We start from the raw sequence: 57,671 nt of genomic DNA, 5'->3' as shown, positions 1-57,671 counted from the left end.
CCATCCGAAAAATAAAAAAGAAATCGGAATCATATATTTTTTCACTTTAAAATATGGGTTCTCAGTAAATTTTTGACACACTATTGGATAAACAGCTTGTGATACAGCGTTGGTCATACTGTTCAGTACCCCAATGATTTTTTCACATGTGGAATAAATCCCTGTCGCATAAGGACCCGCAATAAGAGTTAGCATAATAGGGTTTAGTGTTGTATAAAAAGTCCCCACAATATTAGATAAAAACATATCTTTTCCAGAACTCAATTCTTCTTTCAAATCTTCCCAACTAACTTGAACAAATTTAAAGCCATATGTTCTCATTATAAAATAAGACAGTATCATAGTAATGAATGATGGCACACCATAAATTAAACCCATTAAATAATAATCAGTTGTTTGATTGATGTAAACAAAAAGAAGAATCAGGGTTGTTAACTTAGAAATGAAAGTTAATAAAGAAACATAAACCATTTTGTTTATTCCTCTAAATAACCAAGCTGGTATTAAGGATTGCCCAATAAAAAAAACAAAAAAACCAAATATAAATAATATTTCATCTCTATTTTTTATATAAATTAATCCTATAATAGTTATTAATAGAATAACTATTATTATTATCTTATAAATATATATAGTACTAATTAACTTGTTATCAATTTTGCCTTTCACAGCAATTTTTTGAGTTGCTGTGAAATTAAAGCCAAAGTCAGAGATTATTAATAAAAATTGAACTATCGCTATCGCAGCTGCCACTCTACCATAGTTTTCAACACCAATAGTTCTAAGTAAATAAGGGATCATTATAAGTGGTAAAATATAATTTAATCCCTGAACAAAACTCATTTGTAAAATATTGTTTACTGCTTGTTTATTAAATCTCATTTCCCAACTTACCTTTTTTACCTAAATTTATTGCTTTTAAAATTAATTTGTACTTCTTTATACCAGTTGCATTTTTTGGCATGTATTTTAACAATACAAAAGTTAAATAAACAACTAGATTCAAATTATATATAAACACATTAGTATTGTTATTTTCTTTTTCAAAATATACACGATTACGGATATGCATCAATCCTCTATAGGAATCATCAGCTTTAAAGAAACTCTTGAATAAAGGTTCTTTTTCAACCCTAAACCAAGAACGTTCTAAATCTTCAATTATACTATCCGTAACACATTTTATTTTATATCCTTTTCTAGTCAATCTATAAGTAAAATCAAAGTCATCTACATACAAAAAAAACATTTCATCTGGATAACCTACTTCTGGTATAGCAGCCTTTGGAAATATTAACCCGCCATATGGAACATAATCACAAGATAAAATCTTTGAATCTATCTTACTCTGAACTATTTTTTTCTTTTTCATTTTTTCAAAAATACTAAATTCAAAAAAAGTATTCTTAATTAACTTTTGGCCTTTATTTCTTATTAGTTCTTCTCGATCATTTCTAAAGGAAGAATACACAGTTTTTTCTTTATCTTTTGAATTTTTCTGTGCTATTATTATATTTTGTACAGCATTTTCATCTGGTAAGTTATCATCATCTAATAACCATATGAATTTCCCTTTTTCTAATTCAGCTCTTTGAATACCTTTTTTATAACCGAGAGCCGAACCTAAATTGACTTTTTGATTCATAACTATTACTTTTTCACTTAAATTTTGCTCGGCTAATTTTTCTTCAATAGAATAAGTAGATGCATTATCTATAATTATTATTGAATTTACTTCTTCAAATGTTATAACTCTTTTAATGACTTTTTCAAGTAACTCCCATCTTTCTCCGTACGTTACTGTTACTACATCAATACTTTTATGAGAAATTAACATGATGCTTTAAACTCCTTTTTTGTAACCTTATTAAACTTTAATTTCATTGCAATTAATATTTTTTATAATCTTATCCCAAGCTCTACAACATGTATCCTCATAACCAAGCACAAAAACTACGTAAGTACGCTTTCTCTAATCAATGTTGAGGAAATACCTTCAGTTCTAGGTAAATAAATAACCTTACAATTATCAGATAAGAAGTCAAATTTACCTTCCCAGTCATTTCCCATTACAAATATGTCTACTTCATAATTTTTTAAGTCTAAAGCTTTTTGTTCCCAACATTCTTCTGGGATGACATTGTCAACATATTTAATGGACTGTAAAATTTCTTTCCTATGATAATAAGAATAATAAGATTTCTTACCTTTTAGTTCATTAAATTCATCTGTTGATAGACCGACTATCAAATGATCTCCTAAAGCCTTGGCTCTTTTTAATAGATTAATATGACCGTAATGCAGAACATCGAATGTCCCATACGTTATAACTATTTTCTTTTTCATACTTCCCCCCCTAATATGCTCCTTTGTCAGGCAATATCATGACTTTAATAGTTTTTAAAATAATGAGGATATCTAATTTTAAATTACGTAATCTGATATATTGTAAATCCAATTCAACCATCTCATTGAATCCAATATCACTTCTTCCATTCACTTGCCATAGCCCTGTACAACCAGGAACAACAAGTAAACGTTGCATATCATAATCAGTATACTCTTCCACTTCCCGCAAAAGCGGTGGCCTTGGACCAACCAAACTCATATCCCCTAAAAATACATTCCACAATTGAGGCAATTCATCTATACTTGTTTTTCGAATAAAACGTCCAATACGGGTTACACGAGGGTCGTCTTTCATCTTAAACATAGCACCAGTTGTTTCATTATATTTCAGTAGGCCTTCAAGTCTATTTTCCGCATCAGATATCATAGATCTAAATTTGTACATTTTAAATTCTTTTCCGTTTTTGCCTACTCTTTTCTGTGTGAAAATTATCGGACCTTTTGGATCTTCTATCTTTATTGCTATTGCCACTATTAAAAATAATATTCCTAGTAAAAATAGACCAAATAATGATCCACTAATATCAATAATACGTTTAACAAGTAAGTAGCTTCTCTGCTGTTCAGTATTAATGGTTACACCAGTATGTAAGTGGATATATTCTCTTTCAGCTAGATTGGACACTGGCTTTCACTTCCTTACTTCTTAATAAAATTCCAATTCGGTTTTTATGATTGTTTATAAATATTTTGTTTGAAATTTTTATCTATTTTTCACTTCTATTTTTAATTGTTTTAAAATCCGTTCTAATTCTGGTATTAATTTTTTTCCTATTTCTTCATCTCGTAGAGCAAAGTCCAGAGTTGTAGTGATGAAACCTAATTTTTCTCCCACATCATAACGAATACCTTCGAAATCATAAGCAAACACTTGTTGTATTGAATTGAGTTTTTGTATAGCGTCAGTTAATTGAATTTCTCCCCCAGCCCCGGTTTCCTGGCTTTCTAAAAAGCTAAAGATTTCTGGTGTTAATAAGTATCTACCCATAATAGCAAGATTAGATGGTGCAGTTCCTTGAATTGGTTTTTCAACAAAATTATTCACACCATATAATCTACCTTTTTGACTGTTGGGATCAATAATCCCATAACGGCTTGTTTCATTTTCTGGAACTTCCTGCACTCCAATAATAGATGAACCTGTATTTTCATATTGTTCAATTAACTGCTTCAAACATGGTTTATCAGCTTGAACAATATCATCTCCTAATAATACAGCGAATGGTTCTTCTCCAATAAACTTACGTGCACACCACACAGCATGTCCAAGTCCTTTAGGTTCTTTTTGACGGATATAATGGATGTCTGCCATTTTTGATGTATGCTGGACCTTTTTAAGTAATTCAACTTTCCCCTTTTCAAAAAGGTTTTGCTCTAATTCAAAGGCATGATCGAAGTGATCTTCAATCGCCCTTTTCCCTTTCCCTGTAACAATAATGATATCTTCTATTCCCGAAGCAATTGCTTCTTCTATTATGTACTGAATTGTAGGTTTATCAACAATTGGAAGCATTTCTTTTGGCATTGCCTTGGTAGCAGGTAAAAATCTGGTTCCTAAACCTGCTGCTGGTATAATAGCTTTTCTAACTTTCATATAAAAAACATCCTTTATAAATGATATCTTAATAAAATTACTAGGAATTTCTTGCCTAGTAATTTTAACACATATTTTTACAATTAAGAACATATTTTTCATAATATATGTAACTATTTGTAATGATTTGTAACTTAAATAACAATTGAATTCAAATAATGTCTGATAAAGACAGCTTCAGTATGTATTTAAAATAGTACTAAAGTAATTTTCAAAAGATTGTATATCTTATTAATATAAAAAGTTATATTTAATATAAAAAGTTATATTTAATATAAAAAGCACATAGTTTATGCTATACCTATTTTTAAAATCATTTGATTTTATTATCTTGAAATAACAAAATGTGCTGAAGCCTTATTCAGTAGAATTTAAAAATTATATTGAAAATAAAAGAATGCATTAATAATCAATTATTACCGTTAATGTTTCAAACACATATTACATATTACATTATTATTTCAAAAAATAAAGACTTTTTTACACAAATGTTAATTTATTCATATAACGCTAATATAGATTAATGGCTAAACCAATAAATAATATTAGTTTAGCCTCTTTTTCCTTAAATTTAAGGTTTATATGGTAATTTGTTTAAAACATCATCACTAACAGAACCAATTCCACCGTAGATTTGATAACTTCGAATTACCTTATCCTTAAACAATCGTTCAGTTGATGCTGGCAATTCGTTTTTAGTTGTTAATAGTAATGGCATATTATTTTTTGCTGCATAAACGGATCCTGTAAGAGCATCAGCAAATGTCATACCCGTTGTAAGGGCTACACGTTCTGTATTCAGACCCAGCTGATTTACTATATTAACTGCAACCTCAAATCGGTCTTTTCCACCAATTCGTCTCGCCTGAGGCAGCTTTAATAACACCTCTTTGGATATACTGGCTTCGCCGCCAACTACGATCGTTGAACGAATACCCTTCACTTTTAATTGATCAGAAACCACTTTTGGCATTTCTTTCGGTTTGGTTAAAAGGATAGGAAGCTCATTTCTTGATGCATAAGGCGATATTGATAGAGCATCAGGGAAATTTAAGCCGTTTGCTACCACTGCACTTCCTTTATTTGAAAGCTTTTTCGCAATGTTAGCCGACACTTCAAAACGGTCTTTTCCACCAATTCGCTCTACGGCAATTCCCATTTGTTTTAGCTGCGAGACTACATTTTCACTGACACTTCCTTCTCCACCAACAACAAATACTTTTTTAGCTTTCAATCTAGTAATCTCTGTTTTTGTCATGGCAGTAAGTGAAGCAGGCTGTGTTAATAAAACGGGTGCGTTTTGTTTATATGCTAAAGGACCTGCTGTCAGTGCATCTGCAAACGCTAAATAATTGGAAAGTACGACTGTATTTGCTCCACTTGGCCATCCCTTTTTAGATAAATTTACAGCTACCTCAAAACGATCTTTCCCTGCTACACGTTCTACATGTTTTATAACACTCTTTGTAATAGAAGGGCTTGATAATCCACTTTTATCTGTTGAATAAATAGTTAAGTTTGTTCCTGCAACAAATCTTGGTGTTGCAACTGAAAATGTTCCATCCTGTGCAGCGTTCCCTGTGTAAGTGTTTGAACCGTTCTTTATATATACCGTTGAACCTGGGTTAGCTTTTCCTTTTACTTTTGTATCCTTATCATTGATAAAACCTGTTATCGGGTTGAGTGAAGTTTTAAAATGATAATTTGAACCAGACCAATGGCCGTTATAATCATAGATTCCAATTGTGTATTTACCAGGTTTTACTGACAGTATAGCTAATTCTTTTTCACCTAAATATCCATCATCAATCAATGCAGCCTGGTCTCCTCTTTCATTTTCGTACCATAGTGCCATATCTATGTTTGCTACCCCACTTAACTCGATCTTTAATTGTCCTGAATAAGGAATGTTGACTGTGTAGTAATCAATATCCTGTGGCAGTGCTAATTTTTCTGTTTTAATAGCTCCCAAAGATACACTTTGTGCTTGATAGGCTTCATCAGGTGCATCTCCAGCTGTATCAGGCAATGCTGTATTTAAAGCTGTTGAGGCATTTATCCTTCCGTATCCATAATCAATATTCCACCCTTGTGGATAGTGAATAGGAATAGATGCACTTTTTTCTATCTTATATTCCACTTGTTCTGGAGTGATCTCCCCACCCTTTAACAAGATCAAAGATGCTAAAGAGGAAACCAAAGGGGTTGAATAAGAAGTTCCTGCGCCTGGTCCATATTGCATACCTTCCATTGCTAGCTCACCTGTTAATGCAGATATTACATCTTCACCCGGTGCAGCTATATCTAACGCATCACCAAAAGTTGAAAAATGAGTGACTTCATCACCAGAATCCGTTGCGCCCACACTGATTACTTCAGGAAAGCTAGCAGGATAATGATACATATCATCTCCGGTGTTTCCTGCTGCAGCAACAAGTACTATTCCATGCTCATAATAAGCCTCCAGCAAGGCATCGTATTCTGATTGACTTGGTGCTTGAGAGCCATAGCTCATGTTAATAACATCTGCTCCAAGGTCAATAGCTTTATAGATTGCTTCTATAGAAGAGCTGACTGGAATATTGTCTGCCTGATCCGTAAGTTTTATTGGCAGGATTGTCGTATTTGCCTTTTTGGAAGTTAGTGCAATTAAACCAGACACAAATGTTCCGTGTCCAATCTGATCTGTTACGTCTGTACTGTTGGATAATACATTGTACCCTGTAGCTACATTCATTCCGTTAAAAATCTCAAATGACTTATTAATTCCTGAATCAATAACTGCAATTTTCACTTGTCTATTAGAAGAAATGCTATCTTTAGCTGTATTTAATCCTGTCTTAGAGAGTGCATATTGATTGCTTGCATCTGCTACGGTTTGAGAGGATTTAGTTACATAATTAGGCTCTGCAAGCTCAATGTTCTTATTTTTTTTGAGTTTGGATATGACTTCTCCGACACTATTGCCGACTTTAACTTTCGCTATTATATATCCTCTTTTTTTCATGCGTGGAGGTGTATAGACAGGACTTAGTCCATACGTGGCTAAATGAACATCCTTGTCAGATTTAAGTATAACTTCTTCATTAAAAATGGGATTCGTCGATTTAGACTTATTCAGCCCTGCTTTTTTTGGAAGGTGTTGTGCGTTTCGTCCAGGTTTTTGAGCATTTACTGATTCTCCCTGAGCTAAAGAACTCACTAGCAATGTGAGTGCAGAAACTAACGTTATTATCTTTCTTTTCATAAAATTGTCCCCTATCTGTAGATTTCTTTTTCTTAATCTATCATCGTACATACTAGGATATTAGTTTAATACAAATTTTTACAAAAGAGTAGTTTTTATTGGTAAGTTATTCCTATTGTGTTAATTTATATTTCGTTTAATATTAATTTGCATGCCATAAGGCACAGCTTAATTAAAGGGGAAAGATCGCATGAATAAGATGAAGATTAGTACAGTTTCATTATCACTAGCCGCTTCATTATTTTTCACAACTGGGGTAAATGCAAATACTTCAGAGACCAATCCATTGTCAACAAACAGAGGTGAACTTCAACAAACCAACTACCGTATGCAAGCTGCTGTTCAAACCACTGTAACCTACAAACAATCGATGGATATGAATACCATTCATGAGTATTACTTTGAATCAGCAGGCGGGCAGTTCACAATCTCTAAATTACATAGTGATACAGATGAGATCTTTGTAACATTAACCAATATTTATGCCGAAGAAGAAATTGAATTTGAATACGGTAAGCCCTTTAACCTTCCTGGAGGACATTATATCTTCGAAGTTCAGGGTGTTAGTGAGCTTCCAAAGGAGTATGAATATCTGTTCTCTGGTATATATACGGAGCAGCCATCAGGTCAATTGCCTTCACTATCTGTATCAAAGCCAGCTGCACATGATATTAGACTTGCAAAAGGAAGTACACGTTTAGATATTAGCGGAACAACAAGTGCTAATGAACTGGATCTGTATTTGAATTATGACGAACCTATTAGTCTCGGAAGCTCCTTTAATAAAGCTTTAACTGTTCAACCTGGCTATAATATTGCTGCATTTAACGCATTAGACACGGATACAATGAATGCGGTCTGGTCATTTTACAATGTGTTATCCCCAGGTGTTAAACGTATTGGCGGTAAAGACCGTTATGAAGTGTCTGCGGGGATCAGTAGCGAGCTGGAAAATCAGGGTGCTTTTTCTGATACGATAATCATTACCCGGGGTGACCTTTACACCGATGCATTATCAGGTGGACCGTTGGCGGCGATAGAAGGAGCTCCCATTCTGTTAACTGGTACAAACTCATTACCTAATACAACTATTTATGAAATTATCCGTCGCAGCCCTGACCGAGCCATTATTTTAGGCGGTACTGGTTCTGTATCAACTAATGTCGAGAAACAGTTGCGCAACAATGGAATTGAGACGATAGAAAGAATTGGAGGCAAGGATCGTTTTGCTGTTTCTGCTGGAGTTGCAGAGTTGCTCACGGATTATACAGATACTGCAATTATTGCAAGCGGCTTAAATTTCCCAGATGCTCTATCTGCTTCAGGAATGGCGGGGTATGCAGGCATGCCTATCCTTTTAGTTGGTACAAACTCGGTTCCAGATGCCATTCAAACGTTTATCAAAAATCACTCCCACATTAAAAACTTTATCATCGTTGGAGGACCTGCAACCGTTTCTGATCAAGTAATGACAAAAGTTAAGCAATTACACAGCGGTGCTGTAGTTGAGCGGATCGGTGGATTGAACCGTTATCAAGTTTCAATTAATGCAGCAAAGTATGGTATTGAAAATTACGGAATGGATCCAAGCACACTCGTTTTTGCAAGAGGTGACGTATTTGCGGATGCATTATCCGGAAGTCCGCTTGCAGCATATATGGGTGCACCAATTTTATTAACGACATCCAGTAAATTAGAAGGAAACATCGAAAACTACCTTAAGCAAAAGCAAGAGGCAACAGACTTTATGTATATACTGGGTGGAACAGGGTCAGTCAGCTCCACTGTCCAGCAGCAACTTTTAAACCATATCAAATAATAATAATAATAATAGGAGCCTGAGCTTAAACAATTGTTTAAGCTCAGGCTCCTTTTAATTTTAATGTTTATCTATAAAAGTTTTCAATCGCTTTTGCCAATGAAAGACTTCTGGCATTCTGAACACTTGATTGTTTCAAAATTAATATCTCTTTAGAATTAGACATAAATCCTAGTTCTATTAAAAGAGATGGCATCTTTGTCCATCTGGTTACATGCAAATTATGATCTTTCACATATCCGGATGCAATGCCATTATACTTGATGGAATTTGATACGATCGGAGCTAATTTGGCACTTTCTACTGCTGCACTTGAAGGAGAAATGGTATCATATGCAACGATGTCTCCTTGATAGCTCATGCTTTTCATAGTGTTTCCATCCATGTAATAAAACAGCTGATTCGGAGTATCCTCTCTCACGAACGGATAGGTTTTACCGTTGTATTTTACATATACATCCTTTGTTTCAATTGCGGGTCTGTAGCTGCTGTAGTGAACACTTTGGCCGGACATTGAAGTATCCACTGAAGAATCATGATGAATACTAATAAACAAATCAGCATTTTGATTATTTGCGAAAGCAGCTCTATCTGGTAACGAAATATATTTATCGTTAGAAGGATCACGCGTATAGATCACTTCTGCTCCCATAGTCTTTAAGTGCCCCGCTAATAGCTTTGTAAAATTAATATTTAATGTTTTTTCATAAATGTTATACGTTCTATTAACGGCACCTGGATCAGTACCGCCATGCCCCGCATCAAGCACAATTTTCTTTCCGGCTAAGGGCTTTTCATTTTTTAATTGTGCAACAACTGTATTACTGACAGATCCAACACCACCGAAAACTGTAAAACTAGGAACCTGTTTTTGATCAATAAAAGTTTTTGTTACAGCTGGAACAGTATTTGCCTGTGTCAGCAATAAAGGCATATCTAGCTTTGCTGCAAGTACAGATCCTGTTAAAGCATCCGCGAACGTCGTGCCGTTTGAAATAGCCACTCTAGCTGTTGGCAGGTTAAATGTCTTTGCTACATTTACAGCTACTTCAAAACGATCCTTGCCCCCCACACGGAGTGGATTTTTCACAGCATTTTCAATAGTACCAGATACACTACCTGTCCCACCGACAATAATCGTCTGCTGCGGATTTTTTTCTTTTATTGCTTGCAGAGTGCTTGGTGGAAGCTTATCTTTTGTAGATAATAGAATCGGAAATTCATTTTTTGATGCATAAGGTGAAATACTTAATGCGTCCGCAAAGTTCGTACCGTTTGATATAATGACTTTTCCTTTGGCTGCCAGCTTTTTGGAGACATTATAAGCCACCTCAAAGCGATCTTTCCCATCTATTCTTTCAACCTGAAGGTTTAACTGTGAAAGTCTGTTAACAACATTTTGGTTTACACTGCCCGTTCCACCAATAATAATAACCTTTGATGCTTTTAATCTTTTTATTTCTTCTTCTGATTTCACGTTCAACCGATCAGGATTTGTTAGCAAAATGGGTGCATTCACTTTATAAGCGAATGGAGATGCAGCAAGCGCATCCGCAAAAGCTTGATAGTTTACAAGAAAAACAGTTTGACTTCCTGCTCCCCAGCCTTTTTTTGAAACATTAACCGCTACATCAAATCGGTCTTGTCCATCCAAGCGTTCCACTGTTACCGTTCCGTTCGCGTTAACAATAGAACTTGATAGTACTAAAACAAATAAAAATAGTAGAATACTAAGCTTTTTCTTCATATGTCCCCCCATATTATGTAAGCATACCTTTTTATTATATCGTTAAATGAAAAATTTTGTTAATATAATCAAGTAAATCTTTTAAAATACTCCAGGGGGGAAACATGAAAAAAATTTCTATATTAATTCCTGCTTACAATGAGGAAGAAGTTTTATATTCTCTTTACCATAGATTATTTAGAGTTTTCGAATCGATTCCAGACTATTTATTCGAAATTCTATTTGTAAATGACGGCAGCAAGGATAACACCTTAAACATAATTAAAGAACTTAGAGATGCAGATTCACGTATTTCCTACGTAAATCTCTCCAGAAATTTCGGAAAAGAAACGGCTATGATTGCAGGTTTAGACTATGCGCAGGGTGATGCAGTTATCATTTTAGATGCAGACCTGCAAGACCCGCCAGAAATTATTCCGGAAATGATTACTTACTGGGAAGCTGGCTACGATGACGTCTATGCTAAGAGACGCAGCAGATCGGGAGAAACCTGGATAAAAAAAGGGACGGCTAAAACCTTTTATAAGCTTCTTAAGAAAACAACCCGCATTCCTATCCAAGAAAACACAGGTGATTTCCGTTTACTTGACCGCAGATGTGTTGAGGCTTTAAAACAAATGAGGGAAACACAAAGATATACAAAAGGAATGTTCAGCTGGATCGGTTATAACAAAAAAGAAATATTATTTGATCGAGATCCAAGGGCTGCAGGAGAAACGAAGTGGAATTACATTAAATTAGTTGATTTGGCCATTGAAGGCATTACCTCTTTTACGACTGCACCGTTAAGGTTTTCAGCTTTGTTTGGCTTTTCAATTTCTATTTTTGCTTTTATTTATATGACCTGGATCATTTTAAAAACATTAATCTATGGAGAAGCAGTTTCAGGTTATCCATCCATAATGACCGTAGTCTTATTCTTAGGAGGCATTCAGCTTTTATCAATTGGAATTATAGGAGAATACCTTGGCCGTATATTTAATGAAACTAAGAAAAGACCTTTATATTTTGTAGAGGAGTATAACGATAAAAAAGAAAGCCCTCTCACCCAAGGAGTAAAAAATGAAACAAGAAGTTATTAGTTATTTGTTTTTTGGTGTTTTAACAACACTCATAAACTTTATTACCTATTTAATCATGACCGACCTGTTAGGAGTACACTATACTGTCGCTACCGCCCTAGCATGGTTTTTTGCTGTTCTTTTTGCCTATATTACAAATAAAATCTATGTTTTTAAATCAAAAGGAAATATTATAAAAGAGTTAGGCTCCTTTATAATTTTCCGGCTATTAAGCCTTGGTTTAGACCTTGCATTGATGATTCTTCTTGTCTCATACTTGCATGTAAATGACTTGTTCTCAAAGGTTGCTGTAAATGTGATTATTGTCATCCTCAACTATGTGTTAAGCAAATTTGTTATTTTCAACAAGGGAAAAGCCTCTGTTGCGGAGAGATCACATGATTAATTGGTTAAATAGAAATTTATATTTGGGTTTATTGTTACTATCAGTACTGTTATTATCCATTTTCATTCTATATAAAATCCCTCAAAACGGGCTTTATTATTTCTCCTCACTGGGAGATACCAAAGAGCAGTATGTACATTTCTTTAACCATTTTTATGACTTTATTCATAACGGAGAGCTCCCTTTTTGGTCCTGGGAATATGGAATGGGTGGCAGTTTTTGGAATGATTTTGGTTACTATATGCTGGGAGATATCTTCATCTGGCCGATGTTTTTATTTCCTAAATCATTTTTCCCTGCTTTATTCCTACCTATGACAATTATAAAAATGCTATTAATGAGTTTAGGTGCATACTGGTTCTTCAAAAAAACAGGTGTACGGGAACATTGGTCTTTTTTAGGTGCGCTTATCTATCCTTTTGCGGGTTATCATTTTGATTATTTTTATACGCATTATTTCTTTATTAATGCTGCAGTATATTTCCCATTTCTTTTATTGGGATATGAGAGGATTCTGCAAAACAAGAAGCCAGGTTTATTCATTTTAGTAGTTTTAATTGCAAGTATAGGAAATTTTTATCTCATGTTTCTTCTGTCTATCGGTCTCTTTATTTTTGCTGTATTTCGATATTTTCATCAAGAGACCATTAAGAAGTCTTTAAAGGGGTTCTTGTTTTTCCATCTCAGGTTAGGTCTATCATACTTAACGGGGCTTGGACTTTCGATGCCTTTCTTTCTTCCTTCTGTTTTTAGCTATTTGGAGTCGAACGCTCAAGCTCGTTCTGGTCCAAGCTTCGACATGATGTTAAGTTTTGCGGATACCATGCAAAGAATTTTAGTTACTGGCGGTATGCATTACTTGTTTTTTGCAACTATCCCATTATTACTGATTGGTTTTAAATTTAGAAGACTTCCACTGTTTTTTTTAAGTATATTTTTATGGGCTTCCGTCCAATTTCCTTTATTAACCAGTATTATCGGCGGCTTCAGCAAACCTGAAGAACTAAGAGGTTTCTTTATTCTAAATCTGTTATCTCTTTTCATTGCTGTTCATACATTGAACAATTTAAAGAATAACGTACTTAACTTTGCATCTTTAATTCTTGGAAGTACACTAATTTCTTTCTGGCTATGGCACAATCCGATTTCTCGTTACAGTGAGTTGCTTTATATACTTCCCGGTTTTTGGCTAGCTGGAATTTTAGCCGCTCAGCTGTTAACATCACAGAACTTTAAAAAAGCTATATTTATGTTTACTAGTTTGATTTGTGTTAGCTATAGCGTTCTGTTAGGTTATAGCTTCATTACGGATCTGATAGTAAAAACAAATAAAACGGATATATCAAGCATAAAACATCAAGGTATATGGTCGACAATACCTTTACTGAATAAAGAAATATATGAAAATTCTTATGAAGATAAATCACTGGAATCTATGCTTAATGAAGTAGAAAAACAAGACCCAAGTTTTTACCGGCTTGTTCCAAGTATACCTGGTGTAACAGCAATTAACTCTTCATTGACTTATGACTACAAGGGATTTTATTCTTATCAGTCTCTGATACCTTGGAAACAGCAAAAGTTTGAAATGGATGTTCTTGCGCAGCCGATAAGAAGCTTTAATCTGATAAGAGGATTTGGAAACAGCACTTACCTGACAAGTATTTTGAGCAATAAATACTATATTGCTCAAAATAATACTCCCAAGCTTTACGGATATCACCTGGAGGACACGTTTGGGGATACTAAGGTTTTTAGGAATGAACATTTCCTTCCATTAGGGTTTGTTTATGCTAAAGCGATGTCAACAGAACAATTCTTATCATTGCCTGTATACCTGAGGGAGCAAGTAATGCTGAATTATGTTATTAAAGAAGATGCTCCTCTTGTCGATGATGCAAGATTCAATAATTATGTTATCAGTGATACGCAAGATATTACGGTAAATGTTCCGTTCCAACGTGTGGAAAATGGTATAAAAATCAATTCCGAAAAGCCTTTTGAAATAAAAATACCAGCCCCTGTTAAGAGCAATGGACAGTTATATGTTTATGCGCATTTGCTTCCTAACACGCCTCATAGAGGAGTTTCGATTTTTGCGAAAAGTGACCTTTTAGGAGAATTAAAATATATCAAAAATATGTCAGCCGGAAGCTTTGTTTTGAGTCAGTACCATTATGAAGATACTGTTGATGAAGTCCTGTTCCGATTTGGAGAGGCTGATCAGGAGACGAAAGAAATCACACTATCCATTTCACCAGGAGAATATGTTATAAAGGATATTAAAGTCCTGCTTGATCCGATGGACGATTATAAAAAACAAATAAACATTTTGAAAGAGAACACTTTAAATAATTTGAAATACAATTCGACTTCACTATCAGGCACACTTAAAACCTCTACCAGCGGAACTCTCTTTTTATCCATTCCTTTTAATAAAGGCTGGGTCGCTAAGATTGATGGTGAAAGGACCGAGATATTCCCTGCACACTATACGTTTTCAGGAATAGAAGTAAAACCGGGTACACATGAAATTGAATTGTACTTTATTCCACCGGGACTAATACCTGGGATACTGGTAAGTGCAGTTACATTAATTACGCTTATCATTTATTATAATCGTAAGAAAAAGAAAAACAGTGCTTCGGAGTAAGCACTGTTTTCTTATGAGTAATTAATTTTCGTAGCCGTTTTTATTTTTTTGCTGCCAATTCCATGAGTCACGAAGCATATCTTCAAGACTTCTTTCCGCTTTCCATTCTAACTCCTGCTTTGCTTTTGTAGGATCTGCATAACTTACTGCGATATCTCCAGCGCGACGTTCTGTTATTTCATATGGGATGTTCAGCTCAGTAACTTTTTCAAATGTCTTTATAATATCTAACACGCTATATCCTTCACCAGTTCCCAGATTATAAGCATCTACTAAATTATTTGTTAAGACTTTATCTAAAGCTTTTAAGTGGCCTTTAGCTAAATCCACAACATGGATATAGTCACGAACACCTGTTCCGTCTTTTGTATCATAGTCATTACCGAACACACGCAATTTATCAAGCTTACCAACCGCAACTTGAGTAATGTATGGTGTTAAGTTGTTAGGAATACCGTTTGGATTTTCTCCTATCAGTCCGCTTTCATGAGCTCCTACCGGATTAAAGTATCTAAGTAAAGCAATACTCCACTCATTGTCTGATACATACAAATCCTTGAAAATCTGCTCGAGCATAAGCTTGGACCAGCCATAAGGATTCGTAGCTCCAAGTGGTGTATCTTCATTAAGAGGGACTGAATCAGCTGTTCCATAGACAGTTGCAGAAGAACTAAATACCATCTTCTTCACACCAAATTCTTTCATAACCTTACTTAAAACAAGAGTTCCCGAGATGTTGTTTTGGTAGTAATAAAGCGGCTTTTCTACAGATTCGCCAACAGCTTTTAGACCTGCAAAATGGATAACAGCTTCAATTTGATTTTCAGCAAAGATTTCAGTGAGACTTTTTTTATCCAATAGATTTACTTTATAGAAGGTTATTTCTTTTCCAGTAATCTGTTGAATACGATTAAGTGCCTCAGGATTACTGTTAACAAAGTTATCTAATACAATTACATCATAGCCAGTATTTAATAGCTCAACTACTGTATGGCTTCCAATATAACCAGCACCGCCTGTAACGAGTATTGCCATGTAATGACCCCCAGTTGTTATAAAAATAATTTACATGTTCATTGTATTATGAATTGGAAAATAAATCTAATATATACTTTTCTCTTTTTGTTTCTCTTCTATATTAACAGTTTCTCTTACGATGTATATCGGACGATTCTTGCTTTCATCATAAATCCTTGCAATATATTGACCGACAATGCCCACTCCCAAAAGCTGAATCCCGCTGAAAAATGTGATCGCAACCATGATGGATGCCCATCCGGCTTGAACTTCTTGTCCAAATAACTTTATAACAATCGTGTAGCAAAGAACAAATAAAGAGATGAATACAGATATAAATCCAAGTGTCATGACAAATCGTAATGGTTTTGTTGAAAAAGCAATAATTCCATCTGATGCAAACTTAATCATCTTCTTTAAAGGATATTTCGTTTCACCTGCAAACCGCTCGTCTCTTTCATACTCAATATATGTTTGACGGAATCCTATCCAGGAAAACATTCCTCTGACAAACCGGTTTCGTTCAGTCATCAGTTTAAACACATCTGCCACTTTACGGTCTATAATCCGGAAGTCTCCTGTATCTTTTGGAATTTCTATGTCTGACATATAATTAAGAAAACGATAGAAGTATTTAGCTGTTAACAACTTAAACCAGGTTTCACCGCTTCGTTTTTTCCTTTTCGCATAAACGATCTCATACCCTTGACGCCATTTATCCACTAAAACTGGGATAACTTCAGGAGGATCCTGCAAATCTGCATCTATAATCACGATCGCATCACCATTTGCATAATCAATTCCAGCCGTTACTGCTGTCTGATGGCCGAAGTTCCTTGAGAAATCTATCACTTTAGTCCGATTATCAACCATTGAAATTTCTTTTAAAATATCAATGGTGCGATCTGTACTTCCATCATTCACAAAAATAAACTCATAATTGATCTCATGATCGTTCATAACTGTTTTTAGCCGATTATAACATTCCTGCGCAACTTCTTCTTCAAAGTACATAGGAACAACAACAGAAACTAATTCTCTCACTGTTTTTCCTCCATATTGATTGCTGTATTATTAAAAGTCCAGCTCTTATTTAAAATAAAATTAATAACTAATCCAAACCCTGTAGCCAGTATTTGAGCGTAAATGGAATGCAGTGAGGTACGCTCAACCAACTGGAAAAGAATAAGTGTAGTTATACCCAATGTAATTATATTAACCGCAATAAATTTCATAAAAACTTTTGAGCTTCTCGTTGTTGATTGAAATACCCACGTTTTATTCCAATAAAAGCTATTAATGACACCTAAACTATAAGCAATGATATTTGCGATTAAATAATTCATTCCAAAGTATATGAAGATCATATAACTAACAATGGTTATTAACGTGTTCAAAATGCCTACAGCTTCAAATTTCAGGAACTTTATCATATAATCTATCCCCTAAGCTTCTATTTCCTTTTTCTCACTTATGGTAACATTCCGCATTCTTGACTGTGCCTGTTTAAGTAGTAGAGAGTATCCGACACAACTTATCATAATGAGCAATGGTGTTACACTGACAAGATATCTTGATCTAGCTTCCCACAAAATAAAAAAGAAGAAAAATCCTATAACTGACAAGAGCGAGAATATGAAAAATTCATTTCTCTCTTTTGTTCGAAAAGCAAATAATATAATTCCAGCCAGGATTAAGATATGCTGTAAACGTGCAAAACCTTGAATAAGATGTCCAGAATTAAAATCCATCAGCTTCGCATAGTTTTCTGGATGTTCTGGCTGTCTTTGCAGCTTATTTAAAGAGTAGAAGGTGCCATCGGTCCATGTGTGACTGAGCTTTTCCATGGTATACTGGATGTTCCCTTTCAAGCCTTTTTCCTTTATTCTTTTCTTCAGCTCATTTATGTGAACTTCTTTTACATGATTTTTTGTAGTTGTTTTTAGAAGTTTGTCTGTCAGAATCACATCTTCAGCTGCATATTTTCCAAATCGCTCTTCGTTTTGCCCCATCATTAACCAATGAGTAACTGGAAAACTATATTTTTCAACTTTTTGCTTATCAATGATTCCATTCTCATATATAAATAAGTTAAATAATGAATTTAATAGGAAGAGTGTAAGGAACGGAACTAGAAACAATATCTTTTTCCATTTTTTTAAGTACAAAAATAAGACTATACTGAATGCAATAACAAAAATAATTAACGACCCTTTTAATAGCATGCCTAGTGAAAATATAATGGATGCAGCAATGATAGTTAGAATATGGCTCTTAAAAGTTCCATCTTTTCTTATCAATAAATTTAAAGGAATCAATAAAAAGAGCAGGGAAATTGTATCCGTATAAACGATAGGTGCATAAAAGATATATGGAAAATAGAATACACTCACTAATAAACTAATTAAACCTACAGAATGTCCTGCTACCTTATAAGTAATTCTAAAAATTAAATAATGGCTTAATGTAATTACAAATACATTAAAGTATTGAAAGATTTCTAAATCTGGTGTAAAAATACTTCCAATAACCGCTAAAAGACAAACGAGAAAAATATTATTTGGATATTTAGTAAAATAATCACTCAGCTCTCCGCCTTCAAGGACAATTCCCGCATTTTTAACCACTTCTCCAAAATCCCAAGAAGGATTTACACTTAATAATTCCACTATCATTAGCTGCAGATAAACACTGGCAGCCAATAAGGCAGGTACAGCATATTTAATAGGTATTCTCTTTAGGAAGTTTAAAATTGGATTGCCAAACTTATAAATTAAACCTAAAAGCAGTATGGCTACGATTAGGGTTATAACATTAAAATATGGCGGTGTCAGCTGGCTTGCCGAATGATAACCTCTGCTAAAAAAAATATTTAATCCTACTATTATTGCTGTAACGAGGATAAAAATTAAAAAGATACTTCTATGCAAAAAAGCAAATAATGCATTATTCACTCAAATTCCTCCAAAAGTATTAACTTTTAACAATAAAACAAGTGTAATTCAAGAATCTATTGTATCACTATTTTTTATTTTGAGTTGTAAAAAAATCTCTATTTGAACATAAAGCCTGAAACTTCTTAAAAAAAATAAAAAACAACCCCCGAGAGGGCTGTTTTTAGGAATTTATTTTGTTATTACAAGTTTTTGTCCAGGATAAATTGTAGAAGACTTTAAGTTATTGCTTTCCATCAGCTGCTTTACTGAAATACTCTGGCTCTTACTGATTCCATAAAGAGTATTTCCAGGTTTTACTGTATAAACAGCTGCAGTAGATGAGGCAACTTTAGGTGCTGCAGGTGTGGCCTTTTTAGCTGCAACAGGAGCTTGTGCTTGTCCGCTAACTTTTAAAGTCTGACCTACTTTAATTGAAGTAGATTTTAATAAGTTAAGCTTTTGAAGGTTAGCTACTGTCGTATTATATTTTCTGCTGATTCCCCAAAGTGTGTCTCCTCTTTGTACTTTATGTACAGTTCCAGAAGTCACTGCAGTTCCAGAAGCGTTATATACAACAGTTGGTTTTGGTGCTGCTGCCACTACTTTTGCCGCTGTAGCTTTGTCATTAATAACACGTCTTGCTGTTACATAACGTGCACCCCAGTAATAACGGGAGAAAGCATCTGTGAACATAACACCCTTTGATTGTGCATTTAACATCTGGCCATTTCCTGCATAGATCCCAACATGATTGATGGAACCGTTAAAATCTGTATCGTAAAAAACGAGATCACCTTTTTGTAAATTTGCTTTTGATACTGCTGTTCCTACTGAAGCTTGTCCGCTGCTTGTTCTTGGCAGCGTGATTCCATGTCTGGAGAAAACGTATGATGTAAATGAAGAGCAATCAAATGTACTTGTGTTTCCGAATGCGGATCCATATCTATAAGGTGTTCCTAAATAGTTATCACCAGTATTGATAATATCATCACCTAGTGAAGCATGAACTAATTCTCCAGAAGAAAATAATACTCCTGCTGCTATAGCTAATGACATAACTTTCTTTTTCATGATAGTACCTCCAATTGATTTTTTAAAGCTAACCAATTGGGTTCAAGTTGTTTTAGTAGATTAGTTTGATTTATATAGAAAAAAATCGGATATGTATTGTATTATTCTACCTTTTGCTTGTCCCCATCGCCCTAAGACAATGGTAGCATATTTATCCATGGTATATTATTACATGTTTATTACATATCCGACTCTTTTTACGTAATCTTTGTAACATAATGCTAAATAATGTCGTCTTTTGTTAATATTTATTGGTTTTCAAGTGTGGTGTGAATGCTATCTGCGACAGATCCTGTCCCGCCTAAAATCGTAAAATCATAAATCTTCTTTTCTTTTACGATTGTCGAGACACTCGCTGGCAATCTATCTTTTCCTGTTAGTAATAAAGGAGCATTATTCTTTGCTGCAAGTACTGAGCCTGTCAAAGCATCTGCAAATGTTAAGCCAGTTGCTAGGTATGCTCGCTCTGTCGGAAGATTAAGCTCTCTTATAATATTTGTCGAAACTTCGAATCGATCTTTCCCGCCAATTCTTTTTGGATTAGGTAATTTGTTATAGACATCTGTACCTACGCTTGCAGGTCCACCCACAACGATTGTGTTTTGAATGCCATTTAGTGCTGCTTTTGTTTCATCGGGCAATCTAGTAGGAACTGTTAGCAGTATGGGATACTTTTGTCTTGCCGCATATGGAGCAATGGCAAGCGCATCCGGAAAATTCAGCCCGTTAGCGACAATAGCCGTAGTCGCTTCGTTTAGCTCTTTTGCAATGTTGGACGAAACCTCAAAACGGTCTTTCCCAGCTATTCTTCTCACGTCTTTTATTAATCCGTCGACTTCGCTATATACCGCATTTGATACACTGCCTGTCCCGCCGACAATAATCACTTCTTCGGGGTTCAATTTCATAATTTCTGCTTTAGTTTCAGCTGTTAATCGATCTGATTGCGTTAATAAAATAGGAGCATTATGTTTATATGCCAGTGGAGATGCGGCTAGAGCATCTGCAAATGCATTGTAGTTTGCCAGTATCACTTTATTACTCCCAGGATCGGAAGCGAATCCTTGTTCAGCTACATTAACTGCAACTACAAATCTATTTTTACCAGCTAGTCTTTGAACCTTACCTTTATTGGAAGGAGCTTGTATTAACCCATATCCAAAGATGGAATCTTTTCCGCCTGCACCTACATCAAGGGTAAGGTGCTGCAGTTTAGCGCGAATCGCAGAATTTGATAACCCTGGGTAGCGTTCTTTTAAAAGTGCGAGATTTCCAGAGACAAAGGAAGACGCAACAGAAGTTCCGCTTAATCTTGCATAGCCATCCTTTGGATTAGAGTAAGTGCTGTAGACATTTGCACCAGGCGCAGTAACCTCGATCGCTGAACCTGTCGCTGAGTTAGACAAACGTTTATTACTAGAATCTATAGCGGATGCTGCAATAACTGTATTGTATCGGGCAGGGAATTCAACAGTATCTCCGCTTCCAGTCGATTTACCATGATTACCAGCAGCTCCAACAATTAATATCCCGCTATTGTATGCTTTTTCTAATACTTGTCTTAAAGCTGGAGAATCTACTTGTTCTTCAAGTGAAAGACTAAGGTTGATGATATTCATCTTATTAGTAATAGACCATTCTATTCCTTTAATAAGAGTATCAATTTCCCCTTTTCCTTCTTTATCAAGTACTTTTACAGCATAAAGAAGCGCATCCGGAGCAACCCCGACAGAACCGTATCCGTTATTTTTCGCTCCAATAATTCCAGCCATATGAGTACCGTGGCCATTATCATCATAATAAGACTTAGTATAAGATTTGAAAGAGACTCCGCCAGAAATGGATAAGTCATTATGTGGTGAAATCCCTGTATCTAAAATGGCAATTTTGATCCCTTTTCCCGTAAAACTTGAGCTCCACGCTCTTTGAGCAACGATCTTACTGATGCCCCAATCGGTTACTTGACCTTCTGCTTGAACTTTTTTATTAACCTGTATAAATTTAATAGCAGGATTGCTCTCTAATGTATTAAGTTTATGTGCAGGGACGCTCGCCGTAACCATAGGTAGGTATTTAAACGTATGTTTAACTTTCCCTCCGTTTTCAGCTATAATCTCTTCATTAACTTTTTCGTTAAAAACAATAATTACTTCTTCTTTCGCTGAATCAGCCTGCACAAAACTAATCTGTGAAAAGAAAAAAGTAATAACGAGTAAATATAATGCTATCTTTTTCATTAATTTGCTCCTTAAATGGATTATCTTAAACAATTAAACTAGGAATACCTAAAAAGCTTTTAACATAAACCACCCTTCCGTTTACATTTATTACAATAATATTAGTATAAAATAAAACCTCCCATAATAGGAGGTTTTAGGAAGATTATTTAAGAGTTTCTACAAAAACATTTTTCACTTTCGGCGTTACATAATGGCTACCGTTTCGGTCTTCTACATCCTCAATCATCATGGAAATTAAGAGTGATGGATTTTGTGTATTATAGCCTACAAACCAGCCAAGCTCTTTACCTTTATCTTCTCCCGCAGCTTTAAGCTCAGCCGTTCCGGTTTTACCTGCAAGCGGCAGATCCTTCATATAGGCATCTTTATGGGCTGTTCCATTTCGATTTGCCACAACCTGGACTAGATCAGCACTTACCAATTTCGCTGTCTCAGGTGAAATCACGTTTTCTTTCCAAACAGCGGCCTCTTTCGCCTGATCTAGTCTTGGCACCAACAAGTTCCCTTCATTTAGGAAAGGTGTATAGGATAGTGCCACATGCAGCGCACTCATTTGAACCTTTCCTTGTCCGAATCCGCTGTCAGCGAGCTGCCCCTGGCTCATCCCGTCTCCATTTCCTATAGAAGAGTTAGTGAATGGGAAAGATACAGGAAGCTCTTCTCCAAATCCGAATTTCTTTAACCCTTCTGTAAATTTATCTTCCCCAAGCTTGAGAGCTGCTTGAGCAAAGTAAATGTTATCTGAATAGATGAGCGCTTTTTCAAGGTTCACGCTTGGCACATCCGTTACACGTGTCACCTTGTAATCGCCCCATGCTTTATCCTTCTGCCATGTCTTCCCTTTAACCTTCATTTCCTCAGCTGGGTTTAGTGTCCCGTTTTCAAGTCCGATTGCCGCGGTGAGAGGTTTAAGCGTTGAACCTGGTGCGTACACATATTTGAAACGGTTCAGCTTCGGATTGATCGGATCGTTCTTCCATTTTTGATAGAGTTCCTTTGATAAACCTAATGTATATTGATTCGGGTCATAGGACGGACTATTCACTAACGCAAGAACGTCACCCGTTTTTGGATGGATGGCAGATGACGTACCAACATCTCCTTTTAACTGATTATAGATGGAGAGCTGCACCTTGCTGCTGATGGTCGTTTTCACATCCTTCCCGTTCTGAACCTCTTTTTGTGCAAGTATCGACTTTTCCTGTTTTTCACTGTCCAGGATCTTGATGGTTCCGCCGCTGGTCCCTCTCAGCTGCTCCTCGTAAACCTGCTCAAGACCCGCCTCACCTATCCAATCTTGAGCTGAGTAACCTTTTCCTTTTAGCTTCTCAAGTTTTTCAGCGCTTATTGGCGCAATGTAGCCCGTCAAGTGTGCGGCTGCTTCTTTTAAAGGATAAAGACGAGTTTCTTTCTTTTGAAAATCAACCCCTTCAAGTGCGATGGCAGCTTTTACTTTAGGGTCTTCGAGTTCAAGCTTCTTAATCGGCACACCATGATGAGGCTGCACCCATGGCTGATCCAGTTTTGCCTGAATTTCTTCTGTTGTCATTCCCAATAGTTTAGACAATGGGTCCAGCGTTTTGACTTTTTCTGCAGGCAGCTTTTCTGGAACAATAATTATTTCCGCTGCTGTTCCGTTAAATGCCAGCGGATTCCCTTCACTGTCCAGAATTTGACCTCTTTTCGGTGTGATTGATGAAGCGGAAATCCGGTCTCCCTTTTCCATGTCAGGGAAGATGTGTGACGTATTCCATTCCATCGCCCACGCTTCAGAATCATTTTTCTTCTGAAGCTGCATATTCATATCGTGTGTATATTCGATTGGTCCCGCGAGAGTTTCCATCTTAACGGTATATGGCAGACTTACTTTCTCACTTTCTTCTTCCTCTTTATCTTCCTTTTGCTTCTGCATTTTGATTTCTAGTTTGCTAGCTTCTATTCCACTATAAATATCTGTATAGCGCTTCACGAAATCCTTTTCTGAAATTTTCTTTTTGGATTCTTCATCAAGCATCTTATACATGCTCTTATATTCTTTTTTCTGCCAATGACTTAAGTACTTTTTTAACGTATCCTCAGGCTTAGGCGGCTCTGAGCACGCACTCAATACTCCCATACATAAGACGGCCAACATTAACATTGTATATATCTTTTTCAAAACATTTCTCCTTTTCATCACAAATTTACGTCACATTTAAACACTTGTTTATTATAACAAAATAATTGGCAACATATGACTGATATACTCATGATAGATTCCTGATAATGTAAAAACCTTCTGAATAGGCTCAGAAGGTTTCCTTTATAGTTTAATAGTTTACCCGTTTTGAGCCAAGGTAAATATTTTGCCAATAAGGCAGACTGAGATTGCTTACTGTTACACCTGTACTCGATCCACTATGTACAAACTGATTGTTGCCAATATAAATCCCTAGATGTGAAGGTCCCGTTGTATACGTTTCAAAAAATACAAGATCTCCTACTGCTGGTTCTTTTACAGCTGTAGTCGAGTTCCACATTTGAGCAGTAGTTCTCGGGAGCTGAACGCCTTCTTTTGCATAAATATACTGGATGAAGCCACTGCAATCAAATCCGTTAGTAGTCGTTCCTCCCCATTGATAAGGTACTCCCATTAACTCTGAGGCATTAGCAATTACACTTATGGTGATCTGATCACGAGACTTAACAGGTTTTTGCACTTGATTTTTTTCAACTTCAGACATCTTATTTAATACTGAAGTTGTCACAATACCTGTTACAGGAAGACCGTTTGCTTTTTGAAACTTCTCAACACTTTCTTCGGTTACAGTTCCAAAGTAATCCGTAATCATCGGATATGTAAAATAGCCTAGATTTTTCAGTCGTGTTTGGAGCTGAATCACTTCTGGTCCTTTACTACCGAACTTCAACTGAACAGCATCTGTTTGCGGAGGTGATGGTGTTGACGGATTTGGTTTAGGCTGAGAAGGTGCTGGTGATGGCGATGGTGTCGAAGGATTTCTTTTAGCTGCGACTTGCTTTTGAATTCTGTCTATTGTTGTTGCATCCGCTACCCCTGTTGCTTTTAGCTTTTGACTGATTTGAAACTTCCGCACCGCTTCAGCTGTGATCGTTCCGTAAAAATCCGTTGTTTTATAGAACGTGAAAAACCCGAGGAACTTCAAATCTTCCTGCAGCTTCTGTACTTCCTTACCTGTCGAATTTAGCTTTAATACGGCTGTCGGTGCAGCTGGTTTTTTTGCACCTTCTGAAGCAGCTGGTTTTTCGTCTTGCAATGATTTTTGAAGCAGTTTGCTGTATGTTTGTTTCCCGACAATTCCATCAACTATTAGACCGTTTGCTTTTTGAAAGTCCATGACGGCTTTTTGTGTTACAGGACCAAAATACGTAGTTGTTTCCTGGTCCTTGAAATATCCTTTATTCTTTAGAAGATTTTGCAGCTCTTTTACATCCTGATGCGTAATTCCTTGCTTTAATGTTTGATCTCCAAGGGCAGCTTCACCTATCAAAGGCGCAGCTAAAAAGGCCCCAGCAAAAGTCGAAGTCATGACCAAGTGTTTTACCAACTGTTTATTTTCCATTTCTTCCTCCTTTTACTAATCTTAATACTTCATTTCTTTATATATCGACAATATCCTCCTAAAATATAGAATAAATATGCAGTTTTATGTAGGCGTTAGGCATAAAGCTTTTCAGGTGGGCTGATAGGAGTTGCAGATATATAGTCCGTGATTCAAAAAGAAGATACATTGAATCGCTCTCTCCCCAAAATGTGGCGGAAATGTATGTGCTAAATTGTGAGCTATGTTTACATTAATACTATACACTTCCACGTGTGGTAGATGTATAGATACTGGCAGATGTATAGATACTGGCCCAATGGGATCCTTCTGAGGAACCCCACAAGTACGAAAAGTATTATTTACATAAGTATGAGAAATTTGAAGATTTGTCTCTAGCGATGCATGAGTATATTCACTTCTATAATTATGAAAGGCCTCAGCTCTATCGAATATAGAGCTGAAGCCGGTTAAAGTTTTACTTTACGAGTACAGTTCATAAAATTTGTTTAATTTTTTAGTTACAGTTCCTTCTGCTGAGCCATCCCTTTTTTAATAGGAAATTTTTGAGTTTACAAGAAACGCCACAAGAACGTATCTTTCTGGTGCTGCCCCTACAAAATTAAAAGGGTAGCATGTGCTCACCGTTAAGGTTGCCCGCGGCTTAGGAACAATTACCGTACGGTCATCCTTATCAACGATTCTGACTTGTTTTACTTTATACGTGAATTCTCCAGCATCAGTAGTTACTACTAAAAGATCACCTTTTTTCACTTCACCCAGTTTGCGAAAAACTGTGTCACGATGCCCGGAAAGTACAGAATTATCTTTCTCTCCTGGCAAGACACTATCAGCAAAATGACCTACACCTTTTTCAAGTTCATCTTCATTTGTTCCATGGAAAATCGGCAGTTCTGCTTTTAACTTCGGGATGTACAAATCCCCAATGTTTTCCCCCTCTTTAGGACGATTTTCATATAGTTCTGTTTTAGCAGATACTTCCTTAGTAGCTAATGATTTAGTTTCTGGTTTAGCAAAAGTCTGCTCTCTTTCTTCTTGCCTCATCTTAAAAAGTAAGTAACCCTTACCAAACTTGTATGCATTTGTTGATGAGAACCATAGACCAAAAACAACAATTAAAATAGCAATAGTTGAAAATATGAATCTTTTTTTCTTCTTCATATTATTGTTGTCTTAGACGTCTAAACATAAAACTACCAGCTAATGCAATCCCTAAACCTAGCATGATGTTTGTTCCATAATCAGACGCTGTCTTTGGAAGCTTCGCACCCTTAACTGTTTTATGTTTTTGTTTTGGTGAACTCTTAATCTTTTCAATCTTATCTACTACTTTAGGTACTTCTTTAATATCTTTACCTGTTTCTTGGATAATCTCAGCACCAATCATTTCAGCAGTAAATAACATATCTAAAATAAAGTTACCATTTAGATCGGATAATTTAATCATGAGTTTGTAACCTGTTTTCATTTCTTTTAAAAATAGTAATTCTTTTAATGTGAGTGGGTGCGTATCCGTACCATTCGTTAAAAAGAATTCAGTTTTAAGCTCAAAAATTTCAAGCATTTCTTGTGCAATTGATAAGAACTCTGCAATTTGTGCATCTGTTAGTTCGTCAACACTTTCAAAATCTTCAAAAGCCATCATACGATCTGCAAGCTCCATCAGACGTTCTTCCATTGCCGGGTCAGTAAGTTTGTCTTCTAGTGCTACTAAATGTTCCATTAGTGAGTTAAGTTCGTCTTCTGTCAGACCAAATTCTGCGAATAAATCACCGAATTCAGGCATCTCCTCAGCACCTAAGAAAAAGCTTACGTCAAAATATAAATCATCTACAAATATGTAGTTATCAATACTTTCTCCGTTTTCTTCAAGTAAAGTAAATAAAGATTCTTGGTCTAATTCAAAATCTTCGTATATTGTTTCAAGATTACTATAGTCTGCTTTAATGACAGGACCAAGTGAATCTCTTAATTCTGTAACATCTTCAAAAAAAGAAAGATCTTCTTCATAATATTCCATCACATAATCTTCAAGATCTTCTTTTGCAAACTCAATTCCTCGCTCCATACTAATTTCTTCTAAATACTCAGTTAGCTCTTGCTCATCTAATGCTGCGAACGAAACGGTTGGAAACAACGTAAACAATAGTGCAAAAACCGACATCAAAGCAAAGTATTTTCTCAACCAAAACCCACCCTTTTTATTTATTTGACAATAACACAATCATAAGTTAAAAAATTCCATTTGTATATATACACATTCCATTAAATTAGGATATTTTTTGCATAATTTGATAATAAAAATACCTTTTATTAGAACTAAAAGGTGCCGTTTCAACCCTTATTTTGGGGTTGATATTTACTTGTCCGCTTTGCTTTTGCTTTATACCGTCCCAAGTTTGAACATGCGTTTCTCGTTTTAGCGATGTTGCTCATTACCTTTGAATCTTTATTTGTTGAATGAATCCTTTATTTTATAAAAAGATTCAGAAGGAATATAACCTTTTTATATTTTATATTTAAATTGCTCGAGCAAAATAGAAGTTATAATAAAACACTTTAAAACCTTGTTATTCCCATTTCTTTCTCATTTACTAAATTCCATGATTCTGATTCTCACTTTTTCTTCTTTTCGATTATTCCCTTTTAAATTACATAATAATTTTTAAAAAATTTTAGACAATTATTCTATGTAATGAAATAAGTTCAAATTTATGCTAAGCATCTAATATTTTGGTAATATATGTAGTAACTTGAAGACAAGGAGTATAAAGTGAAAAAACTTTTAATCGTTTTGTTTGCAGCGTTTATCCTTGGAGGTTTCTTAGGCTATCAACAAAATAAAAAACAAAAAGAAAATAGTCAACTTGCTCTGTTAAGTGCAGCAGCAGGTGTTACCAAAGAAAATGGCGTTACCTTACTTGATAATGTTCCTTTAATTCAACAAAAGCCTGAGTTAGATCGCGGATGTGAAGTTACTTCATTGGCTATGGTCCTTCAGCACGCTGGTGTAGATGTGGACAAAATGGAGCTTGCTAAGAAGATTAAGAAAGTGGATACACCTTACAAAAACGAGAATGGAACCTATTATTACGGCAATCCGAACGATGGATTTGTCGGGGACATCTATACGTTTGATAACATGGGGTATGGTGTTTATCACGGTCCTGTAGCTGAACTTGCTGAGGAATACTTGCCAGAACGTATAGAAGATTTGAGCGGTGGAACTTTTGAAGAGTTGTTGGATGAAGTGGAAAAAGGAAAACCCGTTTGGATTATCATCAATGCTGATTTCAGGAAGCTTCCTGCAAGTGAATTTCGAACATGGAATACTCCGTCAGGACAAGTTGAGATTACGTGGAAGGAACACTCTGTCGTGATTACGGGATTTGATAAAAAACACGTTTATGTAAATGATCCGTTGAATAAGGAGAAAAACAGGAAGTTGCCGCGAGAGGATTTTGTGAAAGCTTGGGAGCAGATGGGATCGCAGGCGATAACTTATAAATAAAAGAAGGAACTCACACTCGAGTTCCTTCCTTCTTAATTCACACCATGCAGATCGATAAGTTCATAAACTAGTCGAGTGGAGTCTTCTTTCCACGTCACTTCTTTAATAACAGCTTTCCCAACAGGAGAGCTGTTTTCTTTTTTTTGCACCGGTACAGGATGATCCAAAATAAACAGCTTATAACCGTCTAATGAAATTTCAAACACATTACCTTCTAAACGCTTTTCTTTCCCAACCGTCACTAGGCTGGATTGCATTGTTATCGGCATTTGCATGTTTTCACCTGCATTCTTTTTTTCTTTTATTGTAGCACTAATCTAAATTCTTTTTGTACGAATTTTTCTGTAGATGAAGCGTGCTAGCGTGATTCCAATCAGCCCACCAGCAGCATCGATCATTACATCCTCTACATGCGGCGTTCGGTTCGGGGTAAAGCTTTGGTGCACCTCGTCAGAGATGGCATACAGAATGGTTAGGACCCAGGATGAAATAAACGTTAAACGGTTGTTTAAAAAATAATAGCTTAACGCCCGATAAATCAGGAATCCTAATACGAAATACGTAAAAAAGTGTGCCGCTTTTCGTATGAAAAACTCCAGAAAATGAGCTGCGCCTAACGCTTGTATACTGATTTCGTCACCCGCGTAATGAAACGTGAAAGATGAAAATAGATTTTCTATGATACTCAAGTCTAGATTCGCAGAGAGCGTAGGACGAAGATCTTGTTTTTCATATGGTTGAGAGCTGGCATAAAAGATAATACCCATCCAAAGGAGGACCGGAAGCCAGTACAGTAAGATTTTTTTCATATAGACCACCTGTTTAATATAGTACGTTTAGTAACTATACCATATCCTAGCAATCAAAAAAGACCCCAGATACCCGAAGTCTTAACTGCTATTTAAACAGAGAAATCATATAATCTGCCCATACCTTGTGGCCTTTTTCGTTAGGCATTAAGGTATTGCTGTCGTAATAGTCTTTGATTTCCTCTGAATCTACGCTTGGCCAGCTAGTCCAATGGTTTAGATAGGAAACGTTTTGGTCCTTAGCGTACTGTTCTAACTCAGCTATTTGCTTCGCATATTTTTCAGGTGAATAAATCGGGTTTGAAGGTTGAAGTAAAATAATCGACTCTGGGTTCGTCGTTCTAATATCTGCAATCATATTACCGAGAACATATAAAGTATCCTTCATACTGATACCTTCATTATCATTTAATAAAGGCGGTTCAATCAAAACGACATCAGCTTTTATTGCGGTAATATCATCATAGATTTTATTTTTGATGAGCTCAGTACTTGTATATTTTGCAAAACTACTCGTTTGAATCGAGATATCTTCTTTATATAAATTCTTCATTTCGCTTGTAAAAAACTTTGCCCATGTTCCCTCATCTTGAGAAGTATTTGTTGAACCGATCAAATGAAAAGCAAAAACTTCACCAGCGGCTTTCTTTTGATTATATCTTTCTGAGATGTCTTTGGGAGCATTCTTAAAATGAACCACTTCTTTCACGGATTCATTTGTTTTTTCCTCTGTCTCGATCGGTTTATCTGCTAATTCACGCTTTGCTGCGTACACAGTTTTTTCTAATTTATTGTTGTAATAGATCTGACCGCCAGCCACACTCGCTATAGATGCAAAAATGACGAGTATAGTAAAAAATCGACGTTTCTTCATTCGTCCCAGCCCCTTAAATAGTCTACCTTAATCATATAGGGGAAATTTTTCTAATACAAGAAAATTGTTGAAACATGTAGAATCAGGTTGGAAAAGATTGTGGAGTTAAAAGGAATACAGTTGCCACTGACAGATTTCCCGCAACACTTCTAATTGAGAATGAATACAGAAAAATCTGAATAATTAACCAGTTGGTATACCAAAACATTTTTTTGAATCTTTTAAAGTAAATTTATAGACTACAATCAGGTTTTGGTATACAATATACATAAGTGATAGTGATTATCATTTGAGTAAAACCATAACGTACAGGGGGAAATGATATGTTCAATTACTTATATGGATCAAAAAAGGTTCAAAAACTTATTGACCGTAAAATGAACATTTTAATGTCCATTATCAAATACTAACAAAACAAAGCATAATAAAACCCGTCTCCTATGAGGCGGGTTTTCTGTGTATTTTTTTAAACTCGTAACCTATGGATTGGTGAGAATAATAGACGTTTACAGATGCATCTTTATCGCAAAAACAGCACGGCGCTTTTTGTGAAACTTCTTTAATATGAGGAAAAACTAAGATCTGAAGAGCTTTTCTGACATGATTTTTACAAACCAGCATAAAGCATGTCCTCCCTTTTTAAGGTGCAGTTACAGGTGTTCGTACAGGAACTACTTTTCTTCTTTGTACCATTTTAGTAATCTCCTTGTCCCAGCTCAGTTCAACATCACCGTTCACGAATGTTTGGCAACCAAGACGGTAGCCTTGAGCGAGCAGCTCTTCACCTACTTTTTTTTTCTCAACTGGTTTGATTTTATCTGTATGTTCAATGCCTTTTTCGATCTTACACACACACGTCCCGCAATTCCCTCCACCGCAACGATTTGGAAGTTCGCCATCATATCGCAGTGACATTCTTAAAATATTGGAGTTTTCAGGTACCTCAAATTTCTTATCACTTGTTAAGTAATGAATAGTGGGCATATGGTTGACCTCCTATATTATGTTCTTGGTATACAATATACCATATTAAAAAGATTCTGACAATATTAAATTTTCTTATTATTTATTGATATTCCGTTGACTAACGCTGTTTAAACTATATAATTTTAGGTATACAATATACAATTTTGCTTGTTGAAAAGTCATTTTTACAGGAGGTGCGGCAATGCTTAGGGTAGGTCTAATAGGATATGGAGCGATTGGAAAGGATCTTGCTACTTATTTTGACGGCAGCAAACATGAACTGGACGCAGAAATTGCTGGAATTCTTGTGCGCTCACCTGAAAAGGTTCAAGAACCGCCATATGAAAGATGCGTTATTACAAATAAGGAAGATGTATTTTTTGGATTAAATTTAGATGTAGTCATTGAAGCGGCAGGTCATCATTCGGTAGAACTATATGGTGAAAAAGCTTTGCTAAATGGGTGTCATCTTATCATCGTTTCGGTTGGTGCACTAACAGATGATAATCTTTTTAGCTCATTAAAAAAAGCCGCTATGTCTTCTCATAAACAATTAATTATTCCTTCAGCTGCCATTGCAGGGCTAGATCGTATTCACGCTGCAGCCAACCATACGCTACATGAAGTTCGATTAGTCAGCAGGAAACCTCCGAGGGCGTGGTATGGAACATTTGTAGAAGAAAAGGTAGATTTGGCGACCATTTCAGAACCCGTTTGTGTATTCAGTGGCAATGCAAGAGAATCGGCAAAGCTATTTCCAGAAAGTGTGAATGTGTCCGCAGCTTTAAGTCTTGCAGGGATTGGTTTTGAAGAAACGAAAGTTCAGGTGTATGTGGATCCTTCAATTGAAAGGAATTCCCATGAGATCACCGCTAAAGGACATTTTGGAGAGGTTTCTGTTAAAGTACAAAATACACCTCTGGCTGATAACCCTAAATCCAGCTATATCGTATCAATGAGTATTGTTAAAGCGTTAAAAAGTTTGCAGTCTCCTGTAGTCATTGGAGTCTAAGTTGCTACAAAAAAAGAGTGAAGAGAACAGGTAAGGCTGTCTCTTCACTCTTTTTCTTTTAGTCGATTTAAAAAAGCAATGTACGCTTTTTTTGAATTCTCAATGTGGATTTTTGTTAAATATTCGCCCATCTCTACTTCTTTGTTACGAACAGCTTTCATGATTTCTAAGTGTTCTCTCATCGATTCTTCTTTTCTGCCAGGCGTCTCATAACTAGAGTTAGCAAAGATTCGAATATAGTCGGTCAATCCGGATAGAATTTCGTGAAGCTTCGGACTTTTTGCAGCTGTGTGTATGATCTTGTTTGTCTCCATATGCAGCTGTGATATTTCTTCTTCCGTTTTCCCTTCCAAATCTTGAAGCTTTTCAATCATCTTGTCAAACTCCGCTTGTGTCTCTTCACTCATTTTTTGTGCAGCGAGCTTTGATGCAAGCACTTCAAGTGATGATAGAATAGTGAAGACTTCAATCACTTCTTCTTCTGAGATGCGTTCCACGACCACTCCTTTACGCGGAACGGTCTTTACAAATCCTTGTGATTCTAATCGGAATAAAGCTTCTCGAATCGGAGTACGACTTATGCTGAGTTTCTCTGCAAGCTCTCTTTCAACGAGTCGGTCTCCCGCTTTATACTCTCCGTCTAAAATCATATCTTTTAAATATCGGTATGCACGTTCTCGGATGGACAATAAGTCTTCTTGCGCCCACTTATTTTGCATTATAAAACTCCACCTGTCATTTGCTGTTTGGTATACAAATTATATCCTTAATCGCTTATAAGGGCAATTTATGTCACCTCAATGCGAGAGAAAGATTCCTCCATAGAATAAGGAAGCAACGATTACGAGTGCTGGATGAATCTTCAATTTCTCCAGCAATAGCAGACTTCCTAGCCCAAGGATAAGCAGATGAAGAACTCCAATATCCTCGAAGGCCGTTAAAAAGAATTGAAAAGCTAAAATACCTAGAAGAATGGCAATAACAGGCTGAACTGATTTGGTCATCCACTTTACTTGTGGTGCATTCTTAAAATGATTAACAAAAGCAAACAGAATGATAACGGCAATCGCAGAAGGTGCGACCGTTGCGATCAGGGCGATAACTAATCCCACAACGCCACCTACTTCATAGCCAATATACGCTCCCATCTTAGTTGCAATCGGTCCTGGCAACACGTTTGCCATCGCTAAAAGATCACCAAATTCTTTTAAAGTAAGCCAGTTGAATTGATTGACCACTTCATTTTGAATCAACGGTATGGTAGAAGGTCCCCCACCATAACCGAGTATGTTAGATATAAAAAATGCCCAAAAAATGTCCCAATAGATCATAGTTCTTCCTCCCGGCTTCTAACAACCCTTTTTTTCCAAAATGCCACTTTTCCACTTTCCTTATAGGTGCTCCATACAAAAGCACTGGTGAGGAAAAAGATGATCACGAATCCAGGGTGAAGGTTTAGTACCTGGATGATGCAAAGAGAAAAAAGAGACATGCCAATCATCCATTTGTTGCCGAGCCCTTGTCTTCCTTTTTGAAAAAATTGATAGGCCATCACGGCAAGCATCACGCCAACTACAGGAGCAACCCCATGAATCATGCCTTTGACTACTGGAGAATTTTTAAACGCATACAAGCCGCCTAGCAATCCTATCATAGCGATAATAGATGGAACGATATGAGCCATGATAGCAATAAACGCACCAAGAGGTCCTTTAATCTTATAGCCGATATAAGCTGCCATTTTTGTCGCGATAGGTCCAGGAAGGGTATTTGCGAGTGCAAGTGAATCCCCAAATTCTTCTTCTGTCATCCATTTGTATTTTTTTACAGCTTCATATTCAATTAAGGGTATAGTTGATGGGCCGCCACCATATCCCGTCACTCCGGTTCTTGCAAACCCAACACAGAGTTCCCAATATGTCCGCACACAAAACACCTACTTTCTTTTCATGAGTTTCTAGTAACTTACGGTTGATTTTTAAAAATTAATATTTTACAGATGTCCTTGCATGAAAACCAACCTTTTTTAACAGACCGCTTCATAAAAACACATGAAATAAACGGAGGGATATTCTCTATAAATAGAAAATATCCCGCTTTTTCTTATACTTTTATATCTGCTTCAACGAGTACTGGATGTCCAGTTTCTGATAATTGATCATGAAGCGCTTGAAGAGCAGCCGTTCCAACAGCCGTATCTTGTTCACCATTGCCTCCTGAGATTCCAACTCCTCCTACTACTTCCCCGTTCACAACGATTGGAAAACCACCTACGAATACAGCAAACTTTCCTCCTAGCATATGCTGAATGCCGAAAGCTTCGTTTCCTGGGAGTGCTGGACCATTTGGATAAGCATTAAACAAATGGGTAGATCTCTTGTGTCCAGCAGCCGTAAAGGCTTTTGCAATTGCAATTTCTGGACCTGTAATGCGCGCACCGTTCATTCTCTCGAGGGCAATTACATAGCCACCATCATCAACAATTGCAATCGTTTCAAGCACATTGATCTCTTCCGCTTTTTGTTTTGCAGCTTCTATCATAACTTTTGCTTCTTCTAATTCGATTTTAATAGCTGTTCTCATTGTATTATCCCCCTTACTCTTTTAATATCCAACATAGACCGTCTTGGTTTGTGTGAAAAACTCGAGACCTACTCTACCGGACTCACGGAACGTCGATGTACTTGATTTTTTTAAGCCTCCAAACGGTGCGTTCATCAGGTTTCCTGTTGTCGTTCTGTTCACTTTAACTGTTCCAGCTTGAATGTTTTTAATAAATTGTTCAGCTAGCTGTATGTTATTTGTCACAATAGATGCAGACAATCCATACTCAATATCATTAGCGATATTAATCGCTTCTTCATAAGAATTTGCTTCCATAACAGCCACAACTGGACCAAAGATTTCTTCCTGTGCGATTCGCATGTTAGGTGTGACGTTCGAGAATACCGCGGGGCTTACATAATACCCTTTTTCGAATTCAGACGATGTAAGGTGCTCGCCGCCACATAAAAGTTCTGCCCCTTCGTCGACACCGATCTGAATATAGTTTAGTACATTCTTTAACTGTTTTTCATTAGCAAGTGGTCCGATGAACGCATCGTTATTAAAACCATGCCCCACCGTTAGATCCTTTGTTCGCTGTACTAGTTTTTCTAAATAAGCCTCTTTTACAGAACGCATAACAATAACACGACTTGTTCCCGTACACGCCTGGCCAGTAAGAGAAAATCCTCCATTAATTGTTAACGAGACCGCTTCATCCAGATCAGCATCATCCATAACAATAAGGGGATTTTTACCTCCAAGTTCCATTTGTGTTCGTGTTGTCATGGAAACCGTACGATGAATTTCTTCTCCAGCACGTGTTGATCCTGTAAATGTTACCGCTCTGATCGCTGGATGTTTTACAAGAACTTCACCAATTTCAGACGATGAACCTGTAACAAAATTCAATACGCCAGCTGGAATACCCGCTTCATGAAAGGCTTCTGCTAAACGGTAGCCAATCAGCGGTGTATCAGATGAAGGTTTAAATACGACCGTATTTCCTGTAACGAGTGCCGGAGCGATTTTACGTGCAGGAATTGAGAGCGGAAAATTCCAAGGTGTTATAACCGAAATAACACCGAGCGGCTCTTTTTCGGTATACACTCTCATCTTAGGATCGTCACTCGGAAATGTTTCACCTGTGTAGGTCTGGCCTTCAACCGCATAAAAGCGAAGGGTATCCGCGGAACGTTTTACTTCTCCTAAACTCGCTTTGTAAGGCTTTCCTTCTTCTCTCGTTAATTCTTCTGCAATTTCGTTCAATCGGCTCTCTAGTAGATCCGCTGCTTTATTTAGCAGTGCAGCTCTTTTAGAAGTGGATAGAGAAGACCACGCTGGAAATGCATTTGCAGCTGCTTCAATGGCTCTCACTGCTTCTTCTGAAGAAGTAGATTGAAAGTTTCCCACGACTTCCTCTTTGTTTGCAGGGTTTAAGCTTTGAAATGTTTTGTTCGTATCTGACTTTACCCATTGCCCGTTAATATAGTTGTCGTACGTTTTCACTTGAGTGGACAGCATACAGAATCTCTCCTTTTTCTTCGATATAAAAAATGATGGCAGCTTCCCTCATAGCGAGAAACTGCCTTTTATCAGGTAGCTAGTTATTTTAGTAGTTTACGATTTTACTGGATCCAGGTCTTTTGCAACATATGTGCTATAAAGACCGTCCATGTACATGCGGCGCATCTTTGCACCTGTTCTTACAACTTCTAAACAACGCTGCTGTAGCTCAACCGTGTCTGCACAATCTAACACGATCTTGTATCCCCGCTCACCGTGAATTTCATCGGATACGATGTGAAGATCAAAGAATTCAATCTCCTCATCACTGAATCCATATTTTTCACGTAAAACAGGCGTTTGTTTACGATAGATGTCTGGCACTTGAGACTCAAGTCCAACAACTAAAGCAGCCGTTGCAACAACAAAGTTCTCACGCATCGCTACTGCATAGCACCAGCTTTGCAATCCAAGCGTTGTTGGTGCAATGTTATGTGGATCTTCTACTCGTTCACGAGTTGTTCCGCACGTTTCTGCAAAACGGATAAGCAAGTCCGTATGTCTGTCAGCTGCGATTTCTTCTTCATACATATTTTGAAGAGTGAAATCTTTAGCATCCGTATATTTTTCTGGAGTACTTGCATAAATGTAAGCCAGATAGTCTGCAAACGGTCCTACATAGTGATAGTGGTTTTCTGCCCAGCGAGCGAAATGCTCACGAGTTAGCTTACCTGTTGCCCAAGCTTCTGTAAAAGGTGCTTTCTGACTATGATTACCTTTGATCGCTTCTTCTAATTGCTTACGGAACTCATCTTTAGATAATAATTCTGCCATTGTGGAACTCCTCCTTAGAATAGTAACCGTGGTATGTATGCTTGTATTACATCCACTTGGTATTTTGTATTTGGTATACCAACTTTAACACTATAGTACCTCTTATCTTTTTGTTAAGTCAACCCTTTTGTATGAATTTTCTAACTATTTTTTCTTACCAAATGAGTATAGCTAAGAATGTTGCTAGAAATAAGCCTGTTATAACCGGTAAAAAATTCTTTCGCGCCAAGTCCAAAACAGAAACACCACAAAATCCTGCAACGGCCACTAGTGAAGACCACGCGATAATCGTTCCTCCTCCAGTCCAGATCGCACCCATCTGACCTATGGCTGCTAACGTTGTTGGATCGATTCCGGTTCCTTGATGAAGAGCTCCCGCTAACGCACCCGTTAATGGCAGTCCAGAAAAGCCCGAACCATCGAGTCCTGTAATGATACCGATGATTAGAATGCCGAACGCTGTTAAAAATCCGTTTTGAGGAATTGTGCTTTGAGCAGCTTGTACAAGATCAAACAAAAACGCTGGTTTCAATGCGTCGTCTGCTAATGAAAGAATGCCCCCTGCGAAATCACCGGAACCAAGGAAAAAGAATCCTGCAATCGGTATTACAGGCCCCATAGCACGAAACGCAAATACAAATCCTTCTGTTATATAATCGCTGATTTTATCAAGTGCATGCATACGTGCAAAAGCCAGTGAGGCTAAGACAAGTAATACTATTGCTACTCCGCCTACAAAAGCAGCTCCGTCTCCACCCTCAAGTGCGACAGCTTTTCCACCCAATTTAGTAGAAAACATGTACAGCATAACCGCCAGCATTGACAGAGGAACAAGCACAGCGAACACTTTACTCCAAACGTTTAACTCTTTGTCCGAGATATATTTTTCTGTAGTAGCAGATACTTGTGATGCGGTTTCAAGTTCAAGTTGCAAATTGTATGCGCTTACATGTTCTGATATATCGTTTTTTACTTCACTTGGCTTTTTGATATCTTTTCTAATCATGAGATAGATAATGCTTAATGCCGTAACTCCTGTAAATAAAGACATAACAAAAGCCTTTGTGGCTACCACTTCTGTCGATACACCTGCTGCTTTTGCAGAAAGCATAGGGGCAACTTGCATGATGTAGTCAGAAGACAAAGCCATGCCCTGTCCTGCCATTGCAACCGCCATTGCTGCACCCATCGCCGGCAAGCCTGCACGAATAGCTGCAGGAACTAGGAGTGCACAAATGAGCGGAATCGCTGGAGTCGGCCAAAAGAACAGTGAAATGACAAAAGTAATTCCGATTAAAACTAGAAAAGCAACGTGTCCATTTACCATAATCCGTTGAATCGGAGCGATCATCTTTTGATCGGATCCTAGATCTTTCAATGATTTTAATAATGCCACCATAAACGTAATAATTAGAAATATACTAAACAACTCTTTTGCAGCCACAAGGTTTGCATTAAAGACTGCTTTTAATCCGCCGATCATCGATCCTGAATAGACCCATGCCACAAGCAGTGTTCCAAGCAAGGTTGGCAGGACTACCCCTTTACGAAAAAGCATTGTTGTGATTACAGCTAATGTGACAAATGCATACAACCAATGAGCAAATGTTAACTCCATCCTAGCACCTTCTTCCTATTTGAAATAAAAAAGGAATATCAGACTTCTATTGTTGTTAACTCCAGTATTTCTTTGATTGTTTTTTCAACATTGTTCAGTGCTTCTTCAACAATTTCTCTGCCTATTTCTTCGCTTGCTTGAGTAGCGTCCCCAATACATCCATTCACTGTCATTTCTTCATATTGATAGGGACCTTGAACAGCTTTATTCGGTCGCAACTCACGCCAGATACCAGGCTGTATGTCACCTTTTTGCAGACGATCCAGCTTAACTAAGTAAGGGGCAAGATATAGCGCTTCGGAAACTTCACGCTCACAGCTGTGCCCAAATAAAGGTGATTTCACATAAGTTGAAATGGCGTTTTTAGCAGAAGCTGTTGTTTTTGCATAATAGATTTTAACGTTTAGTTCATGAGAAAGTTCTAAACTTGCTACACTTAGGGTCGATTGATTGCCACCATGTGCGTTTAAAAGTAAATAATTCGATATTCCGTGGGTCTTTAAAGATTCAATCATATCCTTAATGATAGATATGAGTGTGGATGGCCGGAGCGAGATCGTACCGGCAAAATTCAAGTGATGATGGGACACTCCCATGTTTACCGTTGGAGTTACGATTACGTCTGGATATAATCGTTCAGCTAGTTTAATCGCCATTTTTTCTGCTAGTACACTATCACAGCTTTCAAGCATATGCGGACCGTGCTGTTCGTGTGCACCAATTGGAATGATGGCTAATTTCACCGTCTTTAAGGCTTTTTCCACTTCTGGATAGGTCATCTCTGTTAAGAGATAGGAATTCACTTGCGGATCACCCCTTTCTCAATCATTAGACAGTTCGCATTACTTTGCGGCTAGTTTGGAATATTGTATACCTTTCAAGTTAAAATTTTTATCCTGTACCAATTCAAGATCATCTCTTACTGTCAGCTGGCAAGTTAAACGAAAACCTTCCTGAAGACGATCTCCAAGCATCTTTTCCTCCTTCCAGTTAGGCGGATTTAACTGCTCAGCCCCACCTGTCACTTTGCATGCGCACTTCGTACATTTCCCCATGCCACATCCGTATCTTAATTTCGGAAACTGTTTAATGCCCGCTAAAACAACGAGATTGCTATTTTCTTTCACTTCTTGCTCAATAAGTTCTCCATCTTGAAATAAGCGAACAGTTGGCATTTTGTACACCTCTTCCTTGGGTTTAAAAGTTTGAAATTTCTGAAACTTAGTTTTGATTATATCATTTGCGTGCTTTTTGTAAAATGCAAATTTCGTAAAAATAGAGAGATATAACAGGAATAAGGTCTTTTTTACTAAATATTCAATCTATTTTAAAAATAATTGATTTCATAGTTTCGGTTAGGTAAAATAGAGTGTATGGTATACAAAATACAATAGTGAGGTGTAGAAATGGAAAAATATATTATTTTAACGAACAAAGATACGTATCAAACAACCATTAAAGGTGAAGGGTTAGAACCGGTTGAAACTTATGATTTTATCTTTTTTGAAGAAATAAAAGCAAGCTACACCATTGCCAAAGTAACAGATGATTCTATTAAAATCAGACTATATGAAAAGTATGAAGGAAAAGAATTTGTAAATGAGATTCGTGTGAAGTTCTTTGAATCCTTTGAAACAGTAGAAGGTGCACGAGCAGAACTGGATGAGATGATTGCCGCTTCTGGCTCCGGTCCAGATTCAAAATATACGAAACTTGTACTCCGAGAAACATCCGCTGTTTAATTAAATTAAAGAAGCAGCTCCCTGAACATACAGGGGGCTGCTTTTTTGTTTGGTCTGTATAGCTTTAAAAGATAACTTGTAAAAGCAGAATGAATGCCATCAATAAACCAAGATAAGCCATTGTAAACGGTGCATTCCAGTTTGATAGTTTATAAGGGCTCTCTTCTACTATTGTGGCCATCAGTCCAATCGTTGCGTTAAAAGGCCCCATAAGAAACGCCCCCACGGCACCGCCCAACATGGACAGCGTCAACAGCTGACTTGAAATCTGCAGTGATGCAGGATCAAGTGATTCAGCCATTAATGCCACAGCTACTGCTGGGTGCAGTCCCATAAACGCTAGAATCAGTGGAACGATCGGGAGCAAGACTAAAAATACCTCAACGCCTATTGCATCCTTTATCTGTAATAGTCCCACATTGAATAGGTGATCGGTGTTAGAAAATTTCATTGCAGATATAAAGAACCCTGCTGATAAAAAGATGACAAACTGTCCGCTCATTTTCACGACATGCGTTTGAAAATGCTCTCCCATTCCTTTTATAAAGGATTTACCTTTTCTTAGAAGTAAGCTCCAAAAAAAAGCAACTGGTATAACAAGCAGCGTTACAATAAATAGAAAACTATACGATGTACGATATTCAATAATGGATACGATCAGGTTAAATAGGATTAAGGCAATTAAAATGTGAAACAATCTGCTTGTCCGATTTGCTTGTATCGCATGAACTTCAATTGCGGCAGCTGTTTCTTTTTCAGTAAACATGGCTGATTTCCGATGTTTATGATACTGACGAGTGGCAAGCAGCCAGTCAAGTGTTAGTCCCATCAAACTTAACGGGATTAAATAAGGAAGCATAGACGCCCAGCTTACACCATTCATTTCAATCACAATACCAACGATTGGCGTGACCGGTGTCCAAAGGAGCGGCATAGAAAAACCGTGTGTGATGGCTCTGCTCATAAAACGATATTCATTGGCTACAGAATAGTGCGCTAAAGAAGGTTTTATCGCGTGATAGGTCATAGGTAAGCTAGCTAAATTGATAAAGCTGCTAAAAAAGTAAGAAAGCCCTGATGTCATAAAATAAAGCTGCTTCGGGTTTCTGACATTCTTTCTGATTATCTCTTGTATAGATTCAGCATAGTTTCCTAATCGGATGGGATAAGCTAGAAGCGGAACAACCATAAATAAACACAAAAGGTTCAGCATGGGTCCGAATGACAGCAGATAATCATTCCATCTTGCATCACTTGACCAAAGCATAGCTAGTCCCATTATTAGAAAGAGTGAGCTTATGAATGTAACCGTCTTCCCTACTCTTTTTACATATATCGCAACAATCAGCAAACAAAGCGTAGATACAGCCAATTGCAACAGTTGAGCGGGAAAGACAACGGATAATAAATATAAAGCCATACAACTAATAAATAATAAATACATCATCATATCACCACATGGCGCTTATTTTTCTGAATTATATTACAAAAAGGATGAATTGGGAAGTCTTAGAAAAAGAAAAGAACCTGCAGTAAGATTGAGCGGCAACAGGTTCTTGGATGAATGCTATGGAGTTCCTTCGGCCATAAGCTGCTGGACTGCGTCCATTAGGAGTTTTTGTGCGAGTTTTAGTCGTGCTTTTTCATTGAAGAGTGATGTTTGTACTCTTTGTATATAGTCATCCCGCTCTTCGGCCATCCTCCTCACCTCATTCGGATTCGGTCCGCCTTGTATGCTTCGCCGCCGTACAAATTCAATGGGACAGATGATCTCTTTCCATTCTTTTTGTGTGAGGTATACATTTTGGTGGCTACGAATGAGTTCATTAACTGTTTGCAGTCGTAGTTCGTAAAGCTCGATACTTTGTTGTGAGCATTTTTTAGCAATGGCACTTGCGATTTGATGGGCTGTTCGAAAAGGCACATGTTTTTCTTTTGCAATATAGTCGGCGAGCTCGGTAATCGTAATGCATGACGTTTTTGCTCGTTTGAGAGCTGTTTCTTTGTTTACTTCCATCGTACGAATGACCGCATGCATGAGGTACATCACCCGGTTTGCTTTTTCGTAGCTTCGATAAAGATGTGGCTGAAGATCATCCTCTGTATCCACGATATCGCCGAACGGAGTGTTGTGAATCATGTGGATGGCTGCGAGTGCTTCCCCTGCTGATGAACTGGCAAGTGAGCGAGAGTGCTCGATAGAAACAGGGTTTCGCTTTTGCGGCATAATGGAGCTGATTTGTACGTATGGGTCAGCAACTTTTAAGATGTTATGTTCACGTGTCACGAGTTGAAGGAAGTCTTGGATCCACCTGCCGCTGTTCGTCATCAGAGTTAAGACTGCTGTTGCGGATTCTATCAGGTAATCGGCCCCAGCAACTGCGTCATAGGAGTTTTCAATGAGTTTGTGAAAACCGAGCAGTTCTGAGACGCGTTTTCGATTTATGGGAAAGCTTGTTGTTGATAAGGCCGCCGCACCCATTGGAGAAGAGTTCACTGTTTCGTAAGCGGAATGAAGTCGTTTGATATCACGCAGAAGTATGTCTAAGATCGCCGTTAAATAGTGGCCGAGCGTTGTCGGCTGTGCAGGCTGGGTGTGGGTGTACGCGGTTATAATGGTCTCGGCATGTTCGTTGATTTTTTCTAATAGGGCTGTTGCTAGTAAGAGTGAGCTCTCTGTGAGTGTGATGATGTGTTTCCTTAATGCGAGACGGTACATCGCGATTCCCATGTCGTTTCGGCTTCGTGCCATGTGCATTTTTCCGGCGAGGTCTGGTCCAATTTCGTTGCTGATTTTGTGTTCTATCATGAAAAAAAGATCTTCAAATTGAGAGTCATATTGGAGGGACTGCGGGTCAATTTTGGCGACAGATTCTACTCCTTGCAGAATGGTTGCAGCTTCTTTTTGTTGCAGAATGTTTTGTTCCGCGAGCATCACAACGTGTGCACGGTGAATATTAAACATATGTTTAAAAAGATAGTCTCTTTGATCGCTAAAAACGGGGCGCAGCAAGTGTTCTACGTAAGTTTTACCTGGAAACTCCGTGCCCTCTTGTTTAATAAAATCGTCTTGGGATGGCATGTCTTTCACTCCTAACGATGAAGGAATACGTGTTAGTAGTGTATAGCGATCGAGGTGGGTTGGGAACTCGGTTTTACACTATAGCTCGTTCCAAAAAACAAAAGAAAAACACCCGAATTACATAAAGATCGGGTGTTCACCTCTACTTAATATTATTTCTTTTCCAAAACCGCAACAAATTCTCTCATATAATCTGGCAGATCTGGCGGACGGCGGCTAGAAACGAGATGGCCATCAACTACAACCGGTTCATCGATCCACTCAGCACCAGCGTTCTCCATATCATCCTTGATTCCTGGCGTGCTTGTTACTTTTTTACCTTGTAAAACTTTTGCTGACACGAGAACCCAGCCTGCATGACAGATCTGGCCGATCGGCTTGTGCTGTTCCTCCATGTGCTGAACCATGGCGATCACTTCTGGAAAACGGCGCAGCTTGTCCGGTGCCCATCCGCCTGGAACGAGGATCGCGTCATACTGACTTGCATCTACATCTCCAAAAGCAAAATCAGCTTCAGCGGGAACACCATATTTTCCGATATATGTTTCGCCCGCCTTCTCACCAACGAGTTCAACCACGGCTCCTTCTTCACGCAACCGGAGAATCGGGTACCACAATTCTAAGTCTTCAAAATCATGATGCACAAGACTTAGCACTTTTTTACCTTTTAAACGCATGTTTAACACACCTCCATTATTTTTATATCCTAATTAGCGTAACATGAATCTTGGTCAAGACACTATTCTTTCACCCCGACCTGATCTATGATACGATTTCTTAACTAATTCAAGCTATATATAGAGGGGGTATTTTTAAAATGGGAAAATGCACGATTGACCACACGTTAGAAGATGTGAAGCAAAAGCTAGCAGAACAATCAGCTTTTATGCCGCGTGAACTGGTGATGGAGGTTGGCGATTCTTTATCTGCTGACGCTGATCAAGACTACTTAAATGAAGTCTTTCATTTGTTGAAGAAGTATGACCTTGCGGATGAAAAGGAAAGAGAAAAACGTAATGCTCAACTTAATGAACTAGTAAAATGAGAAACCCGGTATCGAGACCGGGTTTTTGTTTTTTATCGACCACTAACTGAAAGATACCGCCTCTTTTTAGTCCTCTTTATTTTCTAGTGAATCGTTTCGATTTTTCATTGACTCTTAAAATGAAAGCGCTTATAATTTTTATAAAAGATTTATCGAAACGTTTCGATTAACTCGCCATCATACATTTAATAGAAATCCAGGAGGTACTTTCTTTATGCTTAAGCAGAACGTACAACACTTAATTCAAGATATGACATTAGAAGAAAAGATCAGCCAGTTGGTTCAGCTTGCCACTCCTTTCTTTAAAGGTTCATCTGATCAAGGTTTTATCACGGGTCCCATGCAGGAGATGGGGATTTCGGATGAAGTGATTCGCAATACCGGGTCTGTTCTTGGTGGATCAGGAGCTCGTGAAACGAGAAACATTCAAGACGCACATTTAAAAGAAAACCGTCATGGCATTCCTTTATTGATGATGGCTGATATCGTACATGGTTTTAAAACGATCTTTCCTGTACCTCTCGCGATCGGCTGCTCGTGGGATATGGATCTAGCTGAAAAGAGTGCAGAGATCGCTGCAAAAGAAGCTTCTGTTTCTGGTGTTCACGTTACGTTCGCTCCCATGGTCGATCTTGTTCGTGACCCTCGCTGGGGCCGTGTTATGGAATCTACGGGTGAAGATGGTTTCCTGAACAGCGAGTTTGCTCGTGCTTTCGTTCGTGGTTTTCAAGGGACAGATTTAACGAATGATAAAGACCGCGTGGCTGCTTGTGTAAAGCACTTTGCGGCTTATGGTGCACCTGAAGGCGGACGCGATTACAATACGGTGAACATGTCTGAACGCCAGCTTCGCGAATCTTATCTGCCTGCTTATAAAGCTGCGCTTGATGAGGGCTGTGAAATGGTGATGACGGCGTTCAACACTGTTGACGGAATTCCGGCAACGGCGAACAAGAAGCTGATGCGCGACCTTCTTCGTGATGAGTGGGGCTTTAACGGTGTGATCATCTCGGACTGGGGTGCTGTAAAAGAGCAGCTTCCGCACGGTGTGGCTGAAGACGAAGCAGAAGCAGCGTATAAAGCGCTCACAGCTGGTGTTGACATCGAAATGATGACAACATGCTACATCGACCACGTGAAGGAGCTTGTGGAAAGCGGCAAGTTATCTGAATCACTCGTTGATGAATCAGTAGAACGAATTTTAACGTTGAAGCAGAAGCTTGGACTTTTTGAAGATCCATATCGTGGTGCTGATGAGAAGCGTGCCGAGGAAGTCATTTTGTGTGACGAGCACCGTGAAGTAGCACGTGAACTCGCTGCTAAGTCTTGTGTTTTATTAAAAAATGAAGGTAACGTTCTTCCTCTTCAATCGACGCAAAAAATCGCACTAATCGGACCATTCGCTACAAATGGTGATTTAATGGGCCCATGGTCTTGGCAAGGTGCATTTGATGACGTGGTAAAAGTAGACACGGGTCTGTTGAAAAAATTAGCTGATCCTTCACTTTTAACAGTTGCTGAAGGGTGTGAGGTTGAGTCAGTAACGGCTGAGCAGATCGAGGAAGCCGTTAAAACTGCAAGTAATGCGGATGTAATCGTGCTCGCACTTGGGGAAGCTTCATTCATGAGCGGTGAAGCGGGATGTCGAGCTGACATTCGTTTGCCTGAACCTCAGCTTCAACTAATCCAACAAATGAAAAAGCTAGGTAAGCCGATCGTGACTGTTCTGTTTAACGGCCGACCGCTTGACCTGCATGGTGTTGCAGATCAAGTAGACGCTGTGCTGGAAGCTTGGTATCCAGGGACTGAAGCGGGTGCTGCGATTGCTGATGTTTTATTCGGAGACGTGAATCCGTCTGGACGTTTATCGATGTCGTTCCCCTACTCTGTTGGACAGGTACCTGTTTATTACAACCACTTCAACACAGGTCGTCCGCAGCCAACTCCGGATAATAAAGAGCGTTATCTGTCTCATTATCTGGATATTCCGAATGAGCCTCTATTCCCGTTTGGTTTCGGATTGAGCTATACAGAGTTCAAGTATGACGATGTGAAGTTGTCTAATAATGTGTTGACACAGGAAGACTCGATTACGGCTTCTGTAACCGTTACGAATACAGGCGATGTGCCTGGTGAAGAGCTTGTTCAGTTATACATTCGTGATATTGCGGGTGACGTCGTTCGTCCGGTGAAAGAGTTAAAAGGTTATAAGAAGATTGTTCTTGATCCTGGAGCGTCAGAGGAAGTTACGTTCGAGATCACAGAAGAAATGCTTCGTTATCACCATGAGAACCTTGAGTTCAAGAGTGATGATGGCAAGTTTGAGGCGTTTATCGGAAAGAACAGCCATGATGTGGTGAGTGTACCGTTTAAATTAGTAAAGTAATAGAAATTGTGGACTTCTCGTTTTGAGAAGTCCTTTTTTATGGATGCATTAATCCAATAAGCACGATTAGAAAAAGCAGCCATCCAAAAAAGACATAGCTTGCTGTTCGATTAAACGTTCTGACTTCATATGGTAATAACCATTTGACTTGAAAATAAGGAATGACAGAAATACCAACAATAAACACTGGGAAAAAGAACCCCGCAACTAAAGCAACGTTACCCAAAACCTCCAAGGTCATTTCACGGTCTGTCCCACCTGCAAGAAGAAGGATGAACCAAGTAAAATACACAAACCAAATCGATTTAAAAAATCGTTTTAATTCTTGAGTCGATTCACTGCGAAGAACACCTATTAGCACTATACAGCCCAACGTAAAAATCCACCATTCATTCAGATAGCTTGTCACAATGACAGTAACTCCGATTGCAGCGATAGAATTCCTTCTTATTTTGCTGTTTTTCTTTAACACATCCATTTTCACCGCTCCTCTATAGGTAATTTATACCAGTTAAAAGAGATTTGGTAAATATTTTTATTCGTTTTACGGTACGTGTTCTTATATTTATTACACGTTCGCGCAGACGTGGGCTCTTTTCGCTCAATAGATCCTCCGTTTCGCTCAGTGAACCTCTGTTTTCGCTCCAACAACAATGCGTTTCGCTCCAACTGCCTTCCTTTTCGCTCAAGCGCCCAATATCACTGGTAGTCCGCATAAAATTTACCAGTATTTTCTCTATAAAAAGTTTGAAGATGCTTACAATAGCTATAAATTAGAATAATGCTCAATTATATATACTTTTTTGTGTCTATTTTTAACTTCTATGATTAACTTTTCACCTAAATACAAAAAGCTGACTCCTAACAATTAACTATCTAAAAATAGAAAAAGACTGCTCCAAAAGAGCAGTCTTACCTAACTATCCCACCAAAACCCGCAACTGATTGTCCACTTTTGCGTGTTTTTTGCTTCGGACAAGCGTTAACTCATCATTTTCTTCAATTACATAATCTGCACTCGGTAAAATCTTCGTTCCAATATCAAACGCGATCACATCTTCCACTTGTGTTAAGCGGAAATCAATATGATCTGCACTCACACCTGTAACCTCTGCTGTCGCGTAAGCTATCTTCGCGTTGCCTGCTGCTAGATTCACAGGAAGCATCACACCGTCTTTGCTTTGCAACAACAGTTTCCTTCCACCAAACAACGCTTCTTCATCTTCATAAATGGTGAATTCCTTATCAAATCCATCTAGGTTCAGAATATGGATGAACCGTTCACCGTCAACATTAGAGGTAGACGTCATAAAGATTCCGTGATAATGACAATCGTTAGTAAGCTTTGCACGTGAACCCAATCGTTCAAGCGCTTTTTTAAAAAACGGCAGGTCGCAGCGGTAGGATCCTGCTACAACGATTGCACACCCGTTACCAATCTCAGATTCAAAACCGCATACATCATTTGATCCGTACACTCTTAAAATCGGAGTCACACCTTCTGCTACTTCAAACCCTTGCGCAAAACCAGATCGAATCTCTGGCTGCCCCGACGCCCAATTGTCTCCATAAATAGAAAGATAGTTTTTGTAGCGGTCACGGTGATAACCCTTGCTTGTCACCCCAAGCGCATCCGCTAGAATCGTACATTCCTTCCCTTCCATATCAAAAAGTGAAACCTCACCATATAGAAGAATTTTTCCGCCCGTGTTTAAATAGTTTACGAGTTTCTGCTGAATCGCACTGTCCATATAACGAGCAGACGGTAACGCGAGGACAGGCGTTTTCGTCACATCAAGGAGTTTGTTCTGAACATCGACCGCTGTAAACCGATAACCGTTGAGCAGCATTGCACGGCCCATGATCTCCCAAGCACCAGCACCGCGGTTCGCCTCAATGTTCGAGAGGATCTCTCGCATCACTTCACTCTTCGGATAACGATATTCTGTCATGTAATAGTCCGGGATGAACGCGAACGATACATTATCACGCTCTTCGTCCATTCGCGCGAGCTTATCACTTACTGCCATCACACTTTGGTTCACGCGTGACATGCGCGGGAACGTATAGTTGTAGTGGCCTTCTGGACCGATTGGTGCCGCAAAACCATGACGTTCGCCTGTTGAGGCGATGCGGTCGTTTCCGTCGTCAACAAGCGTATCAAGCCTAGCATTTTTTCCACCAGCAAAAAGATAATAGTTGATCAGTCGGTTTCCTTGAGCAAGGCACATTCTAAACTTAAAATCTGCAGCTGATGGATCATAGCGCTCACCTAGCGTCTCTCCAAAGTTTCCGTCACCACAATTGAACTCAACAGACGTTAACGGTTGATCTTCGTTATGAACGGCTTCCATCAGACCGTTAATGATGTAGAGGTCTTGGAACGTTTTCATGTCGAGGTCGCCAAAATAAATATCAGAGCCAGAGATGTATCCGGGTGCTTGTGTATATGTTTCATAAAGCTGACTGATTCCGATCGGGTACGTGAAGCCTCGTCCACCGCCTGTTCCGTGGATATTTACAACGAACGGTATGTCTTTCACGCCGAACTCTTCCGCGTACTCTCTTAAAATCGCAATGTATTTTGCGAATCGATAGCGCATGTAATAGCCAAGATCTTTTAACAGCTGTGCCGCATACTCTTCTTTCGGAGAACGGAATGCAGCATTTCGCTCAGCACTTTCTTCCAACGAAAATGGATAGCGGAGAGAAACGTTATCGCCGTATCGTTCGCTCAACCAATTTGAGAAATCGTTCAGCACGTTGTCCGTCAAATCGGGTGTGTTACTTACCCAAGACAGCATTCCGATCTCGTTATCAAGCTGAAACGCAATGATTTTTCCACCGTTTTGGTAAATACGCGGCGTGACAACTTCCATCACTTTTTCATAATACTTACGAACTTCTTGTAAAAATCCTGGTGCGAGATAATCCACGGTCGGCGTTGTTGGTTCGCTTTCGTCCCAACCAACCGGAATGATCTCAGGATGCTTCTCATACACCCAATATGGCAAGCCTTCGTTTTTCATCTCGGCCATGATGAATGGACCTGGACGAACGAAGAAATAAAAGCCGTTTTCCGTACAAAGGTCGATGAACCCGGCAAGGTCTGTTTTAGGACGTGTTTTACCCGTAAAATCAAACTGCCCTTCTACCGGCTCATGCCAAAGCCATGGCACATAAGTGGCCACAGCGTTACATCCTGTTTCTTTCAACTTGTCCAGCCGGTCTTGCCAATCACTTTTATCAAGACGGTAGTAATGAATCTCACCGCAAGTGATTAGAACGGGCTTACCGTCGATGATGATCTGTTTGTTCTTGATTTCAATCATTTTGCCGGACTTCCTTCTGTCTTTTTCCAACCTAACAGGTCAGCACCTTGTTTCACGTACTTGTTTTTCATAAACAGATCCCACACGAGACCAGATTGATAGTTCTCGATCATAAGAAGCGTGATACCCTTGTCGATTCCGATGACATGGTCTGCATACCAAGCTGGAGTTTCGTCCAGGTTATAAGAGTCTTGAAAACCATACTCACCCCAAAGCTGTGGATGTTCTTCGTAAAAATACTTCATCGCTGCGATCGACTCTTCTGGTGTGAACACGATCGATCCCGCTGCTCCAGTCGGTGCGATCGTCCCCTCGAGCTCAGGCGTACAGCCTTCATAATAAGGAGGAGCACCAGGTACGCGGTAGCCGGTCGGACTCGCACAAGCGGTTAAGCCCCACGCGTTTTCATGATATGTCTTGAACTCACTCGATTTTTCCATACAGAACGCACGGTTCGCAAGCGATGCTTTTACCGAGTTCTCGAACCAGTTGATTCCGTCTCCGTCGACGATATTTCTAAAATCGATAAACGCATGCGAATATTGGTGAACGAACATCGCATTGCCTGGCGCGTGGATGTACTCGTAATCTTTGTACGTTCCTTTTCTGCGTTCGAAGCCGTCATAAATTTTCACCGGAACTGGATGGGTAGGTGAAGCCACGCCAAGCACGTACGTCATCATCTGTTCTGCGTACATGTCCCAATGGTGGAAACCACCTGTTTCCGGGTTATAGCCCATGAAGAACTGGTTTACCGGCTCATCATAGTACACTTTCCAGTCGACACGAGCGTATATCTTTTCAAAAAGCTCTGCAATCTCGCCACCAAAGTATTCTGCGGACGTTACAGCACCACACAAAAAGATTCCGGTATCGATGATCGACGCACAGTCATACCATTCTTCGTTCTTTTTTCCCGTTTGCATGTTTAAGAAGTGGTAAAAGAAGCCGCTCGCGTGTTCCACGTTGTTCAGAAATGTTTCAAGAGTCCCTTTCGTACGTTCGTAGCCTTCTTCTTTCTTGATCCAACCACGCTCGATTCCGATAATGATTGCAGTTAATCCGAACCCGTTTGATGCGATACTTGCTACTTTTTTGTTCGCTGACTGATCCAGGATCAATCCGTATCCCGGGCTGTCTTTATCCGTGTTTGCTTCGTTCCAAAAAAAATCAAAGCATCCTTTCGCTTCAAGGTCCAATAGTTTCTGTGTATCCATCGTTTTTCCCCTCTCTTTTTGTGGTTTTTTTAAAGTGAAGATCGTTTCATTTCGCTCCAGGTGCTTCGCTTTCCGCGGGGCGACCGGTGAGCCACTTGCCGCTTTACGCCTTTAAGTGTCTCACCTGACCGCTCGTCCCGCAGGAGTCTCACACCTTCTGCTCCATTCCACTTTTTCTAAGAAGAATCTCACCAAAGAATGAAGACCCAAATTCACATTACTCCCCCGTAATCCCCGAACGGTCTACACCTTCAACAAACCAGCGCTGCGTGATAAAGTACACGATCAATAACGGCAGAATCGACAAGACGGTTCCTGCCATCTTAATCCCTTCGTTCAACTGATTACCGCCACTGACTCCCATCTCAGCTGGGAACATCTGCTGATACGTCGCAACGAACTTTTGCAGCTGCAGTGGAAGAGTCGTTAGTGCATCTCCAAAATAGATCGCCGCCAAATACGTCTCGTTCCAATACCAAACGAACGAGAACAAAAACGAGATGATGATCGCAGGCAATGCCATCGGTAAAGCAATCGTGAAGAAGATCCGGAAATGTCCTGCCCCATCGAGCTGAGCTGCTTCTTCCAGTGCTTTTGGTACCGCTCTAAAAAACTGATAAAAGATCAAGATAAAGATCGCACTGTTCAACCCTTGTCCGAACGTTGCCGGCAGCATGAACGCACTCAAACTGCCAAGGATGTTCAGCTCATTAAAGAAGATATATCTTGGAATGAGCGTCACTTGCGGCGGAATGATAAACGTCGCGAGTACAAGAACGAACATGATCTTTTTTCCTTTAAAATCAAAACGGGCAAGTCCGTACCCGACAACAGCGGCTACTGCGGTCTGTGCCAGTGCTGGTAGGACCGTCACATAAAGCGTTTCCATTAATGTTGAAAAAAAGTTTAATACCTTATTTGCCTGCTCATAGTTTCCTGTATAAAACTGTGTTGGAATCCAGTTTACAAGCGGGTTTAACAGGTCGTCCAAACTCTTAAAGCTATAAACACCCATGTAGAGAAGCGGATATAAATACACGAACCCGATCCCCACTAAGAGTCCGTAGATCAAGAGCTTATATAGAAGACCATCCGTCCCCTGCATGCCCAAAAACATTCTTTTCGTTTTAAAGTAATACTTGTTTACTTGCTGTGTTTTGGTTTGCACGTTGATCACATCCTCTTAGGTGTACTTTTTCTTTCTTTTTACCGTCATCACACCAACCGCGATAGCCAGCGCTGCAGCAATAATGAGAAAGTAGATCCAAGACAGAGCTGAGGCATAGCCATAGCCCGTGTCTACTTTAAACATGTTCTTTTGAATATGCTCAATGATCGGATTCAACGAGAATACAGAATACGTCACGATCGTATAAATCATGTTCACGATGATCATCGGAACGAGGCTTGGCAGAGTGATCTTCCAAAAGAACTCCCAATTGCTTGCCCCGTCGATTTTCGCGGCTTCAAAGATCTGCTTGTCCATCTTCTGAAGAGCAGCAAGGAAGATCAGAATCTGCACACCTGAATACCAAAGGATTACGATCAGGTTTTTAATCAGATAAAGCAATATACCGTTAAAGAAACCATCAGGGTTATCATTTAGCGCCTGATAAATGGCGTACTGTTCAATAGAAGGAATCGTCGTGATTCCTTGATCGATCAGCTCTTTGATCACGGGTCCGCTCGCGATAATAACGGGCAGGAAGAAGATTGTACGGAACAGGCCACGGAACTTGATCTTCTGGTTCAACAATAGAGCGATGATTAGCGAAAAGACAATGATGATCGGTACGGATATGACCATCTCTTCTAAATACGTTAAGACGCGGTCCACAAACGTCCCATCTACCGTAAAGGCATATTCATAGTTTCCAAACTTCACAAAGTTCGTTTTAATACCGTCCGTTGTAATCTTCACTTCTTGAAAGCTTAAAAAGAGCGAGTATAAAAGCGGAAAGGCGGTAAAGACGAGAAAGCCGATGATCCAAGGTGAAACAAACAGCAATCCTGTAAGGTTTCTATTGTTGCTTAGTCGTTTCATCGCTTTTGCCCCCTTCTGTTACCGCAAAATCTTTCGCTCCAACTTCCATACCGTTTCGTTTGTAAGAAGCGTTCGTATAATTGACGATGATCACTTTTCCGTTTGAGTATTCTACTTCAACTATTCCAGTCTGAGGAACATTTCGGCTGACAATTTCTTCGCCTTCAACCACACCAAGACTTTTCTGGATTTTTTTGTACTGATAGAGAATTTTTTCTTTCCAGATGGAATATTGGGATGTATAAACGTCTTTCGATGCTGTTTTGGCTAAGAGATGAGACGGTTCTTTCGTTAAAAGAAACGATGGATATGCTCCATACTCAATCATGCGCAGCATCTGATCTTCTGAATCTGACTGAAAGTTTGAGAATGGTGCGTAGTATGGCATGTATCCTTTTAAAACGATCTGCAGAAACGGCACGGTGTCTGTTTCAAACACATAGTTCGACGCGTTCATCGGAATGTCGAGATATCGGTCTGTTTGATTCCATAAATACGTGTTAGGCTCGTACAGAGCAACGTTCCCCACTGCTTTGTTCAGTGTGCCGAACAGCTTTTGATAAGTTTTGATCGTTTGATTACGCTCGCTCGATTTCTTACCGCTAAAGTCAGAGAAAAGCGTATAGCCGCTCGAATCAATCGCCACGTTCGAGATGCCGTATTCTTTAAATTCCTTTGCATCTTCTTTCGCGATCGCAAGAGATTTTTCTGGCGATAGATAATATAGAGTCTTCTTCTCTTCACTGTGTGAGATCGTTTCGGAACTGATTTTCTTCGCTACGTCCTTACTGCCAGAGTAACCGGATGCTCCATCATACGCTTTCGTGTAATCGCTATAAAAATAAAGCGGAATGTTATCCTTTTTAAGCGTGTCGATCGTGTTCTTCACGTCATCACTGTTCCCGAGTTCACCTTCGAACGGAAACTTGTTCGGAAGCGTTCCAGTCAGGCCGCCTTCTGACCAGCCTTTGTACACGACAAACAGATCATTGATGTCTTTTTTGAGCTCAGAAGTCATGCTTGGAATGTCTGCGACTTTCGTCATCGGCAGAACAGAGTCCCACAATAACCCTTCCTTCACTTCACCGCCTAAAAATTCAAGTCTCACACCTGTTTTGTCATCGTTTTTCCTCAGCTGCTTCGTATCTGTGAGATGCTTCTGATACGCTTTTGCCATCCCAACATAGTCAGCTTCGTCTTCTTGCAGGAACATATATCTCAGCTTGACGCCGAATGGGTTCTTCGATTTTTGATATAAGTTTAAGCCCTTCATGTTCTTACTTGTTGGCTGATAATATTCTTTTCGGAAATGAAATTCTGAAGAAATCCAGTTGAAGTCGGTCGAAACACCCGATGGATAAGCTAAGATGTCACCATGTGTATAGCCTTCTTCGATCACGGTTAAAAACGCGTTCTGCTTTACCCCGTGAACAGCACCAAACACAGGCATCTTAATTTGCTCAACTGGTGTTACCTTCCCATCTTTCTTCACTTCTGTTTTCTGGAACGCTTCGTCTTCACCGTAAATCGATGCGGTAAACGGTGCATCTGCTTTACTTCCCCTCTTCTCATAACGGATCAGCGCACCACTTCCGTCTGGTATGAACATGTAACCGTTAATGTCGTTCTCGTTTACCGCTCCTAAGAATGGATAAACACGCATGGAGATGAGCTTCGTGTACTTGTTTTCTTTGATTTCATTCTCCGGAATCGAAACGACAAGGTCGCTTCCTTGGAGCTCCACGTTCATTTCGAATTCGAGCTTTGACTGGTTCATGTAAAGAGAGGCTGTGAACCCTTTATCATTCATCTTCACACGGGGACGAGAATCATTCGTTGTGATGCTCTCGGTTTTTACCTTTCCGCGACGATCCATGTAATCAACGGTAATCGCGGATTGTGCCATCTGTTCCCACGTTTTGTTCAATCGGTATTGATCGGGTTGATCTAGTCCTGAGTTCCAAACATACTTGGTTTTCTTGTTCTGAACCTTAATCGCGAGCGTTTCTTCGTTCACATAAAGCGCAAGATTTTCATTTTCTGATGCCTTCTCAAAACCTTCAAACGAGTTTTTCTGTTTGATCGGAGCCACATCTGCTTTCTCAGGCTTCGTAAACGATGAGGAGGTATACTTCATCACGTTTTGACTACTTTCCGTTGGTACGGGAGGCTGCTCGGTACTTTTCTTATCATCTTGCGCGGCAAATACAGAGATCGGTACGAGCAAGGTAAGAAGGGCGATACTTATCTTTTTATACACGAAGAACAGCCTCCTTTATGATGGAATAAACAAAATCGTACACTTGGTCGATCAACACGAACACGATGAACACAACAAGAAGCATGATCACCATACCGAACAGCGTGACAAAGATGTTTCGGATTGTGTCTGAGAACGTGTAGTTATGAATCTCTTTTAACATGATGAAAAGAATGATCAGACACCATAAGTAGATGATGCGGATCGAGAAAACATAAATAAACGCTTCATTGTATGTGAGCACGTTCGATAAAAGGGTCAGAATCGGACTGAACACAAGGAACGGAGCGAGCGAATAGATCGTTCCGATATAGATGTCCTTGAACCTTCCTTCACCATCGTTAATTGTACTAACGAGATAGTTCACCACGATAAAAAGTGCGAGCGGTACGAGTAATAAGAGAAGCTCGCCGACTAAGTTCGCATCGCTGCTCACCGTTTTAAAGATAAATCCGGTATAAAACCGGCTGTAAATATACTCGACGATTAAAATGACATACAAAATCGTCGCAGACAGGATCGACGCATATCGTTTTCTTTTCAGATAATAGAAGCTGTCGATCGGATGACGGAAGAACTTGAACAGGAAGAACAGTTCTCCTATCAATCTCTGTTTCTTAATCGCGCCAATCTGTCTACGAGGCTGATCCAGAATGCCTTTCTTTTTGTCGATCAGTTTTACGACATAGTACAAAATGGCGAAGAAAATTAACGCGAATAACACCGTTTCCAGGTTCTCTTGCATCCACGCGTGACGTACTTCCCAGAACGAATCGGAATAACCGAACACGTCGTTTGCAAACTCGTATTCTTCTAACGCCTTATCATAGTCTTGCTGTTTGTAGTAAGCAGAGCCCATCGCAGAATGCGCAAGACCGAACGAAGAGTTCATCTCCAGCACTTCTTCCCAGTACTTCTGACTCTCGATATAACGGCCCTCTTTAAAAAGCGCGATGCCTTCGTGCACTTGTTTAGAAAAAGCAGTAGATTCAAAGACTTGGATCATACCGCGTTCTTTATCTGTCACATACAGTCTGCCGTCAGCATCGATCGTGATACCTGTCGGCTGTTTAAACAATCCAAGACGGTTCGTTCCATCGTCTTTTCC

At 38.7% G+C, this 57,671-nt stretch carries 51 protein-coding genes (1 of these 51 running past the window's edge); 10 read left to right on the top strand and 41 right to left on the bottom strand.

The window, feature by feature from the left end:
• The 6 genes from P8610_RS08370 to P8610_RS08345 all read right to left on the bottom strand — a co-directional run.
• Positions 1-882, bottom strand: the 5' portion of a protein-coding gene (locus tag P8610_RS08370) for an oligosaccharide flippase family protein (protein WP_394603964.1). The gene continues 390 nt to the left of window position 1, outside the view; 882 of the gene's 1,272 nt are visible here — the first part of the coding sequence; its start codon is at positions 880-882; the stop codon falls past the left edge of the window.
• A complete protein-coding gene (locus P8610_RS08365; protein WP_394603963.1) occupies positions 872-1,837 on the bottom strand; it encodes a glycosyltransferase in 966 nt (321 codons plus the stop codon). The genes P8610_RS08370 and P8610_RS08365 overlap by 11 nt, the downstream gene beginning before the upstream one ends.
• A 116-nt stretch (positions 1,838-1,953) precedes the next feature.
• Positions 1,954-2,346 (bottom strand): glycerol-3-phosphate cytidylyltransferase, encoded by a 393-nt coding sequence (tagD, locus tag P8610_RS08360; protein ID WP_394603962.1) that lies wholly within the window; start codon positions 2,344-2,346, stop codon positions 1,954-1,956.
• A 10-nt stretch (positions 2,347-2,356) separates the two neighbouring features.
• The gene (locus tag P8610_RS08355; RefSeq protein WP_394603961.1) at positions 2,357-3,034 is read right to left on the bottom strand and encodes a sugar transferase; all 678 of its coding nucleotides are present in this window, start codon (positions 3,032-3,034) and stop codon (positions 2,357-2,359) included.
• A gap of 78 nt (positions 3,035-3,112) precedes the next feature.
• Positions 3,113-4,003: a UTP--glucose-1-phosphate uridylyltransferase GalU gene (gene galU, locus P8610_RS08350; RefSeq protein ID WP_394603960.1), complete on the bottom strand. Its 891-nt coding sequence runs from the start codon at positions 4,001-4,003 to the stop codon at positions 3,113-3,115.
• A 571-nt stretch (positions 4,004-4,574) separates the two neighbouring features.
• Positions 4,575-7,250, bottom strand: a complete 2,676-nt coding sequence (locus P8610_RS08345) for a cell wall-binding repeat-containing protein (RefSeq protein WP_394603959.1) — start codon at positions 7,248-7,250, stop codon at positions 4,575-4,577.
• Between the two features lie 190 nt (positions 7,251-7,440).
• Here P8610_RS08345 and P8610_RS08340 point away from each other — a divergent pair, with 190 nt between their 5' ends.
• Positions 7,441-9,069 carry a cell wall-binding repeat-containing protein gene (locus P8610_RS08340; RefSeq protein WP_394603958.1) on the top strand — a complete coding sequence of 543 codons (1,629 nt, stop codon included), beginning with the start codon at positions 7,441-7,443 and terminating at the stop codon, positions 9,067-9,069.
• A 67-nt stretch (positions 9,070-9,136) separates the two neighbouring features.
• Here P8610_RS08340 and P8610_RS08335 read toward each other — a convergent pair whose 3' ends face one another.
• On the bottom strand, positions 9,137-10,816 hold the full coding sequence (locus P8610_RS08335; protein WP_394603957.1) for a cell wall-binding repeat-containing protein: 1,680 nt from the start codon (positions 10,814-10,816) through the stop codon (positions 9,137-9,139).
• A gap of 104 nt (positions 10,817-10,920) precedes the next feature.
• Between P8610_RS08335 and P8610_RS08330 the strand changes: the two genes are divergently transcribed.
• From P8610_RS08330 to P8610_RS08320, 3 genes are read left to right on the top strand one after another with little or no spacing between them, the layout of a single operon-like run.
• Positions 10,921-11,898 (top strand): glycosyltransferase family 2 protein, encoded by a 978-nt coding sequence (locus P8610_RS08330; protein ID WP_394603956.1) that lies wholly within the window; start codon positions 10,921-10,923, stop codon positions 11,896-11,898.
• On the top strand, positions 11,879-12,283 hold the full coding sequence (locus tag P8610_RS08325; RefSeq protein WP_394603955.1) for a GtrA family protein: 405 nt from the start codon (positions 11,879-11,881) through the stop codon (positions 12,281-12,283). Before P8610_RS08330 ends, P8610_RS08325 begins: the two co-directional genes overlap by 20 nt.
• Positions 12,276-14,936: a YfhO family protein gene (locus P8610_RS08320; protein WP_394603954.1), complete on the top strand. Its 2,661-nt coding sequence runs from the start codon at positions 12,276-12,278 to the stop codon at positions 14,934-14,936. Before P8610_RS08325 ends, P8610_RS08320 begins: the two co-directional genes overlap by 8 nt.
• Positions 14,937-14,957: 21 nt before the next feature.
• On the opposite strand, the gene galE is transcribed toward P8610_RS08320, so the two are convergent.
• The 8 genes from galE to P8610_RS08280 all read right to left on the bottom strand — a co-directional run bounded on the left by galE (position 14,958) and on the right by P8610_RS08280 (position 25,781).
• On the bottom strand, positions 14,958-15,971 hold the full coding sequence (gene galE / locus P8610_RS08315) for a UDP-glucose 4-epimerase GalE (RefSeq protein ID WP_394603953.1): 1,014 nt from the start codon (positions 15,969-15,971) through the stop codon (positions 14,958-14,960).
• Between the two features lie 66 nt (positions 15,972-16,037).
• The gene (locus P8610_RS08310; RefSeq protein ID WP_394603952.1) at positions 16,038-16,997 is read right to left on the bottom strand and encodes a glycosyltransferase family 2 protein; all 960 of its coding nucleotides are present in this window, start codon (positions 16,995-16,997) and stop codon (positions 16,038-16,040) included.
• Positions 16,994-17,386: a GtrA family protein gene (locus tag P8610_RS08305; RefSeq protein ID WP_394603951.1), complete on the bottom strand. Its 393-nt coding sequence runs from the start codon at positions 17,384-17,386 to the stop codon at positions 16,994-16,996. The genes P8610_RS08310 and P8610_RS08305 overlap by 4 nt, the downstream gene beginning before the upstream one ends.
• A gap of 12 nt (positions 17,387-17,398) precedes the next feature.
• Positions 17,399-18,907 carry a hypothetical protein gene (locus P8610_RS08300; protein ID WP_394603950.1) on the bottom strand — a complete coding sequence of 503 codons (1,509 nt, stop codon included), beginning with the start codon at positions 18,905-18,907 and terminating at the stop codon, positions 17,399-17,401.
• 171 nt (positions 18,908-19,078) lie between these two features.
• Positions 19,079-19,960: a LysM peptidoglycan-binding domain-containing protein gene (locus P8610_RS08295; RefSeq protein WP_394603949.1), complete on the bottom strand. Its 882-nt coding sequence runs from the start codon at positions 19,958-19,960 to the stop codon at positions 19,079-19,081.
• A gap of 248 nt (positions 19,961-20,208) precedes the next feature.
• Positions 20,209-22,197, bottom strand: a complete 1,989-nt coding sequence (locus P8610_RS08290) for a cell wall-binding repeat-containing protein (protein ID WP_394603948.1) — start codon at positions 22,195-22,197, stop codon at positions 20,209-20,211.
• A 145-nt stretch (positions 22,198-22,342) separates the two neighbouring features.
• Positions 22,343-24,358: a penicillin-binding transpeptidase domain-containing protein gene (locus tag P8610_RS08285; RefSeq protein ID WP_394603947.1), complete on the bottom strand. Its 2,016-nt coding sequence runs from the start codon at positions 24,356-24,358 to the stop codon at positions 22,343-22,345.
• A 151-nt stretch (positions 24,359-24,509) separates the two neighbouring features.
• Positions 24,510-25,781 (bottom strand): peptidoglycan-binding protein, encoded by a 1,272-nt coding sequence (locus tag P8610_RS08280; RefSeq protein ID WP_394603946.1) that lies wholly within the window; start codon positions 25,779-25,781, stop codon positions 24,510-24,512.
• 287 nt (positions 25,782-26,068) lie between these two features.
• Between P8610_RS08280 and P8610_RS08275 the strand changes: the two genes are divergently transcribed.
• Positions 26,069-26,218: an IS3 family transposase gene (locus P8610_RS08275; RefSeq protein WP_394604233.1), complete on the top strand. Its 150-nt coding sequence runs from the start codon at positions 26,069-26,071 to the stop codon at positions 26,216-26,218.
• A 94-nt stretch (positions 26,219-26,312) separates the two neighbouring features.
• On the opposite strand, the gene P8610_RS08270 is transcribed toward P8610_RS08275, so the two are convergent.
• On the bottom strand, positions 26,313-26,942 hold the full coding sequence (locus tag P8610_RS08270) for a class D sortase (protein ID WP_394603945.1): 630 nt from the start codon (positions 26,940-26,942) through the stop codon (positions 26,313-26,315).
• A gap of 1 nt (position 26,943) precedes the next feature.
• On the bottom strand, positions 26,944-27,966 hold the full coding sequence (locus tag P8610_RS08265; RefSeq protein ID WP_394603944.1) for a processed acidic surface protein: 1,023 nt from the start codon (positions 27,964-27,966) through the stop codon (positions 26,944-26,946).
• Positions 27,967-28,554: 588 nt separating this feature from the next.
• Between P8610_RS08265 and P8610_RS08260 the strand changes: the two genes are divergently transcribed.
• Positions 28,555-29,292 carry a C39 family peptidase gene (locus tag P8610_RS08260; protein WP_394603943.1) on the top strand — a complete coding sequence of 246 codons (738 nt, stop codon included), beginning with the start codon at positions 28,555-28,557 and terminating at the stop codon, positions 29,290-29,292.
• 32 nt (positions 29,293-29,324) lie between these two features.
• On the opposite strand, the gene P8610_RS08255 is transcribed toward P8610_RS08260, so the two are convergent.
• The 4 genes from P8610_RS08255 to P8610_RS08240 all read right to left on the bottom strand — a co-directional run bounded on the left by P8610_RS08255 (position 29,325) and on the right by P8610_RS08240 (position 31,959).
• Positions 29,325-29,561, bottom strand: a complete 237-nt coding sequence (locus P8610_RS08255; protein WP_394603942.1) for a DUF2584 family protein — start codon at positions 29,559-29,561, stop codon at positions 29,325-29,327.
• Between the two features lie 48 nt (positions 29,562-29,609).
• The gene (locus P8610_RS08250) at positions 29,610-30,101 is read right to left on the bottom strand and encodes a VanZ family protein (RefSeq protein ID WP_394603941.1); all 492 of its coding nucleotides are present in this window, start codon (positions 30,099-30,101) and stop codon (positions 29,610-29,612) included.
• Positions 30,102-30,189: 88 nt separating this feature from the next.
• The gene (locus tag P8610_RS08245; RefSeq protein WP_394603940.1) at positions 30,190-30,975 is read right to left on the bottom strand and encodes an SGNH/GDSL hydrolase family protein; all 786 of its coding nucleotides are present in this window, start codon (positions 30,973-30,975) and stop codon (positions 30,190-30,192) included.
• A 639-nt stretch (positions 30,976-31,614) separates the two neighbouring features.
• Entirely contained in the window at positions 31,615-31,959 is a 345-nt protein-coding gene (locus P8610_RS08240; RefSeq protein WP_394603939.1) for a 2Fe-2S iron-sulfur cluster-binding protein, read from the bottom strand.
• Positions 31,960-32,143: 184 nt separating this feature from the next.
• Here P8610_RS08240 and P8610_RS08235 point away from each other — a divergent pair, with 184 nt between their 5' ends.
• Positions 32,144-32,953 carry an aspartate dehydrogenase gene (locus P8610_RS08235; RefSeq protein ID WP_394603938.1) on the top strand — a complete coding sequence of 270 codons (810 nt, stop codon included), beginning with the start codon at positions 32,144-32,146 and terminating at the stop codon, positions 32,951-32,953.
• Between the two features lie 44 nt (positions 32,954-32,997).
• Here P8610_RS08235 and P8610_RS08230 read toward each other — a convergent pair whose 3' ends face one another.
• The 9 genes from P8610_RS08230 to P8610_RS08190 all read right to left on the bottom strand — a co-directional run bounded on the left by P8610_RS08230 (position 32,998) and on the right by P8610_RS08190 (position 40,630).
• On the bottom strand, positions 32,998-33,672 hold the full coding sequence (locus P8610_RS08230) for a GntR family transcriptional regulator (protein ID WP_394603937.1): 675 nt from the start codon (positions 33,670-33,672) through the stop codon (positions 32,998-33,000).
• 78 nt (positions 33,673-33,750) lie between these two features.
• The gene (locus P8610_RS08225; RefSeq protein ID WP_394603936.1) at positions 33,751-34,284 is read right to left on the bottom strand and encodes a chromate transporter; all 534 of its coding nucleotides are present in this window, start codon (positions 34,282-34,284) and stop codon (positions 33,751-33,753) included.
• Complete coding sequence (locus tag P8610_RS08220; RefSeq protein WP_394603935.1) at positions 34,281-34,880, bottom strand: chromate transporter; 600 nt, start codon at positions 34,878-34,880, stop codon at positions 34,281-34,283. The genes P8610_RS08225 and P8610_RS08220 overlap by 4 nt, the downstream gene beginning before the upstream one ends.
• A 176-nt stretch (positions 34,881-35,056) precedes the next feature.
• Positions 35,057-35,536 (bottom strand): GlcG/HbpS family heme-binding protein, encoded by a 480-nt coding sequence (locus P8610_RS08215; RefSeq protein ID WP_289494348.1) that lies wholly within the window; start codon positions 35,534-35,536, stop codon positions 35,057-35,059.
• A 21-nt stretch (positions 35,537-35,557) separates the two neighbouring features.
• Positions 35,558-37,021, bottom strand: a complete 1,464-nt coding sequence (locus tag P8610_RS08210) for an aldehyde dehydrogenase family protein (RefSeq protein ID WP_394603934.1) — start codon at positions 37,019-37,021, stop codon at positions 35,558-35,560.
• 96 nt (positions 37,022-37,117) lie between these two features.
• Positions 37,118-37,837, bottom strand: coding sequence for a TenA family transcriptional regulator (locus tag P8610_RS08205; protein ID WP_289494346.1), 720 nt, complete (start codon positions 37,835-37,837; stop codon positions 37,118-37,120).
• A 154-nt stretch (positions 37,838-37,991) separates the two neighbouring features.
• Positions 37,992-39,455, bottom strand: coding sequence for a hypothetical protein (locus tag P8610_RS08200; protein WP_394603933.1), 1,464 nt, complete (start codon positions 39,453-39,455; stop codon positions 37,992-37,994).
• Positions 39,456-39,493: 38 nt separating this feature from the next.
• Positions 39,494-40,258: a creatininase family protein gene (locus P8610_RS08195; RefSeq protein WP_394603932.1), complete on the bottom strand. Its 765-nt coding sequence runs from the start codon at positions 40,256-40,258 to the stop codon at positions 39,494-39,496.
• A 39-nt stretch (positions 40,259-40,297) separates the two neighbouring features.
• Entirely contained in the window at positions 40,298-40,630 is a 333-nt protein-coding gene (locus P8610_RS08190) for a 2Fe-2S iron-sulfur cluster-binding protein (protein WP_394603931.1), read from the bottom strand.
• Positions 40,631-40,861: 231 nt separating this feature from the next.
• Here P8610_RS08190 and P8610_RS08185 point away from each other — a divergent pair, with 231 nt between their 5' ends.
• A complete protein-coding gene (locus P8610_RS08185; protein WP_289494342.1) occupies positions 40,862-41,197 on the top strand; it encodes a hypothetical protein in 336 nt (111 codons plus the stop codon).
• 64 nt (positions 41,198-41,261) lie between these two features.
• Here P8610_RS08185 and P8610_RS08180 read toward each other — a convergent pair whose 3' ends face one another.
• From P8610_RS08180 to P8610_RS08170, 3 genes are all read right to left on the bottom strand, one after another.
• Entirely contained in the window at positions 41,262-42,641 is a 1,380-nt protein-coding gene (locus P8610_RS08180; protein WP_394603930.1) for a hypothetical protein, read from the bottom strand.
• Positions 42,642-42,764: 123 nt separating this feature from the next.
• Positions 42,765-44,279 (bottom strand): argininosuccinate lyase, encoded by a 1,515-nt coding sequence (argH, locus tag P8610_RS08175; protein ID WP_394603929.1) that lies wholly within the window; start codon positions 44,277-44,279, stop codon positions 42,765-42,767.
• A gap of 152 nt (positions 44,280-44,431) precedes the next feature.
• Complete coding sequence (locus P8610_RS08170) at positions 44,432-44,956, bottom strand: type 1 glutamine amidotransferase domain-containing protein (protein WP_394603928.1); 525 nt, start codon at positions 44,954-44,956, stop codon at positions 44,432-44,434.
• 140 nt (positions 44,957-45,096) lie between these two features.
• Between P8610_RS08170 and P8610_RS08165 the strand changes: the two genes are divergently transcribed.
• Together P8610_RS08165 and bglX are read left to right on the top strand one after the other, a co-directional pair.
• Complete coding sequence (locus P8610_RS08165; RefSeq protein ID WP_394603927.1) at positions 45,097-45,324, top strand: hypothetical protein; 228 nt, start codon at positions 45,097-45,099, stop codon at positions 45,322-45,324.
• 214 nt (positions 45,325-45,538) lie between these two features.
• Positions 45,539-47,710 carry a beta-glucosidase BglX gene (gene bglX, locus P8610_RS08160; RefSeq protein ID WP_394603926.1) on the top strand — a complete coding sequence of 724 codons (2,172 nt, stop codon included), beginning with the start codon at positions 45,539-45,541 and terminating at the stop codon, positions 47,708-47,710.
• 37 nt (positions 47,711-47,747) lie between these two features.
• Here the strand turns inward: bglX and P8610_RS08155 are convergent, their stop codons facing one another.
• The 8 genes from P8610_RS08155 to P8610_RS08120 all read right to left on the bottom strand — a co-directional run.
• Entirely contained in the window at positions 47,748-48,188 is a 441-nt protein-coding gene (locus P8610_RS08155) for a hypothetical protein (protein WP_394603925.1), read from the bottom strand.
• 442 nt (positions 48,189-48,630) lie between these two features.
• Positions 48,631-51,042: a beta-galactosidase gene (locus P8610_RS08150; protein WP_394603924.1), complete on the bottom strand. Its 2,412-nt coding sequence runs from the start codon at positions 51,040-51,042 to the stop codon at positions 48,631-48,633.
• The gene (locus tag P8610_RS08145) at positions 51,039-52,259 is read right to left on the bottom strand and encodes a glucoamylase family protein (protein ID WP_394603923.1); all 1,221 of its coding nucleotides are present in this window, start codon (positions 52,257-52,259) and stop codon (positions 51,039-51,041) included. The genes P8610_RS08150 and P8610_RS08145 overlap by 4 nt, the downstream gene beginning before the upstream one ends.
• Before the next feature lie 29 nt (positions 52,260-52,288).
• Positions 52,289-52,411, bottom strand: a complete 123-nt coding sequence (locus tag P8610_RS08140; RefSeq protein WP_394603922.1) for a hypothetical protein — start codon at positions 52,409-52,411, stop codon at positions 52,289-52,291.
• 65 nt (positions 52,412-52,476) lie between these two features.
• Positions 52,477-53,427 (bottom strand): carbohydrate ABC transporter permease, encoded by a 951-nt coding sequence (locus tag P8610_RS08135; protein ID WP_394603921.1) that lies wholly within the window; start codon positions 53,425-53,427, stop codon positions 52,477-52,479.
• A gap of 15 nt (positions 53,428-53,442) precedes the next feature.
• The gene (locus P8610_RS08130; RefSeq protein ID WP_394603920.1) at positions 53,443-54,303 is read right to left on the bottom strand and encodes a carbohydrate ABC transporter permease; all 861 of its coding nucleotides are present in this window, start codon (positions 54,301-54,303) and stop codon (positions 53,443-53,445) included.
• Positions 54,281-56,563, bottom strand: coding sequence for a DUF5696 domain-containing protein (locus tag P8610_RS08125; protein ID WP_394603919.1), 2,283 nt, complete (start codon positions 56,561-56,563; stop codon positions 54,281-54,283). Before P8610_RS08125 ends, P8610_RS08130 begins: the two co-directional genes overlap by 23 nt.
• Positions 56,556-57,671, bottom strand: a 1,116-nt coding sequence (locus P8610_RS08120; RefSeq protein ID WP_394603918.1) for a YIP1 family protein, incomplete at its 5' end; no start/stop codon positions are given. The genes P8610_RS08125 and P8610_RS08120, both read right to left, overlap by 8 nt.

It is taken from the genome of Fictibacillus sp. UD, assembly GCF_043558025.1.
Lineage (GTDB): Bacteria > Bacillota > Bacilli > Bacillales > Fictibacillaceae > Fictibacillus.
This window is presented reverse-complemented; position numbering and strand designations above follow the sequence as displayed.

What these genes read in the sequence shown, in the direction of transcription:
- P8610_RS08365 (WP_394603963.1), bottom strand. Translation starts at nt 1,837, where the DNA reads ATGTTAATTTCTCATAAAAGTATTGATGTAGTAACAGTAACGTACGGA.
- tagD (WP_394603962.1), bottom strand. Translation starts at nt 2,346, where the DNA reads ATGAAAAAGAAAATAGTTATAACGTATGGGACATTCGATGTTCTGCAT.
- galU (WP_394603960.1), bottom strand. Translation starts at nt 4,003, where the DNA reads ATGAAAGTTAGAAAAGCTATTATACCAGCAGCAGGTTTAGGAACCAGA.
- P8610_RS08345 (WP_394603959.1), bottom strand. Translation starts at nt 7,250, where the DNA reads ATGAAAAGAAAGATAATAACGTTAGTTTCTGCACTCACATTGCTAGTG.
- P8610_RS08340 (WP_394603958.1), top strand. Translation starts at nt 7,441, where the DNA reads ATGAATAAGATGAAGATTAGTACAGTTTCATTATCACTAGCCGCTTCA.
- P8610_RS08335 (WP_394603957.1), bottom strand. Translation starts at nt 10,816, where the DNA reads ATGAAGAAAAAGCTTAGTATTCTACTATTTTTATTTGTTTTAGTACTA.
- P8610_RS08330 (WP_394603956.1), top strand. Translation starts at nt 10,921, where the DNA reads ATGAAAAAAATTTCTATATTAATTCCTGCTTACAATGAGGAAGAAGTT.
- P8610_RS08325 (WP_394603955.1), top strand. Translation starts at nt 11,879, where the DNA reads ATGAAACAAGAAGTTATTAGTTATTTGTTTTTTGGTGTTTTAACAACA.
- P8610_RS08320 (WP_394603954.1), top strand. Translation starts at nt 12,276, where the DNA reads ATGATTAATTGGTTAAATAGAAATTTATATTTGGGTTTATTGTTACTA.
- galE (WP_394603953.1), bottom strand. Translation starts at nt 15,971, where the DNA reads ATGGCAATACTCGTTACAGGCGGTGCTGGTTATATTGGAAGCCATACA.
- P8610_RS08305 (WP_394603951.1), bottom strand. Translation starts at nt 17,386, where the DNA reads ATGATAAAGTTCCTGAAATTTGAAGCTGTAGGCATTTTGAACACGTTA.
- P8610_RS08295 (WP_394603949.1), bottom strand. Translation starts at nt 19,960, where the DNA reads ATGAAAAAGAAAGTTATGTCATTAGCTATAGCAGCAGGAGTATTATTT.
- P8610_RS08290 (WP_394603948.1), bottom strand. Translation starts at nt 22,197, where the DNA reads ATGAAAAAGATAGCATTATATTTACTCGTTATTACTTTTTTCTTTTCA.
- P8610_RS08280 (WP_394603946.1), bottom strand. Translation starts at nt 25,781, where the DNA reads ATGGAAAATAAACAGTTGGTAAAACACTTGGTCATGACTTCGACTTTT.
- P8610_RS08270 (WP_394603945.1), bottom strand. Translation starts at nt 26,942, where the DNA reads ATGAAGAAGAAAAAAAGATTCATATTTTCAACTATTGCTATTTTAATT.
- P8610_RS08255 (WP_394603942.1), bottom strand. Translation starts at nt 29,561, where the DNA reads ATGCCGATAACAATGCAATCCAGCCTAGTGACGGTTGGGAAAGAAAAG.
- P8610_RS08250 (WP_394603941.1), bottom strand. Translation starts at nt 30,101, where the DNA reads ATGAAAAAAATCTTACTGTACTGGCTTCCGGTCCTCCTTTGGATGGGT.
- P8610_RS08245 (WP_394603940.1), bottom strand. Translation starts at nt 30,975, where the DNA reads ATGAAGAAACGTCGATTTTTTACTATACTCGTCATTTTTGCATCTATA.
- P8610_RS08240 (WP_394603939.1), bottom strand. Translation starts at nt 31,959, where the DNA reads ATGCCCACTATTCATTACTTAACAAGTGATAAGAAATTTGAGGTACCT.
- P8610_RS08235 (WP_394603938.1), top strand. Translation starts at nt 32,144, where the DNA reads ATGCTTAGGGTAGGTCTAATAGGATATGGAGCGATTGGAAAGGATCTT.
- P8610_RS08230 (WP_394603937.1), bottom strand. Translation starts at nt 33,672, where the DNA reads ATGCAAAATAAGTGGGCGCAAGAAGACTTATTGTCCATCCGAGAACGT.
- P8610_RS08225 (WP_394603936.1), bottom strand. Translation starts at nt 34,284, where the DNA reads ATGATCTATTGGGACATTTTTTGGGCATTTTTTATATCTAACATACTC.
- P8610_RS08215 (WP_289494348.1), bottom strand. Translation starts at nt 35,536, where the DNA reads ATGAGAACAGCTATTAAAATCGAATTAGAAGAAGCAAAAGTTATGATA.
- P8610_RS08210 (WP_394603934.1), bottom strand. Translation starts at nt 37,021, where the DNA reads ATGCTGTCCACTCAAGTGAAAACGTACGACAACTATATTAACGGGCAA.
- P8610_RS08205 (WP_289494346.1), bottom strand. Translation starts at nt 37,837, where the DNA reads ATGGCAGAATTATTATCTAAAGATGAGTTCCGTAAGCAATTAGAAGAA.
- P8610_RS08200 (WP_394603933.1), bottom strand. Translation starts at nt 39,455, where the DNA reads ATGGAGTTAACATTTGCTCATTGGTTGTATGCATTTGTCACATTAGCT.
- P8610_RS08190 (WP_394603931.1), bottom strand. Translation starts at nt 40,630, where the DNA reads ATGCCAACTGTTCGCTTATTTCAAGATGGAGAACTTATTGAGCAAGAA.
- P8610_RS08185 (WP_289494342.1), top strand. Translation starts at nt 40,862, where the DNA reads ATGGAAAAATATATTATTTTAACGAACAAAGATACGTATCAAACAACC.
- P8610_RS08180 (WP_394603930.1), bottom strand. Translation starts at nt 42,641, where the DNA reads ATGTATTTATTATTTATTAGTTGTATGGCTTTATATTTATTATCCGTT.
- argH (WP_394603929.1), bottom strand. Translation starts at nt 44,279, where the DNA reads ATGCCATCCCAAGACGATTTTATTAAACAAGAGGGCACGGAGTTTCCA.
- P8610_RS08170 (WP_394603928.1), bottom strand. Translation starts at nt 44,956, where the DNA reads ATGCGTTTAAAAGGTAAAAAAGTGCTAAGTCTTGTGCATCATGATTTT.
- P8610_RS08165 (WP_394603927.1), top strand. Translation starts at nt 45,097, where the DNA reads ATGGGAAAATGCACGATTGACCACACGTTAGAAGATGTGAAGCAAAAG.
- bglX (WP_394603926.1), top strand. Translation starts at nt 45,539, where the DNA reads ATGCTTAAGCAGAACGTACAACACTTAATTCAAGATATGACATTAGAA.
- P8610_RS08155 (WP_394603925.1), bottom strand. Translation starts at nt 48,188, where the DNA reads ATGGATGTGTTAAAGAAAAACAGCAAAATAAGAAGGAATTCTATCGCT.
- P8610_RS08150 (WP_394603924.1), bottom strand. Translation starts at nt 51,042, where the DNA reads ATGATTGAAATCAAGAACAAACAGATCATCATCGACGGTAAGCCCGTT.
- P8610_RS08145 (WP_394603923.1), bottom strand. Translation starts at nt 52,259, where the DNA reads ATGGATACACAGAAACTATTGGACCTTGAAGCGAAAGGATGCTTTGAT.
- P8610_RS08130 (WP_394603920.1), bottom strand. Translation starts at nt 54,303, where the DNA reads ATGAAACGACTAAGCAACAATAGAAACCTTACAGGATTGCTGTTTGTT.